This window comes from Pseudoxanthomonas gei (genome assembly GCF_010119615.1).
Lineage (GTDB): Bacteria > Pseudomonadota > Gammaproteobacteria > Xanthomonadales > Xanthomonadaceae > Pseudoxanthomonas_A > Pseudoxanthomonas_A gei.
In genome coordinates this window covers 55,788-111,579 of sequence record NZ_QOVG01000008.1, presented here as the reverse complement: position 1 = coordinate 111,579, position 55,792 = coordinate 55,788, and the positions used below count along the sequence as shown (strand labels likewise).

At 64.0% G+C, this 55,792-nt stretch carries 52 protein-coding genes and 1 tRNA gene; 18 read left to right on the top strand and 35 right to left on the bottom strand.

Annotated elements, in window-relative coordinates; all coding sequences use genetic code 11:
- Positions 1–161 precede the first annotated feature (161 nt).
- Entirely contained in the window at positions 162–1,895 is a 1,734-nt protein-coding gene (locus DT603_RS12460) for a CHASE2 domain-containing protein (RefSeq protein ID WP_162350211.1), read from the top strand.
- Between the two features lie 14 nt (positions 1,896–1,909).
- On the opposite strand, the gene DT603_RS12455 is transcribed toward DT603_RS12460, so the two are convergent.
- Positions 1,910–3,283, bottom strand: a complete 1,374-nt coding sequence (locus DT603_RS12455) for an MBL fold metallo-hydrolase RNA specificity domain-containing protein (protein ID WP_162350210.1) — start codon at positions 3,281–3,283, stop codon at positions 1,910–1,912.
- Between the two features lie 196 nt (positions 3,284–3,479).
- On the opposite strand from DT603_RS12455, the gene DT603_RS12450 reads away from it, so the two are divergent.
- Both DT603_RS12450 and DT603_RS12445 read left to right on the top strand, forming a co-directional pair.
- A complete protein-coding gene (locus tag DT603_RS12450) occupies positions 3,480–5,588 on the top strand; it encodes a M13 family metallopeptidase (protein WP_425500973.1) in 2,109 nt (702 codons plus the stop codon).
- A gap of 144 nt (positions 5,589–5,732) precedes the next feature.
- Positions 5,733–7,757 (top strand): M13 family metallopeptidase, encoded by a 2,025-nt coding sequence (locus tag DT603_RS12445; protein WP_162350209.1) that lies wholly within the window; start codon positions 5,733–5,735, stop codon positions 7,755–7,757.
- Between the two features lie 97 nt (positions 7,758–7,854).
- On the opposite strand, the gene DT603_RS12440 is transcribed toward DT603_RS12445, so the two are convergent.
- Entirely contained in the window at positions 7,855–8,517 is a 663-nt protein-coding gene (locus tag DT603_RS12440; RefSeq protein ID WP_162350208.1) for a rhomboid family intramembrane serine protease, read from the bottom strand.
- Between the two features lie 84 nt (positions 8,518–8,601).
- Complete coding sequence (locus DT603_RS12435) at positions 8,602–8,940, bottom strand: MGMT family protein (RefSeq protein ID WP_162350207.1); 339 nt, start codon at positions 8,938–8,940, stop codon at positions 8,602–8,604.
- A 40-nt stretch (positions 8,941–8,980) separates the two neighbouring features.
- Here DT603_RS12435 and DT603_RS12430 point away from each other — a divergent pair, with 40 nt between their 5' ends.
- Positions 8,981–9,391, top strand: coding sequence for a type III secretion system chaperone family protein (locus DT603_RS12430; protein ID WP_162350206.1), 411 nt, complete (start codon positions 8,981–8,983; stop codon positions 9,389–9,391).
- A 34-nt stretch (positions 9,392–9,425) separates the two neighbouring features.
- Here the strand turns inward: DT603_RS12430 and DT603_RS12425 are convergent, their stop codons facing one another.
- Both DT603_RS12425 and DT603_RS12420 read right to left on the bottom strand, forming a co-directional pair.
- Positions 9,426–10,547: an inorganic phosphate transporter gene (locus DT603_RS12425; RefSeq protein ID WP_162350205.1), complete on the bottom strand. Its 1,122-nt coding sequence runs from the start codon at positions 10,545–10,547 to the stop codon at positions 9,426–9,428.
- A gap of 115 nt (positions 10,548–10,662) precedes the next feature.
- Positions 10,663–11,289, bottom strand: a complete 627-nt coding sequence (locus DT603_RS12420) for a DUF47 domain-containing protein (protein ID WP_162350204.1) — start codon at positions 11,287–11,289, stop codon at positions 10,663–10,665.
- A gap of 265 nt (positions 11,290–11,554) precedes the next feature.
- Here DT603_RS12420 and DT603_RS12415 point away from each other — a divergent pair, with 265 nt between their 5' ends.
- On the top strand, positions 11,555–12,868 hold the full coding sequence (locus DT603_RS12415; RefSeq protein WP_162350203.1) for a CNNM domain-containing protein: 1,314 nt from the start codon (positions 11,555–11,557) through the stop codon (positions 12,866–12,868).
- Positions 12,849–13,493, top strand: coding sequence for an exopolysaccharide biosynthesis protein (locus tag DT603_RS12410; RefSeq protein ID WP_162350202.1), 645 nt, complete (start codon positions 12,849–12,851; stop codon positions 13,491–13,493). Before DT603_RS12415 ends, DT603_RS12410 begins: the two co-directional genes overlap by 20 nt.
- A gap of 15 nt (positions 13,494–13,508) precedes the next feature.
- On the opposite strand, the gene DT603_RS12405 is transcribed toward DT603_RS12410, so the two are convergent.
- The 3 genes from DT603_RS12405 to DT603_RS12395 are packed head-to-tail and all read right to left on the bottom strand — an operon-like array spanning position 13,509 to position 17,388.
- On the bottom strand, positions 13,509–15,629 hold the full coding sequence (locus tag DT603_RS12405) for an EAL domain-containing protein (protein ID WP_162350201.1): 2,121 nt from the start codon (positions 15,627–15,629) through the stop codon (positions 13,509–13,511).
- Positions 15,626–16,582, bottom strand: a complete 957-nt coding sequence (locus tag DT603_RS12400) for a phosphate/phosphite/phosphonate ABC transporter substrate-binding protein (RefSeq protein ID WP_162350200.1) — start codon at positions 16,580–16,582, stop codon at positions 15,626–15,628. The genes DT603_RS12405 and DT603_RS12400 overlap by 4 nt, the downstream gene beginning before the upstream one ends.
- A 47-nt stretch (positions 16,583–16,629) precedes the next feature.
- Positions 16,630–17,388 (bottom strand): RNA methyltransferase, encoded by a 759-nt coding sequence (locus DT603_RS12395; RefSeq protein ID WP_162350334.1) that lies wholly within the window; start codon positions 17,386–17,388, stop codon positions 16,630–16,632.
- A 128-nt stretch (positions 17,389–17,516) separates the two neighbouring features.
- Here DT603_RS12395 and DT603_RS12390 point away from each other — a divergent pair, with 128 nt between their 5' ends.
- On the top strand, positions 17,517–18,341 hold the full coding sequence (locus DT603_RS12390) for an inositol monophosphatase family protein (protein WP_162350199.1): 825 nt from the start codon (positions 17,517–17,519) through the stop codon (positions 18,339–18,341).
- A gap of 148 nt (positions 18,342–18,489) precedes the next feature.
- Here the strand turns inward: DT603_RS12390 and secF are convergent, their stop codons facing one another.
- The 7 genes from secF to DT603_RS12355 all read right to left on the bottom strand — a co-directional run bounded on the left by secF (position 18,490) and on the right by DT603_RS12355 (position 25,689).
- Positions 18,490–19,455: a protein translocase subunit SecF gene (gene secF, locus DT603_RS12385; RefSeq protein WP_162350332.1), complete on the bottom strand. Its 966-nt coding sequence runs from the start codon at positions 19,453–19,455 to the stop codon at positions 18,490–18,492.
- A gap of 15 nt (positions 19,456–19,470) precedes the next feature.
- Entirely contained in the window at positions 19,471–21,360 is a 1,890-nt protein-coding gene (gene secD / locus DT603_RS12380) for a protein translocase subunit SecD (RefSeq protein WP_162350198.1), read from the bottom strand.
- Positions 21,361–21,471: 111 nt separating this feature from the next.
- Positions 21,472–21,819 (bottom strand): preprotein translocase subunit YajC, encoded by a 348-nt coding sequence (gene yajC / locus DT603_RS12375; RefSeq protein ID WP_162350197.1) that lies wholly within the window; start codon positions 21,817–21,819, stop codon positions 21,472–21,474.
- A 90-nt stretch (positions 21,820–21,909) separates the two neighbouring features.
- Complete coding sequence (tgt, locus tag DT603_RS12370) at positions 21,910–23,037, bottom strand: tRNA guanosine(34) transglycosylase Tgt (RefSeq protein ID WP_162350196.1); 1,128 nt, start codon at positions 23,035–23,037, stop codon at positions 21,910–21,912.
- A gap of 91 nt (positions 23,038–23,128) precedes the next feature.
- Complete coding sequence (gene queA, locus DT603_RS12365; protein WP_162350195.1) at positions 23,129–24,178, bottom strand: tRNA preQ1(34) S-adenosylmethionine ribosyltransferase-isomerase QueA; 1,050 nt, start codon at positions 24,176–24,178, stop codon at positions 23,129–23,131.
- 51 nt (positions 24,179–24,229) lie between these two features.
- The gene (locus DT603_RS12360; RefSeq protein WP_162350194.1) at positions 24,230–25,240 is read right to left on the bottom strand and encodes an isopenicillin N synthase family dioxygenase; all 1,011 of its coding nucleotides are present in this window, start codon (positions 25,238–25,240) and stop codon (positions 24,230–24,232) included.
- Positions 25,241–25,257: 17 nt separating this feature from the next.
- Positions 25,258–25,689, bottom strand: a complete 432-nt coding sequence (locus tag DT603_RS12355) for an Lrp/AsnC family transcriptional regulator (protein ID WP_162350193.1) — start codon at positions 25,687–25,689, stop codon at positions 25,258–25,260.
- Between the two features lie 122 nt (positions 25,690–25,811).
- On the opposite strand from DT603_RS12355, the gene DT603_RS12350 reads away from it, so the two are divergent.
- Positions 25,812–27,308, top strand: coding sequence for an aminotransferase class III-fold pyridoxal phosphate-dependent enzyme (locus DT603_RS12350; RefSeq protein WP_162350192.1), 1,497 nt, complete (start codon positions 25,812–25,814; stop codon positions 27,306–27,308).
- A gap of 100 nt (positions 27,309–27,408) precedes the next feature.
- On the opposite strand, the gene DT603_RS12345 is transcribed toward DT603_RS12350, so the two are convergent.
- Complete coding sequence (locus tag DT603_RS12345) at positions 27,409–28,539, bottom strand: phytase (protein ID WP_162350191.1); 1,131 nt, start codon at positions 28,537–28,539, stop codon at positions 27,409–27,411.
- A gap of 181 nt (positions 28,540–28,720) precedes the next feature.
- Here DT603_RS12345 and DT603_RS12340 point away from each other — a divergent pair, with 181 nt between their 5' ends.
- Positions 28,721–31,048 carry a TonB-dependent receptor plug domain-containing protein gene (locus DT603_RS12340; protein ID WP_162350190.1) on the top strand — a complete coding sequence of 776 codons (2,328 nt, stop codon included), beginning with the start codon at positions 28,721–28,723 and terminating at the stop codon, positions 31,046–31,048.
- Between the two features lie 110 nt (positions 31,049–31,158).
- Positions 31,159–31,791, top strand: coding sequence for a uracil phosphoribosyltransferase (upp, locus tag DT603_RS12335; RefSeq protein ID WP_162350189.1), 633 nt, complete (start codon positions 31,159–31,161; stop codon positions 31,789–31,791).
- Positions 31,792–32,033: 242 nt separating this feature from the next.
- Here upp and DT603_RS12330 read toward each other — a convergent pair whose 3' ends face one another.
- From DT603_RS12330 to rsmD, 7 genes are all read right to left on the bottom strand, one after another.
- Positions 32,034–32,924, bottom strand: a complete 891-nt coding sequence (locus DT603_RS12330) for an MBL fold metallo-hydrolase (RefSeq protein ID WP_162350188.1) — start codon at positions 32,922–32,924, stop codon at positions 32,034–32,036.
- A 61-nt stretch (positions 32,925–32,985) separates the two neighbouring features.
- Complete coding sequence (locus DT603_RS12325) at positions 32,986–33,627, bottom strand: hypothetical protein (protein WP_162350187.1); 642 nt, start codon at positions 33,625–33,627, stop codon at positions 32,986–32,988.
- A 7-nt stretch (positions 33,628–33,634) separates the two neighbouring features.
- Positions 33,635–35,425: a gamma-glutamyltransferase gene (ggt, locus tag DT603_RS12320; protein WP_425500976.1), complete on the bottom strand. Its 1,791-nt coding sequence runs from the start codon at positions 35,423–35,425 to the stop codon at positions 33,635–33,637.
- A gap of 2 nt (positions 35,426–35,427) precedes the next feature.
- On the bottom strand, positions 35,428–35,682 hold the full coding sequence (locus DT603_RS12315) for a YfhL family 4Fe-4S dicluster ferredoxin (RefSeq protein ID WP_162350185.1): 255 nt from the start codon (positions 35,680–35,682) through the stop codon (positions 35,428–35,430).
- Positions 35,683–36,188: 506 nt separating this feature from the next.
- Positions 36,189–36,677, bottom strand: a complete 489-nt coding sequence (locus tag DT603_RS12310) for a hypothetical protein (protein ID WP_162350184.1) — start codon at positions 36,675–36,677, stop codon at positions 36,189–36,191.
- Between the two features lie 48 nt (positions 36,678–36,725).
- Positions 36,726–37,232 (bottom strand): pantetheine-phosphate adenylyltransferase, encoded by a 507-nt coding sequence (gene coaD / locus DT603_RS12305; RefSeq protein WP_162350183.1) that lies wholly within the window; start codon positions 37,230–37,232, stop codon positions 36,726–36,728.
- Positions 37,229–37,861: a 16S rRNA (guanine(966)-N(2))-methyltransferase RsmD gene (gene rsmD, locus DT603_RS12300; protein WP_162350182.1), complete on the bottom strand. Its 633-nt coding sequence runs from the start codon at positions 37,859–37,861 to the stop codon at positions 37,229–37,231. Before rsmD ends, coaD begins: the two co-directional genes overlap by 4 nt.
- A gap of 47 nt (positions 37,862–37,908) precedes the next feature.
- On the opposite strand from rsmD, the gene ftsY reads away from it, so the two are divergent.
- Genes ftsY through DT603_RS12280 form a run of 4 tightly spaced genes read left to right on the top strand, consistent with a single transcriptional unit; the run spans position 37,909 to position 41,769 of the window.
- Positions 37,909–39,183, top strand: coding sequence for a signal recognition particle-docking protein FtsY (gene ftsY, locus DT603_RS12295; protein ID WP_162350181.1), 1,275 nt, complete (start codon positions 37,909–37,911; stop codon positions 39,181–39,183).
- A gap of 20 nt (positions 39,184–39,203) precedes the next feature.
- Positions 39,204–40,448, top strand: a complete 1,245-nt coding sequence (locus DT603_RS12290; RefSeq protein WP_162350180.1) for an AsmA family protein — start codon at positions 39,204–39,206, stop codon at positions 40,446–40,448.
- Positions 40,445–41,491, top strand: coding sequence for an A/G-specific adenine glycosylase (gene mutY, locus DT603_RS12285; RefSeq protein WP_162350179.1), 1,047 nt, complete (start codon positions 40,445–40,447; stop codon positions 41,489–41,491). Before DT603_RS12290 ends, mutY begins: the two co-directional genes overlap by 4 nt.
- An 8-nt stretch (positions 41,492–41,499) precedes the next feature.
- On the top strand, positions 41,500–41,769 hold the full coding sequence (locus tag DT603_RS12280; RefSeq protein WP_162350178.1) for an oxidative damage protection protein: 270 nt from the start codon (positions 41,500–41,502) through the stop codon (positions 41,767–41,769).
- 271 nt (positions 41,770–42,040) lie between these two features.
- Here DT603_RS12280 and DT603_RS12275 read toward each other — a convergent pair whose 3' ends face one another.
- Complete coding sequence (locus DT603_RS12275) at positions 42,041–42,490, bottom strand: DUF6491 family protein (RefSeq protein ID WP_162350177.1); 450 nt, start codon at positions 42,488–42,490, stop codon at positions 42,041–42,043.
- A gap of 159 nt (positions 42,491–42,649) precedes the next feature.
- Between DT603_RS12275 and DT603_RS12270 the strand changes: the two genes are divergently transcribed.
- Positions 42,650–42,725, top strand: a tRNA-Phe gene (locus DT603_RS12270).
- A gap of 59 nt (positions 42,726–42,784) precedes the next feature.
- Here the strand turns inward: DT603_RS12270 and DT603_RS12265 are convergent.
- The 7 genes from DT603_RS12265 to DT603_RS16315 form a co-directional block, all read right to left on the bottom strand.
- Positions 42,785–43,615 carry a tyrosine-type recombinase/integrase gene (locus tag DT603_RS12265; protein WP_425500971.1) on the bottom strand — a complete coding sequence of 277 codons (831 nt, stop codon included), beginning with the start codon at positions 43,613–43,615 and terminating at the stop codon, positions 42,785–42,787.
- A complete protein-coding gene (locus DT603_RS16320; RefSeq protein ID WP_162350175.1) occupies positions 43,612–44,022 on the bottom strand; it encodes a helix-turn-helix domain-containing protein in 411 nt (136 codons plus the stop codon). The genes DT603_RS12265 and DT603_RS16320 overlap by 4 nt, the downstream gene beginning before the upstream one ends.
- A 3-nt stretch (positions 44,023–44,025) precedes the next feature.
- Entirely contained in the window at positions 44,026–45,255 is a 1,230-nt protein-coding gene (locus DT603_RS12255; protein WP_162350174.1) for a hypothetical protein, read from the bottom strand.
- An 83-nt stretch (positions 45,256–45,338) separates the two neighbouring features.
- Positions 45,339–46,121, bottom strand: a complete 783-nt coding sequence (locus tag DT603_RS12250) for a hypothetical protein (RefSeq protein WP_162350173.1) — start codon at positions 46,119–46,121, stop codon at positions 45,339–45,341.
- A 2-nt stretch (positions 46,122–46,123) separates the two neighbouring features.
- A complete protein-coding gene (locus DT603_RS12245; protein WP_162350172.1) occupies positions 46,124–47,182 on the bottom strand; it encodes a hypothetical protein in 1,059 nt (352 codons plus the stop codon).
- A 95-nt stretch (positions 47,183–47,277) separates the two neighbouring features.
- Complete coding sequence (locus DT603_RS12240; RefSeq protein ID WP_162350171.1) at positions 47,278–47,769, bottom strand: hypothetical protein; 492 nt, start codon at positions 47,767–47,769, stop codon at positions 47,278–47,280.
- Positions 47,770–47,981: 212 nt separating this feature from the next.
- Positions 47,982–48,287 carry an HNH endonuclease gene (locus tag DT603_RS16315; RefSeq protein ID WP_425500975.1) on the bottom strand — a complete coding sequence of 102 codons (306 nt, stop codon included), beginning with the start codon at positions 48,285–48,287 and terminating at the stop codon, positions 47,982–47,984.
- 744 nt (positions 48,288–49,031) lie between these two features.
- Here DT603_RS16315 and DT603_RS12230 point away from each other — a divergent pair.
- Both DT603_RS12230 and DT603_RS12225 read left to right on the top strand, forming a co-directional pair.
- Positions 49,032–50,114 carry a sensor domain-containing diguanylate cyclase gene (locus DT603_RS12230; protein WP_162350169.1) on the top strand — a complete coding sequence of 361 codons (1,083 nt, stop codon included), beginning with the start codon at positions 49,032–49,034 and terminating at the stop codon, positions 50,112–50,114.
- A 139-nt stretch (positions 50,115–50,253) separates the two neighbouring features.
- Positions 50,254–51,039: an isocitrate lyase/PEP mutase family protein gene (locus tag DT603_RS12225; RefSeq protein ID WP_162350168.1), complete on the top strand. Its 786-nt coding sequence runs from the start codon at positions 50,254–50,256 to the stop codon at positions 51,037–51,039.
- Positions 51,040–51,388: 349 nt separating this feature from the next.
- Here the strand turns inward: DT603_RS12225 and DT603_RS12220 are convergent, their stop codons facing one another.
- From DT603_RS12220 to DT603_RS16310, 4 genes are all read right to left on the bottom strand, one after another.
- On the bottom strand, positions 51,389–52,351 hold the full coding sequence (locus tag DT603_RS12220) for a homocysteine S-methyltransferase family protein (protein WP_162350167.1): 963 nt from the start codon (positions 52,349–52,351) through the stop codon (positions 51,389–51,391).
- A gap of 393 nt (positions 52,352–52,744) precedes the next feature.
- Positions 52,745–52,996 carry a hypothetical protein gene (locus DT603_RS12215; protein ID WP_162350166.1) on the bottom strand — a complete coding sequence of 84 codons (252 nt, stop codon included), beginning with the start codon at positions 52,994–52,996 and terminating at the stop codon, positions 52,745–52,747.
- Positions 52,997–53,125: 129 nt separating this feature from the next.
- Complete coding sequence (locus tag DT603_RS12210) at positions 53,126–53,896, bottom strand: HEPN domain-containing protein (protein WP_162350165.1); 771 nt, start codon at positions 53,894–53,896, stop codon at positions 53,126–53,128.
- 28 nt (positions 53,897–53,924) lie between these two features.
- A complete protein-coding gene (locus DT603_RS16310) occupies positions 53,925–54,500 on the bottom strand; it encodes an NMCC_0638 family (lipo)protein (protein ID WP_425500967.1) in 576 nt (191 codons plus the stop codon).
- A gap of 576 nt (positions 54,501–55,076) precedes the next feature.
- Between DT603_RS16310 and DT603_RS12205 the strand changes: the two genes are divergently transcribed.
- Positions 55,077–55,541 carry a hypothetical protein gene (locus tag DT603_RS12205; RefSeq protein WP_162350164.1) on the top strand — a complete coding sequence of 155 codons (465 nt, stop codon included), beginning with the start codon at positions 55,077–55,079 and terminating at the stop codon, positions 55,539–55,541.
- Positions 55,542–55,792 lie beyond the last annotated feature (251 nt).

Genomic DNA, 55,792 nt, shown 5'->3' with positions numbered 1-55,792 from the left:
GGGTGCCGGCATGCCGGGTCCTGTCGCACACCTATAATCCTGCCGATGGAGCTGCGATGGCACGGGGATGATGGTGCCGGCTTCTACATCGACCCCAGTGCCATGCGGGGTTGGCAATGGATCATGCGCACGGCCCGTGCGCGCTGGATGGTGCTCGCCCTATGACTGCGAACCGGCCCTGGAACACAAGAATCAAGGCGCGCCTGCTGACCAGCGTGGCAGCGGCCGCCCTGGTGAGCCTGCTGATCCTGGGATCACTGACCTGGCGCGCGGACGCGTGGATCTACGATCGGCTTGCCGCCGGCTTCACGCCACCCGTCGACGACCGCATCGTGGTGGTGGCCATTGATGAAAAAAGCCTGGCCGAGCTTGGCCGGTGGCCATGGTCGCGGCGCCTGCATGCGACTCTGGTGGATCGCCTCACGGCCGCCGGGGTGAAAGGGATAGCGCTGGATATCCTGCTTTCGCAACCTGCCCTGTTCGATCCGGAAGGCGATGCATTGCTGGCGCAGTCGCTCAATCGCAGCGCCAGGGTGGTGCTGCCCGTCCATGTCGAGCCGTCGCAGGCGGACGGCACCGCGATCGAATTGCTGCCAATCCCGGAATTCGCCGGTTCCGCCGCCTCGCTCGGGCATGTGGACATGGAAGTCGATGCCGACGGCGTGCCCCGCCACGCGTTCCTGCGCGCCGGACTGGGATCGGCGCACTGGCCTTCACTGGCCCTGGCGCTGAGCCAGGCCGGGACCGAATCGGGGACGGAGCCGGAGCCGGACCTTGCGCTGCCCGGCCTGCGCGATCCACCGCCCGCCATGGCGTCGCCGGGGCGGTGGATGCGCGACTACCAGGTGCTGGTGCCCTACATCGACCCGGACGACGCCTTCCATTCCGTGTCCTATGCCGATGTGCTGAGCGGAAAAGTACCTGCTTCCGCGCTGCACGGGCGTTGGATCCTGGTCGGCATCGCGGCTGCCGGAATGGGTAACGAGGCGGCGGCGTCCACTGCCGATGGCGGAACGCAGCGGTCGGGACTCGACTACCAGGCCAACGTCCTCAACATGCTGCTGCAGGACAACGCACGGGTACCTTTGGGCCTGGCCGCGCAGGTCCTGCTGTCCATTGCGCTGGTGGTGTTGCCGCTGCTGTTGCTGGGCCTGCGTGGGCTGCATGAGTTGTGGCGTCCGCTGGCCATTGCCCTGCTGCTGGTGATGCTGACCTGCGTCCTGCTGCTGCGCTTCGCCGGCCTGTGGTTCCCGCCCGTGCCGGCGCTGTGCGTACTGGCCGTGGGCGCCTTGCTGCTGGGCCTGCGCGTGCTGCGGCGCTCGCGGCGCCAGGCGCAGTCCGACCCGCTGACCAGGCTTGCCAACCGCAGCAAGTTCGACCAGGAACTGGAGCAGGAGCTGCGCCTGACCCGGCGCAGCGGCCAGCCGCTGTCATTGCTGCTGCTGGACGTGGACCATTTCAGTCGCCTCAATGACAGCCTGGGCCAGCCTGCGGGAGATGAAGTGCTGCGCACCTTCTCGCATATCCTGCGCGGCCGCGCACGCCGGCCGCGCGACCTGGTGGCCCGGCTCGGCGGTGACGAATTCGCGGTCCTGCTACCGGAAACCACGCCGCAGTCGGCAGCGGCCATCGCCACCACCATCCATGTCGATCTGGCCAACCTTTCCACACGCACCGGCACGCCGGCGGCGGCGGTTCCGTTCACCGCGAGCATCGGCATCCACACGGTGCCTGCCAACAGCGAAGCCGTTGCGGCGTCCGAGGTCTTCGAGCGCGCCGACTCGGCGCTTTTCCAGGCCAAGCAGGCTGGCCGCAACCGCAGTTTCAGCCACGCCAGCGAAAGCGGTTTGCCCCCGGCGCGTGCCACGCACCCCACATTACGCAGCCCGGACTGAGCGCCGGGCCAGGGCTACACCTCCAGGACCATCCCCGGGCGCACCAGCTCGACGCGGATGCCATGGCGCTCGCCGATTTCCCCGGCCAGCGTTTCCCGGGCCTTGTCCTCGCCATGCACCAGCACCAGCGGCGGATGCTGATCGAAGCCCGCATACCATTCCATCAATCCGCGTTGGTCGGCATGCGCCGAAAGTCCACCGATTGTGTGCTTCTGCGCATTGACCCGGTAGTCGCGGCCATGGATGCGCACCCACTTCGCGCCTTCCACCAGACGTCGTCCAAGGGTGCCTTCGGCCTGGTAGCCGACGAACACCATGTGCGCATTGCGGCGCCCCAGGTTGTATTTGAGGTGGTGAAGGATGCGGCCGCCATTGGCCATGCCCGAGCCGGCGATGATGATGGCGCCACTCTCGAACTGGTTGATTGCCATCGATTCGGCGGTGCTCGCGCTGATGTGCAGGTTGGGCAGCCTGAACGGGTTCGGCTTGTCCTTCCACACCTGCAACGCCTCCTGGTCGAACAGTTCGGCATGGCGGTCGTATACAGAGACCACCTTGGCCGCCATCGGACTGTCCAGGAATATCTTCCAGCGCGACAGCTGCCATTGGTCCCAGTATTTGGCGAACCAGTACAGCAGTTCCTGGCTGCGACCCACGGCGAACGCAGGAATCAGCACGTTGCCGCGATCCCGCCATGCGCTTTCGAAAATATCGCCCAGTTCATGCAGGGTGTCGGCCCGCTCTCTGTGGTTGCGGTCACCGTAGGTGGATTCCATCAGCACCAGGTCGGCATCGCGTACCAATTCGGGATCGCGCAGGATGGGCGTGCCCTTGGGTCCCAGGTCGCCCGAGAACACCAGTTTCCTGCCGTCGGCCCACAGCTCGATGATGCAGGAACCGAGGATATGCCCGGCGTCACGGAACGTGATCTCCACGCCCGGGACTATCTCCTGGCGGCTGCCATAGGGCAGTCCCCGCACCTGCTCCATGGCCAGCTCCACGTCCTCGCGCGCGTACAGCGGCTGCACTTCGGGTTCGCCCGCGCCGCGCTTGCGGTTTGCGCGCAAGGCGTCCGATTCGGCCAGGGAAGCCGAATCCAGCAGCATCACCGGCATCAGGTCCGCGCCGGCATGCTGGACGAAGATCGGTCCGCTGAAGCCGCGCTTCACCAGCAGTGGCACCCGCCCGATATGGTCGATGTGGGCATGGCTGACCACCAGCGCGTCGATTTGCGAGGGCTCGAACGGGAACGGATCCACATTGCGCGCCTCCGATTCGCGACTGCCCTGCATCAGTCCGCAGTCCAGCAGGATGCGTTTGCCGGCAGCGATGACCAGATGCAGGGAGCCGGTGACCTCGCCCGCAGCCCCGTGGAATTCAACCTGCATAACCCGGCCTTGCCACGCACGCCTTCCGTGCGCCAAAACCCTAGCACGCGCCCTGTAAGTCATTGATGTGAAGAAATAATTAGGCGGGGTGCATGACCTTCGACACCCTCTACGGCCCTGTCGCAGGCGTAGAGTTCGCGCACGACCCCGCCGTGGGTCGTCCCTTTTTCTATGCCCTGCGGGGCCGGAGTAGTCTGTGATTCGCAAACCCCAGATCCTGTTGTTGTCCGTGGCCATCGCCGTGGCCCTGGCCGCCTGCGGCAAGAAAGACGAAGCCGCCACCCCGGCCGCCGACGCCACTGCGGCTACCAGCGCCGAGCCCGCCGCACTGAAGCTGGACGAATCCAAGCTGCCACCAGTCAACCGCTTCATGCTGGCGGACCTGGACACCACCAAGAATGCCTGCGTCGACTTCGGTGGCTACGCCAACGGCAAGTGGCTCGCCGCCAATGCCATTCCCGGAGACCGCGCCAGCTGGGGCGCCTTCGAGATGCTGGACGAGCGTTCCAACTCCGTGCAGCAGCAACTGGCCGAACAGGCCGCAGCCGACAAGAACGCGACCGGTGTAGAGAAGATCGTTGGCGATCTCTGGGCCACCGGCATGGACGAAGCCAAGGTCAATGCGCAGGGCATCGAGCCGATCAAGCCCGAACTGGCCGCCATCGACGCCCTGAATGACAAGGACGCGATTGTCGGCTACCTGCGCAGCAGCGCCGCCAAGGGCCAGAACAGCCTGTTCGGCTTCGGCGCCAGCCCGGATTTCAAGGATTCCTCGCTCAACATCGCCTACGCCTTCCAGGGTGGGCTGGGCCTGCCGGACCCGGAGTACTACACCAAGGCGGAAAACAAGGACAAGCTGCAGGCCTACCAGGCCCACGTCGCCAAGGTACTTGAGCTTTCCGGCGTAGCCGCCGCCGATGCCGCCGAACAGGCCAAGGCCGTGATCGCGTTCGAAACGCGCCTGGCCAAGGCCTCCAAGACCAGCACCGAGCTGTCGCGCGACGCCGAGCTTTCCTACAACCCGATGTCGGTCGCCGACGCCGACAAGCTGACTCCGAATTTCTCGTGGACCGAGTTCTTCAAGTCACAGGGTGTGCCGACCACCGGCAACTTCTCGCTCGCCATCCCCGCCTTCCACCAGGAAGTGAGCAAGATGCTGGCCGACACCGCGCCGGCCACCTGGCGCAGCTACCTGCGCTTCCACGCCGTCGATGGCGCCTCGCCGTTCCTCAGCCAGGCCTTCGTCGACGAGAACTACAACTTCAACGGCAAGATCCTCAATGGCCAGAAGGAAATCAAGCAGCGCTGGAAGCGCGTGCTCGACACCATCGAGAGCCAGGCCGGCGAAGCGCTGGGCCAGATGTACGTCAAGGTCGCCTTCCCGGCCGAATCCAAGGCCAAGATGGAAGCCTTGGTGGGCAACCTGCGCACCGCGCTGAAGGCACGCATCGAGAACCTGGCGTGGATGAGCGACGAGACCAAGCAGAAGGCCATCGCCAAGTGGGAAACCTTCACCCCCAAGATCGGCTATCCGGACAAGTGGCGTGAGTGGACCGGCCTGTCGACCGCGCGCGACAGCTACATCGGCAACGTGCTGGCGGCCAACGAGTTCAACTACAAGTGGAACCTGTCCAAGATCGGCAAGCCGGTGGACAAGACCGAATGGGGCATGAGCCCGCAGACGGTCAACGCCTACTACAACCCGCAGCAGAACGAGATCGTGTTCCCGGCCGCGATCCTGCAGCCGCCGTTCTTCGATGCCAATGCCACCGACGAAATGAACTATGGCGGCATCGGCGCGGTGATCGGCCACGAGATGAGCCACGGCTACGACGACCAGGGTGCGCGTTTCGGCCCGACCGGCAACTTCGAGGAATGGTGGACCCCGGCCGACAAGAAGGCGTTCGAGGCCGGCACCGGCAAGTTGATCAGCCAGTTCGACGGCTACAAGACCGACGCCGGCGGCCAGGTCAGCGGCAAGCTGACCCTGGGCGAGAACATCGCCGACCTGGGCGGCTTGGCCACGGCCTACGATGCGATGAAGAAGGCCACCGAAGGCACGCCCGATCCCAAGACCGATGGCCTGACCCGCGACCAGCGCTTCTTCCTCAACTGGGCCACCGTGTGGCGTCGCAACTTCACCCCGGAAAACCTGGCCGTGCGCCTGAAGACCGACCCGCACGCCCCGGCCAACTTCCGGGCCATCGGCACGCCGTCCAACATGCCCGCGTTCGCCGCCGCGTTCTCGTGCAAGGCCGGCGACCCGATGGTGCGTGCCGACGACAAGAAGGTCGTGATCTGGTGAGCCTGATCTAGCAAACCCGTTCGTACCGCAACACCCGCGAAGGCCCGGCATGTCCGGGCCTTCGCTTTTTTTGCGGAACGTGTTCATGGGGCGCGAGGTCGCCCTTGCTAGACTCCCCGCATCCATCGATGCGGAACATTCCAGATGCCCCAGCTGCGCAACGCCCTCAGCAAGCCCTCCCTGCTCGCCTTCGCCCTGGTGGCCGCGCTCGGCGCCACCGATGCCCACGCCGCTGCCAAGAAGAAGAAGGCGCCCAAGGCGCCTGCGGTCAGCGCCGAATGCACTGATTTCTACAGCAGCGCGAACGCGGCATGGCTGACGGCCAATCCGCTGCCGGCCGGGGTCGGTTCGGTGACCGCGCTGGGCCAGTTGCGCGAACGCAGCGAGCAGCAGCAGCGCGCACTGCTGGATGCCGCGATGCAGTCGCCGCAAGGCAACGTGCAGAAGCTGCTCGGCGACTTCTGGGCCAGTGGCCTGGATGAGGCGGCGGTCGAGGCCGACGGTTCCAGGCCGATTGCGCCGCTGCTGGACCGCATCAACGGCATCAAGCGCGCCAAGGACGTGCCCGCCGCGATTGCCGCCCTGCACCAGGTCGGCATACCGGTAGCCTTCAACTTCAGCCCGGACGTGGACCTGAAGGCGCTGGACCGCCACATCGGCTATTTCAGCCAGGGCGGCATGGGCCTGCCCGACCCGGCCTACTACACCCGCAGTGATGCCGAGACCCGCGAACTGCTGGGCCGCTACCAGAACTACGTCAAGCAGATCCTGACCCTGACCGGCACCAAGCCCGAAAAGCTCGATGCCGAAGCGCTGGCGGTGATCGACCTGGAAACCAGGCTGGCGCGCGTGTCCCGGCCGCTGCAGGACCTGCGCAGTCCCCTGGCCAACTATGTGCCGGTCGCCACCAAGGACCTGGCCAAGCAGTACAAGAACCTGCAACTGGATGCGTTCCTGAAGGCCCAGGGCGTGACGGACGACACCGTGTCGATGGCCAACCCGGCGCTGTTCGCCGAACTCAACACGCTGATCGCCACGATCAAGCCGGAGCAGTGGAAGACCTATCTGCGCTGGCAGGTCGGCGATGCGATGGCGCCGTACCTGGCCAAATCGTTCCGCGATGCCGACTTCGAATTCCGCGGCCGCGTGTTGAAAGGCGAGGCGGCGCCTGCGCCACGCTGGCAGCACGTGCTGGCTGCAATCAATACCGCCGCCGGCCCGATGCTGGGCCGTGAATATGCGGGGCGCTACCTGCCGTCCTCCAGCAAGGACAAGGCCGAGGCCGTGGCCCGCGATGTACGTGAGGCATTGGCCCGCGGCCTGGAGGGCAACAGCTGGATGAGCGCAGCGGCCAAGGCCGAGGCGAAGTCGAAGATCGACAAGCTGAAGATCGAGGTCGGCACCCCGCGCCGCGACCTCGATTACAGCGTGCAGCCCATGGGCCGCGGCAGCTTCGGCAGCAACATCCTCATCGCATCGACCTGGCGCCATCGCGAAGAAATGAAGCGCATCGGCAAGGGCAACGCCGACCGCCGCTGGGACGTGCTGCCACAGCAGCCGGCCCTGGCCTACGACCTGGCCCAGAATCGCCTTATAGTCACCGCCGCGGTGCTGCAGGCGCCGGTGTTCGACGTCGCGCGCGGTGATTCGGCGCTGTTCGGTTCCTACGGCGCCCTGGTCGGGCACGAACTCAGCCGCGGCTTCGACCTGCGCGGCCGCATGGTCGATGCCGGCGGCGAGATCCGCGACTGGTGGACGCCGGCCGACGTCACCGCGTGGAATGCGCTGGGCGCCCGGGTGGCAGCCCAGTACAACGGCTATCCCTTCCCCGCGCTTACCGCCGCCAAGGTCAACGGCACGTTGACCCTGGATGAGAACCTGGCCGACCTTGCCGGCGTGGAGCTGGCCTGGGATGCCTACACCCACGCCCAGCTGGCGCCCAACACAGGGGCCAAGCAGACGCTCTTCCGCAGCTGGTCGGAGCTCTGGGCGCAGCAGCTCTCGCCCGCTGAAGCGGCCCAGCGCATCGCCACCGATGCACACGCTCCCGGCCAGTGGCGCAGCAACGGTCCGCTGTCCAACCAGCCGGCCTTCGCCGAGTCCTTCAGCTGCAAGGCAGGCCAGCCGATGCGTCGCGGCGACGCGGAGCAGGTCAGGATCTGGCGCTGAGGCAATCGGCTCGGCGAAACCGGGCCGGTAAAATCAGCTTGAATGACCGATCAGGTCAAGAAAAAGGCGCGGAACTCCGCGCCTTTTTCCGTTTCGCCTAGCGCACGATGCGCGGGCGTGGCGGCGGCCGCTTGCCGAAGGGCGGTTGCCCGCGCCAGTAGCGGATCAGCAACCAGCCAAACAGCATGCCGCCCAGGTGTGCGAAGTGTGCAACGCCCGGTTGCCACCCTGTGAAACCCAGCAGCAGTTCGACCGCGCCGTAGACGATGACCAGGGTCCGCGCCTTCATCGGTATGGGCGGGAACAACAGCATCACCCGCTGGTTGGGGAACAGCATTCCGTAGGCCAGCAGCAAGCCGAACACGCCTCCGGATGCTCCCACCGTGGGATAGGGTGCGCCGCCCTGCGACATGGACCACCACGCCACCACCAGCTGCAGCAAGCCGGCGCCGGCGATGCACACCAGGAAATACGTCAGGAAGCGCCGGTCGCCCCAGGTGTATTCCAGCGGCGAGCCGAACATGTACAGCGCAAGCATGTTGAACAACAGGTGCGGAAAGCCACCATGCATGAAACCGTAGGTGAGCAACTGCCAGGGCTGGAACTCGTAGCCCGTCGCGAACAGGTCAAGCCCGTTCGGCCCCAGCGGCCACAACTCCAACGATGCCAGCACCGCTTCGCCAAGCATCTGCTGCAACAGGAACATCACCACGTTGGCAATGATCAAGGCCCGGGTCACCGGGGGAATCTTCTGAAACATGCGCAGGCTCGGTAGGGTTGCCGCCCATCATAACGGCATGCCTTGCCGGTCCGCAGGCAGGCGTACGGCCGATACCTGCAACGCTCAGGATCCCGCCGGTCCCCACACCTGCTCATCCACCGTGGGGGCGGCCTTCAGTCCGCGCACGCGTCCGTTGACTACGGTCACGCCTTCGCTGCGCAGGCGTTGGCACTGTTCCCGATAACCCTTCGAACCCTCTGGCAGGGCGACCCGTCCGTCCGAGCGCAGCACCCGATGCCAGGGCAGCCTGGGATCGGTGTTCTCACTGAGGACTTTGGCGGCCAGCCGCGCGCGGCCCGGGAGTCCGGCCCGCCGCGCCACTTCGCCGTAGCCCGCGATTTCGCCGCGCGGAATGGCGCGTACCGCGGCGAGGATGCGTTCGGCGGGAGACTTGTCGGCCATCAGGGATTAGCATAGCCCGCGCGCACCGAAGGAGCAGCACATGCAGAATTTCGAGCAGATCCGCAGCCACCTGAGCAAGTCCGGCTACAAGGTCACCATGCATGAGCCGTACGTGGCCTGCGTCGAATTGTCGCTGGACAGCGGCAACCGCCACCAGGCGATCTTCCTTTCGGAGCTGGGCAACGACGACGAGCGCGGCTACCTGCGCGTCAGCACCGTCATCGCGCCGATCACCGGCATCGATGCGCGCCGGGCCCTGAAATTCAACTGGGACAGCAGCGTGGGCTACCTGGCCATCGGCGACCTGGATGGCGTGCCCTACCTGCAGCTGTGCGAGAACCGTCCCTACGACGGGCTGACGCCTTCGGAAGTGGACCGCATGGTGCTGGAGATCGGCGGCCTGGGCGACAACATGGAACGCGCCCTTTCGGCAGAAGGCGACCTGCTCTGATTTTTTCTTCTCCCGTCGGGAGAAGCAAACGGCGTCAGGACCAGCCCATCGCGTCGAGCAGGCACCACAGGCCATAGGCGATGCCGCCGGCCGCGGGGATGGTGAGGATCCACGCCCACACGATGCGCTCGATCACGCCCAGCTTCAGCGCCTTCGGATTCTTCGCATAGCCCACGCCCATGATCGCCGTGGAAATGCTGTGCGTGGTCGAAACCGGCATGCCGAAATGCGCGGCCACGGTGAGGATGGTGGCTGAACTGGTTTCCGCCGCGAAGCCGTGGATGGGATGCAGCTTGACCATCTTGTGGCCGAGGGTCTTGATGATCTTCCAGCCACCGGACGCCGTGCCGGCCGCCATCACCACCGCGCAGGTCAGCACGATCCACAGCGCGATTTCCTTGCCGTCGCCGCTGCCCGGATGCAGGAACGCCAGTGATGCGGGCAGGTTGTCCAGGGCTCCGGTCGCCTCGGCGCCGACCAGGGTCAGGGCGATGATGCCCATGGTCTTCTGCGCATCGTTGTGCCCGTGCGCGTAGCCCATGTACGCAGCCGACAGGATCTGTGCCTTGCCGAAGAAGGCATTGACCCAGCGCGGCCTGGCCAGGCGCGCGAGTGGACCGCCGGCCTTGGCCATTGCCGCGATGATGCCCCACAGCAGCAGCATCACCAGCACGCCCAGCAGGAAACCTGCGATGGGCGAGGTGATCATCGGCAGGAACACCTTCCACAGCAGGCCCTTGTTCTTGGCCCAGTTGCCAATCGACTCCGACCAGATAAGCGCGCCCCAGTTGTTGTGCGCCGCCGCCAGCGCCGCCCCGCACAGCCCGCCGATCAGGGCGTGCGAGGAAGAAGACGGCAAGCCTTTCCACCAGGTGATCAGGTTCCAGCTCAGGCCGCCCAGCAACGCGCACAGGATCACCTGTGAACTGGCTTCGACCACTTCGGTATTGATGATGCCCGAGGCAATGGTGGCGGCGACTGCGGTGCCGGTCAGCGCGCCGATCAGGTTCATCACCGCCGCCAGCGCCACCGCCCAACCGGGGGCCAGCACCTTGGTGGCGACCACGGTGGCGATGGAGTTGGCGGTGTCATGGAACCCGTTGACGAACTCGAACACGAGCGCGGCGAAGATGACGATCAGGACTAGGGTGAGCACGGAGGCCTCTTCATTTGCATTGCATCGCTAAGGTGCCGCGGCTTGGGCATGCCAACCCGGGCGGGGCCTGCGTGTCGATGCGCGCCGAGGGCGCGCACAGCATCGCCATCCACCGTCAGCTGTTCTTCAATACGATCTGGTACGCCACCACGCCCGCCTCGCGGCAGCGGTCGATGGCTTTTTCCAGGATCTCGAAGAATTCCTTGAGCAGGAACATCTGCAGGTTGTCCAGGCGACCGGAATAGATGTCGCGGTAGAGCTCCAGCATCAGGCGATCGGCTTCGTTCTCCAGCGCACGCAGCTTGTCGTTGAGCACGGTCATGCGATCGATGTTCATCTTCTGCAGGTCGTGCACCATGTCGACCACCACCGAGGCGGCCTGTTCCAGCATCGCCGCGCGTGGCGCGAAATCGATCCCTTCCAGGTGCTTGGTCGCCAGCGAATAGCGGTCGGCGAATTTCTCGACCTGCTTGGGGATCTTGTACAGGGCCGAGCCCAGCGCTTCGATGTCCTCGCGCTCGATCGGCGTGATGAAGCTTTCGACCAGCGCCTTGCCGATCTTGTCCGAGGCGGTACGTTCGCGCTGGCGTGCCAGCTTGAAGGCATCCAGCGCCGGCTGGCGGTCTGTCGTCTTCATCATGGCGTGCAAGGCCTTGGTACTGTCGAAGGCGGCCTGAGCCGCATCGTCCAGCAAGGTATAGAACTGCTGGCCGGAGCCGAAGATGGTCTGCAGCGAGAACATGGAAGACGTACCCCGCCGTCACGGAAGGGACGGCAACCGGGCGGGATTATGACCGTTTCGCGTCGGGGAGTGGCAAACACCGAACCCCTGGGCAGCGCGGGCGCCGGCGACCCGGCCTTGCCGCAATGCCCCGGGCGGGTTTGCTAGACTCCGCACCGCGCCCAGGCGCACTTTATGGAAGACGACCCTACCCCCCCTCTCCGCACGCGCAGCCCTGCTGTGATGCGTGCCCCAGCAGCAGCCTGCACCGGCCGGAACCGCCCGCGTGCTTGAGCTGCTGATCGTTGCTGGGCTTATCGTCCTCAATGGCTTCTTCGCGTTGTCGGAGATGGCCTTGATGACCTCGCGCAAATTGCGCCTCAAGCAGCTGGGGCAGGAAAGCCGCGGCGCCCGGGTCGCGCTGGCGCTGGCCGAGCATCCGGACAACCTGTTGTCCACGGTGCAGATCGGCATTACGGGCATCGGCGTGCTTGCCGGACTTTTCGGTGGCGAAGCCATAGGCACCCTGGTGACCGGCTGGCTGGTCGGCACCTGGCCCAACGCCAGCGAATATGCGGCCGTCATCGGCACGGTCACCGCGGTGACCCTGATCACCTCCAGCTCGGTCATCTTCGGTGAGTTGATCCCCAAGCGCCTGGCCCTGACCAACCCGGAGAACATCGCCGCGGTGGTGGCCATTCCGCTGGACTGGCTGTCGCGCTTCGCGCGTCCGGTAGTCTTCGTGCTGGGCGCGATCAACCGCCTGGTGCTGCGCATGCTGGGTATCCGCGACGGCGACCGCAACGCGGTCAGCCAGGAAGAGATCCGCATGCTGGTCAGCGAGGGCCATGCGCAGGGCGTCATCGACGTGGACGAGCGCAACATGGTCAACCGCGTACTGCGCCTGGGCGACCGTACGGCGGACAGCCTGATGACCCCGCGCAAGCGCATCGTGTGGCTGGACCAGTCGGCCAGCTACGAGAGCAATATCGACACCATGCGGCAGTCGCAATTCTCGCGTTTCCCGGTATACCGCGGCAACGACCAGGACGTGGTCGGCATCCTGGAAGTGAAGTCGTTGATCGACCGCTTCGCCGAACGCTCCCCCGAGATCTTCCAGAACCTGCGCGCACCGCTGTTCGTTTCAGAATCCACCCATGCGATGAAGCTGCTGGAAATCCTGCGCGAGGAACAGCAATCGCTGGCCCTGGTGGTGGACGAGTACGGCGAGATCCAGGGACTGGTGACGCTGAGCGACCTGATGGGCGCGGTGGTCGGGCGCCTGCAGGCCGCCGAGAACAGCGACGAGGATGCGCTGGTGGTGACCCGCGACGATGGCTCGCTGCTGGTCGACGGTTCGTTGCCCAACGATGACCTGCGCGAGCTGCTCGGCGGCGTGGCCCTGCCCGATGGCGACGAGGCAGACTACAACACCATCGCAGGCCTGGTGATCGAGCAGTTCGGTCGCATTCCCCACGTGGGCGAACACCTGGAATGGGCCGGCTGGCGCATCGAAGTGGTCGACCTGGACGGCGCCCGCATCGACAAGCTGCTGCTGCAGAAAATAGCCGACGACGAAGATGACGAAACCAGCGCCTGACCCCGAGGGCGCGGCCGATCCACAGGCCAGGGCGCACGTGGGCGCGCGTGCGGTGCTGGATGATTTCGCTTCGGGCGATCCTGAAGACCACCTGCGCCTCGGCGACCTGCTTTCGGGGCTGCGGCACAGCGCGTTCGGCATGTTGCTGTTCGTCGGCATCCTGCCCGCATTCCTTCCCATTCCCGGCGTCGCCGGCGCGATCAGCGGTCCGCTGGTCGTGCTGATCGGCGCCCAGTTGCTGGTGGGCATGCGCAAGCCCTGGCTGCCGGCGTTCCTCGCCAGCCGCGGCCCGCACCGCAAGTCGATGGGACGCTTCCGCGACATGACTTCGCGCTGGCTGGCCTGGCTGGAAAAGCTGGTGCGCCCCCGCATGGAGGGCGTGCTGGACCATCCCGTCGCCAGCGCTTTCACCGGACTGCTGCTGGTGTTGCTGGGCCTGCTGCTGGCGTTGCCGATTCCCTTCACCAACTATCTGTTCGGCGTGCTGCTACTGCTGTTCGTACTGGCGCTGCTGGAACGCGACGGGGCGCTGATGCTGGTGGCCTGGCTGGCCGGGGCAATCGCGGTGGTCAGCTTCGGATTCGTCTCCGGCAACCTGGTGCGGGTGGTCGACGGCTGGTTCTGAGCCGGCCGCAACAACTCAGACCAGCAGCTGTTCGAATTCGCTGGCGCTCATCGGGTAACCCATCCAGTAACCCTGGGCCAGGTCGCAGCCACGCGCGCGCAGGATGTCGAACTGTGCTTCCTTCTCCACGCCTTCGGCCACCACCGTGATCCCCAGCGAATGGGCCATGGCGATGATGGCCGTGGTCAGGGCCAAGTCATCCGGGTCGCGCTGCATGTCGGCAATGAAACTGCGGTCGATCTTGACCCCGTCCACCGGCACGCGGCGCAGGTGGCTCAGCCCCGAGAAGCCGGTGCCGAAATCATCCAGCCACACCTTCACCCCCGTTCGGTGCAACTTGGCCAGCAGCGCGCTGGCGTGCGCCTCGTCGCTGATGACCGCGGTCTCGGTGAGTTCCAGGTGCAGCCGCGAGGCCGGCAGGCCGGTGTCGCGCAGGCACGAGGCGACTTCCTCGGGCAAGTCGCCACTGCGCAACTGGCGCGGCGAGACGTTGACCGCGACGAACGGGGCCTCCTGGGTTATCGGGTCCACCGGCCAGTGCGATGCGGCCATGCAGGCTGCCCGCAGCACACGCGGGCCGATGCTCTCGATCAAGCCACTCTGCTCGGCCACGTCGATGAACACCGACGGCGCGATCGACCCCAGGTCCGGATGCTGCCATCGCAACAGCGCTTCGGCGCCGACGATGCGGTTGTCGGCCAGGCTGAGGATCGGCTGGTAGACCAGGCTGAGCTCGCCACGCTCCCACGCGCCGCGCAATTCCTGTTCCATGTGCACGCGTCTTTCCACCGCCTGGTCCATGGCCCGGCTGTAGAAGCGGTAGCAGTTCTTGCCGGCCACCTTGGCCTGGTACATCGCGATATCGCCGTTCTTCATCAGCGCCGTTGCGCCTGAAGCGTCTTCCGGGAACAGGGTGATGCCGATGGACGTACCCAGGAACACCTGCCGTCCCTCGACCACCAGCGGCTGCCCCAGTTCCTTGACCAGTGCCTCGGCCAGTTGCGTGGCCGCCGCGCGCACGTCGCCGTTCTGGATGAGGATGACGAATTCGTCGCCACCGAAACGCGCCAGCAGGGCTTCATCGCCACCCATGCGTTCGACCGCGCCGCGGATGCGATTGGCGAACTGCACCAGCACCTCGTCTCCGGCTTCGTGGCCCAGGGTGTCGTTGACCCGCTTGAAGTCGTCGATGTCGGCGAACAGCAGCGCCAGCTGCCGACCCGCGCCGCGCAGCATCATCAGCCGGTGGTCCAGGCTTTCGCGGAACGCCAGCCGGTTGGTCAGTCCGGTCAGCGCATCGGTGTAGGCCATGCGCCGCACGTCGCGGTCATGCCGCGCGATGCTGTCATTCATGTCGCTGAAAGCGCGCACCAGGTCGCCCACTTCGTCCTGCCGCGCGCTGACCAGGCGCTTGGCGTCGTAGTTGCCCACGCCGATGGCGTTGGCTGCATCGGCAAGCTGGCGGATCGGCTTCACCAGGGTGCGCTGCACGTACCAGGCGATGGCCACGCATACCGCGGCCAGGGTAGCAAGCAACAGCACGAACCAGCCCATGTGTCGCCTGCCGAGTTCCTGCAGGCGGCTGTTGAGGTTGCCTGCCGCGCGCTCCTCGCTGGCGCGTATGTCGGCCAGCGAATAGCCCACTCGCACCCCGCCGATGCGCTCGTTGCCGATGCTGATCGCCTCGGATACATCCACCACCCGTTGCGACCATTGCGTGAGCAGGTGGTCGGAGTTGGCCGCCGCGCGCGCCAGCGGATCGGTCATCGGCTGGCCGTACGCGGCGATGTCGTAGGTGCCGTCATGCACGATGTTGCCGCCACTGTCGTACACCAGCACATAGGCCACGTCGGGCTGGCGCGAGGCCGCGCGCACGGTGATTCCTATCGTGTCCAGGTCGGAAAAATACAGGGGGTTGGTGAGGGAATCGGCAAGCTGCTCGACCATCGCCTCGCCGCGCCGGCTAAGCGCATCGGCGGCCATGCCCTGCATCGCCTCGCGCGCCAGCCCGTCGACCTCGCGCTGCATCATCGACTGCCGTTGCAGGACCAGGGCGAGCAACGCAAACACGACCGCCAAGGTCAGGCCCATGCCTACCAGGAAACGGGCCTGCAGGCCGAAACGAAGGGCTTTCACTCGACCCGCTCACGCACGCGCGTGGCACCGTCGCGTACCCGGTCCAGGCCCGCGCGCGAAGCCGGGTCCACCGGCAGGAAGCGCGTGGTGCGGAAGAACAGCGCCATCGCCTCGCGCGCGGCGGGGTCGTTGGCCGCTTCCAGCAACACCTCGCGCAGGCGTGCCTCGACCCTGGAATCCAGATCACCGCGCACCATTTCCAGCGCACGCGGATAGTCGGGCGTTTCGTGGATGATCTTCAGGTCCTCGCGAAAGGTAGCGGGCATGCGCCGGGCATCGTCCCAGTCCAGGCTGCTCAGCACGCCGGCATCGACCAGCCGCTTGTGCACCCAGGCGGCGATATTCAGCTCGGAACGCGCGAACACGTAACCCACCGAATTCGGCGTAGGCCGATCCAGCGGCGACAGCAGGATCTCCAGCTGCAGGCCCTGGTCCAGCAGCGCGGCCGCCGGCACGATGTAGGCGCTGGTCGAGGCGGTGCTCTGGAAGGCGATGCTGCGGCCTTTCAGGTCGGAAAGGCTGTTGATGCCGCTGTCCTTGCGCACGAAGAACACCGAGTGATAGCGGCTGACACCGCCGCGTTCGGTCAGCACCAGCGGCCTGGCACCCGCGCGCTTCTGCAGCTGCATGCCGGTGCCGGAGGTTTCGGTGACCCAGTCCACGCGCCCGCGGCGAAGATAGCTGGTCATCTGCTGCGCATCGCGCGCCATCAGGATGCGGCCCTCGGTGATGCCGACGTCGCGCATGCGTGGCACCACGTAGTCCAGCAGCGGCTTGAGCTGCTCGTAATGGGCCTTGGGATCGTCGCTGATGCGGCCGATCACCAGTACGCCGCCGCCGGTGGACGCTGCTGGCGCCGAGGCGGCCGGCGCGGGGACCGCCGCCAGGGCAAGGGAATGCGACAACAGGAGGGCAAGGCCAAGCAAGGCGGTACGCAACGTCGGGGCTCGCATTGGCAGCAGAGGGGAGACTAGCCGAAAGCCAACGACACGGGTAGTGATCATTCCGGGGCCTTGGCCCCCGCCAATCTCGCCATCCTTTGCGCGTCGGCGAGGATGCCGCGCATCAGGCGTACTTCCTGCTCGGTCAGGGTCGCGCGCAGGAACAACCTGCGCAACTTGCGCATCGCCGAATCCGGTGCCCGGCCCTTGTGGAAGTCGATGTCGTCCAGGGTCTCACCGAGCTGCGCGAACAGGCCTTCCATCTGCGCGTGCGATGCGGCCAGCTCCTGGCGTGGGGTGGCAGTTGCATCCGGGAGGGCATGACCGGCCAGCAATGCGACCCGCAGTTCATAGGCCAGCACCTGCACGGCCGCAGCCAGGTTCAGCGAGCTGTATTCGGGGTTGGCCGGGATATGGACCGAGGCGTGGCACAGCTGCAGTTCCTCGTTGCTCAGGCCGGTGCGCTCGCGGCCGAAGACCAGGGCGACCTCGTCCGCGGCGGCGAGCGCGACCACTTTCGAAGCCGCCTCGCGCGGCCCCAGTTCCTCCAGCGCCACCCGCCGGCTGCGCGCCGTGCAGCCCAGCACGAAGCGGCAGTCCGATATCGCCTCGGCCAGGGTCGCCACGACCGGGGCCTGGGCCAGCACGTCGTCGGCGCCGGCGGCCCGGCGGAAGGCCTCGTCGGCCGGGTATTGCTCGGGCGCCACCAGCACCAGCCGCGACAGGCCCATGGTCTTCAGCGCGCGTGCCGCCGCGCCGATGTTGCCGGGGTGCTGGGTGCCCACCAGCACGATGCGGATGCGGGTGGCGGCTTCCATCACAGGGTCGGGAGTGTTCATGGGTGTAGATGTTAAACTGCCCGGGCCGGTCTCCGCGCCGTGCTGCTCTTTTCCCCCTTGTTCCTTCCACCCGACTGCACTGGCAGTCCACCCGAGGCCTGTAGCCCATGTTGAATCCCGTCGTCACCATCATGGTCAAGGCCGCACGCCAGGGGGGCAACGTCCTGCTGCGCAGCATCAACAAGCTCGACAGCCTGACCGTGGTGGAAAAGGGACGCCTGGACTACGCCAGCGAGGTGGATGGCGACGCCGAGAAGGCCGTGATCAAGGAACTCAAGCGCGCCTATCCGGATTATTCGATCCTGGGCGAGGAAGGCGGCGGCTCGGGCGGCAAGAACGGTCGGTACACGTGGGTCATCGACCCGCTGGACGGCACCAGCAACTACCTGCGCGGCTTCCCGCACTACTGCGTGTCCATCGCCCTTTGCGACAACGGCGAGGCGACCGACGCGGTGATCTTCGACCCGCTGCGCAACGAGCTGTTCACCGCCAGCCGTGGCAGCGGCGCCCAACTCAATGAGCGCCGCATCCGCGTCCACGACCGCAAGGACCTGGGCAGCACCATCCTCGGCACCGGTTTCGCACCGCGTGAGCGCGCCCGGGCCGGCGCGCAGCTGGAATGCGTGCGCGAACTGCTGGTGCACGCCGAGGACGTACGCCGCACCGGTTCGGCCGCGCTGGACCTGGCCTACGTGGCCTGTGGCCGCAGCGACGGTTATTTCGAGGCTGGCCTCAAGGCCTGGGACATCGCCGCCGGGGTGCTGCTGGTGCGCGAAGCCGGCGGCAAGGTCTGCGACTACAAGGGCGCCAACCTGGCGCGCCTGGACTTCCAGGGCGCCAGGGATTTCCAGGTAGTGGCCGGCAACATCAAGGTCTGCGAAGCGCTGCAGAAAACCATTGTGACTTCCGGTTACGCCGCCAGCTTCAACTGACCTCCCTTCGTAGGTGCGGGCCTCGCCCGCGATGCTCCATGGGTTTTTCGCAACAGCATCGCGGGCACGGCCCGCTCACAGCAAAAACCGATGCATGAAAAAGGCCGCGAGAACTTCGCGGCCTTTTTCGTTTTCGGCTTCGACCGCGTTACGGGCGTCGCGCCAGCGCGGCTTCTTCCTTGGCCTTGGGCAGCAGGTCCTGCTTGGTGACCTTCAGCAACCAGATGGTCAGCAGCGGACAGGCCACGAAGATCGAGGAAATGGTACCGATCACGATGCCCATCATCTGCGAGATGGCCATGCCTTCCAGCGAACCGCCGCCGTAGATGTACAGCGCCAGCACGGTCAGGAAGGCCACGAACGAAGTGATGATGGTGCGTGACAGGGTCTGGTTGACCGAGCGGTTGAGGATCTCCTCCGGCTCGGCGCGCAGGCTGCGGAAGTTCTCGCGCACGCGGTCGAACACCACGATGGTGTCATTGATCGAGAAGCCCATCACCGACAGCAGGCCGGCCAGCACGGTCAGGTCGAACTCGCGCCCGGTCAGGGCGAAGAAGCCGGCCACGATCAGCACGTCGTGCAGGGTGGTGAAAATCGCCGCCACCGCGAACTTCCACTCGAAGCGGAACGAGATGTAGATCAGGAAGCCGACCACCACGAAAATCAGCGCATACAGGCCGTTTAGCGCCAGTTCCTTGCCGACCTGCGGCCCGACGAACTCGTTGCGAAGCATCCTGGCGTTGTTGTCCGGCGTGGAGGCCGCGGCCAGCACTTCCTGCACGGTGGTGTTGTCGTTGCCGGAACTGGTCTGGCCCTCGCGCGGCTGCAGGCGGATCAACAGGTCGCTGCCGGTGCCGAAGGTCTGCACCTGGGCGCTGGTGTAGCCTGCGCTGGCCAGGCGATCGCGCACCCCGTCCACGTCGGGAGCCTTGTCGAAACGCACTTCCACCACGGTGCCACCGGTGAAATCCAGGGCGTAGTTGAAGCCCTTGAAGGCGATGGCGCCGATGGCGACGACGGCCAGCAGCAGCGCCACGCTCAGGGAGACCCAGCGCAGGCGCATGAAATTGAAGTTGGTGTCGTTGGGGATGAGGTGCAACGGGAAAAGTTTCATGGTCATGGGGTCCCGTCAGATGGCCAGCGACTTGAGCTTGCGGCGGCCGCCGTAGATCAGCGTGGCGATGCCACGCGATACGGTCACGGCGGTGAAGACCGAGGTCAGGATGCCCACGATCATGGTGATGGCGAAGCCCTTCAGCGGCCCGGTGCCGAACGCATACAAGGCAACGCCGGCCAGCAGCGCGGTCATGTTGGAATCGAAGATCGTGCCCGACGCCTTGTCATAGCCAGTGGCGATGGCCGCCTGTGGCGGTACCCCCGCGCGAAGTTCCTCGCGTATTCGTTCGTTGATCAGGACGTTGGCGTCGACCGACATGCCGATGGACAGGGCCAGGCCGGCGAAGCCAGGCAAGGTCATGGTGGCCCCGAACAGCGACATCACCGCCACCACCATCAGCAGGTTCAGCAACAGCGCCATGCAGGTGATCAGGCCGAACATGCGGTAATAGACCAGGAAGAACGCCAGCGCGAACAGGAACGAGAAGGCCACGGCCTTGGTACCACGGGCCACGTTCTCGGCACCCAGGCTGGGGCCAACCACGCGCTCTTCGATGAAGTCCATGGGCGCCGCCAGCGAACCGGCCCGCAGCAGCTTGGCCAGGTTCTCGGCCTCGGTCTTCTCCAGGCCGGTGGTCTGGAAATTCTTGCCGAACACACCGGCGATGCGGGTCGGTGACAGCGCTTCCTCGCTGACCCGGGTGGAGCGCACTTCCTTGCCATCGACGATGGTGACCTGCGGAATGCGCTCGATGTAGACCACCGACATCAGCTTGCCGACGTTGGCGCTGGTAAAGTCGAACATGCGCTGGCCGGCGGCCGCGTTGAGGGTGATATCGACCGCGGGGGATCCGTTCTGGTCGGTACCGACGCTGGCCGTGACCATCTGGTCGCCAGACGCCAGCACGCGCTTGCTCAGCAGCACGGGGGCCGGCTTGCCGTCGGGGCCGGCCGAGTCACGCAGGTAATAGACGCGCGCCTCGGGCGGCACATTGCCGCTGGCCAGCGCGTCCTGCGCATTGCCGTCGATGACCGAGTGGAATTCCAGGGTCGCGGTGGCACCGATCAGGCGCTTGGCGGCGGCGGTGTCCTGCACGCCCGGCAACTGCACGACCACGCGGTCCTCGCCCTGGCGCTGGATGATCGGCTCGGCCACGCCCAGTTCGTTGACGCGGTTGCGCAGGGTGGCGATGTTCTGTTCGATGGCATCGCCGGAAATCTGCTGCAGCTCGCTCTCCGGCAGGTTGACGATGATGCGGTTGCCCTGGACCAGGTAGGTCAGGCCAGAAGCGGCAACGCCCGCGGCGCCGGCGGCGGCCTGTCCGGCCAGGGCCTGGCGCGCTTTCTCGCCATCCTTGGCATCGACCAGGGTCACCACCATGCTGTTGTCGGGGCGACGCTCCACCGATTCATAGCGCACGCGCTTGTCGCGAAGGGTGACGCGCATGTCTTCCGCATAAGCATCCACGCGCTTGTCCAGGGCCGCCTTCTGGTCCACCTGCATGACGAAATGCACGCCGCCCTGCAGATCCAGGCCGCGCACCATGGGCTTGGCGCCGTAGTTGCCCATCCAGTCGGGGACGGTGGAAGCCAGGTTCAGGGCCACCGTGTAGTCCTCGCCCAGGTCCGTGCGCAGCGCGTCGTTGGCCTTGGTCTGGGCATCCAGGCTGGGCATGCGCACCAGCAGGCTGTCCTTCTCCTTGTCCAGCGACTTGGCGGACACGCCCGCCTGCTTCAGCGAGGCCTGCACGCGCTGGTTCAAGGCTTCGTCCAGCGCAAAGCCCCGGTTGGGCGTGATCTGCACCGACGGATCGGAGGGATAGATGTTGGGCAGCGTGTAAAGCACGCTCAACAGCACGACCAGCAGGATGACGACGTATTTCCAGCGCGGGAATTCAAGCATCGGAGAGTTCCAGAGAGAACGTAACCCGGAAGGCGCGCGGCGCCGACGGGGATTTGGCCACGGCCCCGGGTCCGGCCGACGTGCGGCTGGACCCGACAGACCCCGGCGTGGTCAGGCGGACTTGAGCGTGCCCTTGGGCAGCACGTTGCCGACGGCGGCTTTCTGCACGCGTACGCGCACGTTGTCGGCCACTTCCACGGTGATGAAGTTGTCGCCGATGTCGGTCACGGTGCCGGCGATACCACCGGAGGTGATGACTTCGTCGCCCTTGGACAGCTTGTCCAGCATGCCCTTGTGCTCCTTGGCGCGCTTCATCTGCGGGCGGATCATCAGGAAATACATCACCGCGATCAGGATGATCGGGAACAACAGGGTCATGCCACCGCCGAACGGACCAGCGGGCGCGGCGCCTGCGGCCTGGGCGTGGGCGGCGGGGATCAGGAAATCGAGCAGGTTCATCAGGTCATCCAGTAAGGCCGAAAACAGCCGGGAATTATGCCATGGGGGCGGCCCTGCGTCCCCGCAGGCCGGGAAACGACCCGCAAACCCTCAGGAAACGGCCCGTGTGGCGTAAAAAGACCGTCTGAACTGCTCGAAGGTTCCCTCCTCGATCGCCGCGCGCATCCCCGCCATCAGCTGCTGGTAGTACCAGAGGTTGTGCAGTGTGCCCAGCATCGGGGACAGCATCTCGTTGCATTTGTCCAGGTGGCGCAGGTAGGACCGGGTGAAGCCGTTGCGGCAGGCATAGCAGCCGCACCCCGGCTCGATGGGGTCCAGGTCGTGTTCGTAGCGGGCGTTGCGGATGCGCACGGTGCCGGTAGACGTGAAGTAATGGCCGTTGCGGGCGTTGCGGGTGGGCATGACGCAATCGAACATGTCGACCCCGCGCGCCACTGCCTCCACCAGGTCCTCGGGCCGGCCCACGCCCATCAGGTAGCGCGGCCGGTCGGGCGGCAGCTGCGGACAGGTGTGCTCGAGCATTGCGTTGCGCTCGTCCTCGGTCTCGCCGACCGCCAGGCCGCCGATCGCGTAGCCGTCGAAGCCGATCGCCTTCAGGCCATCGGCCGAGCGTGAGCGCAGCTCGTGGTGCACGCCGCCCTGGACGATGCCGAACAGGGCGGCGTCGTTGCCTTGGTGTGCAAGTTTGGAGCGTGCGGCCCAGCGCAGCGACAGCTCCATGGAGCGCTCGATCACGCGCGGGTCCACCGGCTTGCCGTCGACGTTCACCGGCGGGCACTCGTCGAAGATCATCACGATGTCCGAATCCAGCACCTTCTGGATATGCATGCTTTCCTCGGGGCCCAGGAACACCTTGCTGCCGTCGAACGGCGAATTGAAGGTCACGCCCTGTTCGGTGATCTTGCGCTGGTGGGCCAGCGAGAACACCTGGAAGCCGCCCGAGTCGGTGAGGATGGGCTTGTCCCAGCGTGCGAAGCCGTGCAGCCCCCCGTGCTTTTCAATGACCTCCAGGCCCGGGCGCAGGTACAGGTGGAAGGTGTTGCCGAGGATGATCTCGGCGCCCAGCTCCTTGATGTGCTCGGGGAGTATTCCCTTCACCGAACCATAGGTACCCACCGGCATGAATGCCGGCGTTTCCACCGTGCCGCGCGGAAAGGTCAGGCGGCCGCGACGCGGGGTGCCGTCGGTGGCCATTAGTTCGAAGGACATGCGGCTCATGCGACGATCTGCTCTTGTGGGAGGGGCTTCAGCCCGGACAGGACCATGGACGCAGCAGTCGGGGCTGAAACCCCTCCCACAGGAACGCCGCTCATTCCGCACTCTCCGGGAACAGCAACATCGCATCACCATAGGAAAAGAACCGGTACTTCTCGCGTACCGCGTGTTCGTACGCGGCGAAGATGCGCGACTTGCCGGTGAACGCCGAAACCAGCATCAGCAGCGTGCTTTCCGGCAGGTGGAAGTTGGTCAGCATCGCGTCCACGCTGCGGATGCGGTAGCCGGGGAAGATGAAGATGCGGGTCTCGCCCGCGAACGGCTGCAACTCGCCCTCGCCCGCTTCATTCCGGCGCATGGCCGACTCCAGCGCGCGCACCACCGTGGTGCCCACGGCGATGACGCGCCCGCCGCATGCACGCGTCGCCCGTACCTGCTCGACCAGTGCGGCGCCCACGTTCAACCATTCGCTGTGCATGCGGTGTTCGCGCACATCGTCCACGCGTACCGGTTGGAAAGTGCCGGCCCCCACGTGCAGGGTGACGTGGCCGAATTCGATCCCCTTGGCGCGCAGGCTTGCAAGCAATGCGTCGTCGAAATGCAGGCCGGCGGTAGGCGCGGCCACCGCGCCGAGTTCGCGCGCGAACACGGTCTGGTAGCGCTCGTCGTCATCGGCACCCGGCTCGCGATGGATGTACGGCGGCAGTGGCAGGCGCCCTGCCCTCAGCAGCCAGCTTTCCAGCGCGTCGCCCACATGGAAACGCAGCTGGTAGAACTCGCCATCGCGGCCCAGCACCTCGGCTTCGCCACCCGGGTCCAGGGCGATGCGGCTGCCCGCTTTCGGCGACTTGCTGGCCCCGACCTGGGCCCGCGCGCAGTTGTCGGGCAACAGTCGCTCGATCAGGATTTCCACGCGACCGCCGCTCTCTTTCTGGCCGAAGATGCGCGCCGGGATCACCCGGGTGTCGTTGAACACCAGCAGGTCGCCGGCCTGCAGCCACTCGGGCAGGTCGCGCACGTGGCGGTCGACGAATGGGGCATCCCCCGGCGGCACCACCAGCAGGCGACTGGCCGAACGCTCCGGCAGGGGTGCCTGCGCAATCAGGTCCTCGGGCAGGTCGAAATGGAAGTCGGATTTCTTCATCGTTCGGGGCATTACGGGGCCGCGCATTGTAGCCGCCTCGCCGCGGGTGCCTCAGTCCAATGCGCCAAGCAACTGCGGGAAGACCTTGCCCACCTTGCCCAGCAGGTAGTCGCCGTAGGTGCCCTGGAAAGGTGCCAGCACGCTGGCTCCATCCCAGCGGTCGGCGCGGTCCGCGGCCACCTGCGCCGCATCGACCAGGGCACCGGCAGGCAGCGGCGTCACCACTGAACTGAACTGCGGATCGAAGAAAAGCGGGAAGGAAAAGCGCTCGCGCCCGCTGCGGTTGAGCACCCGGTGCGGAGTGGAGCGATACAGCCCGCCGGTCAGGCGATCGAGCATGTCACCGATGTTGCATACCAGGGTGCCGGGCAGCGGCGGCGCTTCCAGCCACCCTTCACGCGTGCGCACCTGCAGCCCGGCCACCTCGTCCTGCAGCAGCAACGTCAGCAGCCCGTAATCGGTATGTTCGCCCACCCCCCACTGTGACTCGGCCGCCGGCTGCGCCGGGTAGCGGAAAATGCGGAAAAGCACCGTCGGATCGGCGGTGTAATGGCGCCGGAACCAGTCCTGCTCCAGGCCGAGGCTCAGCGCCATCCCGGCCAGCACCGCCTGCGCCGCACGTGATGCCGCCGCCATGTAGCCCAGCACCGCATGCTGCAGTGCCGGCACCTGGCCCGGCCACAGGTTGGCGCCGTGCAGCGGCCAGCCGGCCTGCACGCGCGGATCATCGGCGCCCAGTTCGCTGCCCAGGTACAGGCCTTCCTTGAGGTCCGGACGGCCGCTGGTCAACTCGCCGCCGACGGGAAAATAGCCACGCCAGGCGCGGCCGCCGTGGACCATGGCGATGCGCATCTTTTCCGCAAGCGGCAAAGCGAAGAATGCGGAAGAGGCTTCGCCCAGGTTCGATTGCAGTGCCTGGTCGATGCCGTGGCCGCTGATATAGAAGAAGCCATACGTGCGGCAGGCTTCACCGAGGCGTCCGGCCACCTGCCGGCATTGCCCGGCATCGTGCGCCTGCAACAGCGGGGCAATGTCGATGACCGGCAGGCTGGCTTGCGACATTACGGGAGCCGGCCGCTTCAGCGCTCGAGCTTGGTGGACAGGATGATCGAAGTGGCCGTGCGCTCGACCCCTTCGACCGCGCCGATTCGGTCGGTAAGCAGGTCCAACGCGCTGACCGAGGACACGACGCTGATGGCGATCAGGTCGTAGACCCCACTCACCGAATGCAGCGCTCGCAGCTCGGGCATCGCGCGCAGCGCATTGGTGACCGAAACCGTCTGCTTGGGATGCACGCTGATCATGATGTGGGCGCGGATGTGGCCGCGCTCGTACTCCTCGTCGATCCGCACCGTATAGCCGCTGATGACCCCTTCCCGCTCAAGCCGCTCGATCCGGCTCTGCACCGTGGTCCGCGACAGGTCCAGGCGCCGGGCGATCTGCGCCGTGGAGGCGCGCGCATTCTCACGCAGCAGGGACAGCAGTTGTTCGTCGGTCGCGTTGAGCTTCATTTGCCGTGGCTGTTTCGTCTATTCGACGAAAATTAGGACAAAAGCGCGCAAATCACAACTGTTAAGTGACGAAATTATCCAGATAATAGGTGGATTGTCCTGGCACGCGGGAGCGAACATCCATGAACCTCATCGAAAAACTGGCGCCCCTGCGCGCCCATTCCGGCAAACGCCTGACCACTGGGCTGGACGACGCCACCCTGCTGCGCCTGGCCGCCTCGCATCCTGACCTGGAAGCGGCCGTAGCGGCCGCCGCTGCCGAACATGCGGCGCTGGACGAGGAATTTTCCGACCTGTTCGCGATGGACGAGGACGCGCAGCTGCGCGTGGTGCAGGCCGGCTACATCAACTTCTACGCCGACGACGCCATCAATCCGTATGTCGCCCTCGCCGCCCGCGGCCCGTGGGTGGTCACCCTCAACGGCGCGGTGCTGTACGACGCCGGCGGCTACGGCATGATCGGTTTCGGGCATACCCCCGAAGCGGTGATGGCCGCCATGGCCAGGCCCCAGGTCATGGCCAACATCATGACCCCCAGCCTGTCGCAGCTGCGCTTCGACCGCGCCCTGCGCAAGGAGATCGGCCACACCCGCGGCGGCTGTCCGTTCGCGCGCTTCCTGTGCCTGAACTCGGGTTCCGAATCGGTGGGCCTGGCCGCACGCATCGCCGATATCAACACCAAGCTGCAGACCGACCCGGGCGCGCGCTACGCCGGTCGCGTGGTAAAGCGCGTGGTCGTGAAAGGCAGCTTCCATGGCCGCACCGAACGCCCGGCCCTGTACTCGGATTCCTCGCGCAAGGTCTACCAGCAGTACCTGGCCAGCTACCGCAACGAGGATTCGGTGATCGCCATCGATCCCTACGATGCGGAGGCGTTGAAGAAGGTGTTCGCCGATGCCGACCGCAACGGCTGGTTCGTCGAGGCCGTGTTCCTGGAACCGGTGATGGGCGAAGGCGACCCGGGCCGCTCGTTGCCGCCGGCCTTCTATGCGGTGGCCCGCGAACTGACCCGCAGCCACGGCGGCCTGTTGCTGGTCGATTCCATCCAGGCCGGCCTGCGCGCGCACGGTGTGCTGTCGATTGTCGACTACCCCGGCTTCGAAGGCCTGGATGCGCCGGACATGGAGACCTATTCCAAGGCGCTCAACGCCGCGCAGTACCCGCTGTCGGTGCTGGCGGTCAGCGAGCTCGCCGCCGGCCTCTACCGCAAGGGCGTCTACGGCAACACCATGACCAGCAACCCGCGCGCCCTGGACGTGGCCTGTGCGGTGCTGGAGCTGCTGACCCCGCAGGTGCGCGAGAACATCCGCCAGCGCGGCGCCGAGGCAATCCAGAAACTCGAGAAGCTGAAGTCCGAACTCGGCGGCCTGATCACGGCAGTCCAGGGCACGGGCCTGCTGTTCTCGTGCGAACTGGCTCCGCAGTTCAAGTGCTACGGCGCCGGTTCCACCGAGGAGTGGTTGCGCGAACGCGGCTTGAACGTGATCCACGGCGGCGCCAATTCGCTGCGTTTCACCCCCCACTTCGCCATGACCTCAGACGAACTCGACCTGCTGGTCGGCATGGTCGGACGCGCCCTGCGTGAAGGTCCGCGCGCCGAGCAGGCCGCGGCGGCCTGATCAGCCAACCACCGGACGGAAGACAAAAAGCGGCCCCAGGGCCGCTTTTTTCATCTGGTCCAATTCATTGCCGGCGGCGAAGCTGTCGCCGCCGGCACGTTCAACGTTCGCAGGCCGGCAACTTCAGCGCCGCAGTGATGTCGCGCCAGTCGAATGCAGACAAGGCCACATCCAGGTGGGAGGCGTAGAACACACCTTGCGGGAAGCGCGCATCGCCACGCTCTTCCAGCCACACGCCATCGGTGAGGCCGGTGACGTTGCCCACGAAGGATCCGGCGTGCTCGAGGGTCCTGCGGTCGAACAGGTGGAACACGGTGCGGTCGTCGAACTGGTCGCTGGCCACCCACCAGCCGCTGCCGTCCCTGCAGCGCATCAGCGCAATGCCTTCGGCCTGCGCCCTGTAATTTCCCGCCCCGACGTCGCGGCCCGCGTATTTTCCTTCCAGCGTGTACTCGCGCAGCCGGGTGCCGGTGGAGACGTCTTCCTCGGCGATCAATAGCCGCTGGTTGGCTTCATCGCCGAACACCGATTCGGTGATCCGTATCGCACCGGCTTCACTGGTGTCGCCGAAATGGCCTCGGGGCTGCGCCTTCCACTTGCCATCGGCCTGGCCGACGTCATAGCGGCGGAAACGCCGGTCAAGCGCGGCCAGCGGTGGAATGATGTCGTCGCCGTTGGCGTCTTCGCCAAGGGTGTAGTTGTCGCTGACGATCACCTCATAGCCGTCGCCGAGCTTGCGCACCCACAGGCCATAGGGCTGGGCCAGGTCGGCCTCGGCGAACGCAAGCAGCGGCTGGAAGTCCGGCAGCGCGAACATCTGCACGCGATGATTGTCGCGCTCGACGACGAACGCGTAGCGGTCGTCGATGGTGGCAATGCCGTTGGGACGGTTCAACTGGCCCAGCGCCTTGCCCGCACCACCCACGGTGCGCAGGCGCACGCCGGTATCGCCGTCGTAAACGATGAGCTGGTCGATGGATTTTGCGGTAGCCGCGACCATCAACTTCCCACCCTGCAGCCAGCTGGCCGGCGAATCCACGTTGTCTTCCGGCTGGGCAGTGCTGACCCAGGCTTCCTTCACCACGACATGCGGGATCTGGTCCTGGTAGGTGCTGAAAAGCAGGCTGTCCGCCTTGCCTTTTTCATCGCCTTCCTTTTCATGCGCGACAGGCAGCGTTGCGCATGCGCCCAGCAGCAGCATCGCAGCCAACGCAATGAAACGGATCGTCATGGAATCTTCCCGGAGAGGCATCGAATCGAGCCGCTGGAATATATGGACGAATCATGACGGATTCATTGCGGGCGCCTGTTCGCGAACCCGTCATGTCGCTGCCACAACCGCTGCGTAGAAAAGCCGGCTGAGCCTTCAACACTTCTTGCCTGCCTTCATCCACTCCGGGGATGCAACACAAATGAAAAGAAACGCACTGGCCGCCGGCCTTGCCCGCGCGCTCGCCTGCGCCGCACTCCTGCCCGCAAGCGTCGCCTGGTCCCAGGCAATCGCACCGGACGGTTCGGCCGACGCCGCCGATGCCAAGCAACTCGATACCATAGTGGTGCAGGGTGAGATCGCTTACCGCGACCGCAGCGACGCAATCGCACCCACCCTGTCCTACGACCTCGAATACTTCCAGCGCTTCGAGCCCAACACCGTGGGCGACATGCTCAAGCGCGTGCCCGGCGTGGCCTTCGTCGGCTCCGACATCATGGAATTCGATGGCGCGATGATGCGCGGCATGGCGGCCGGCTATACCCAGGTGCTGATCAACGGCAAGAAGGTGCCTGGCGCCGGCGATGATCGTTCCTTCTGGGTCGACCGGATACCCGCCGAGATGGTCGATCACATCGAAATACTGCGCAGCAACAGCGCCAACCGCAGCGGCGACGCCATCGCCGGCGCCATCAACATCGTCCTGCGCGATGCCTATGCGTTCGACGGCAGTTACCTGCGCGTCGGCGTCAACCGCTGGTTCGACGGCGAAGTGAACCCCACCTTCGGCGCGGTCACCAGCGGTGAAGCACTCGGCGGCCGCATCCTGGCCGGCATCAACATCCAGGACCGCTACCGCGGCAAGCTCAAGCGTTCTGACCGCTTCGCAGACCCGTCGATGGAAGAGCTGGTCAGCTGGGAAGACCAGGCCGAAGTGAAGGACGGGCGCGACTATTCGGCCAACCTTTCCTACACCGCCGACGTCGGCGAAAGCGGGCGGCTCAGCATCGACGGCTTCTACGTCAAGACCGACCGCGACGTGACCGAGGTGTCGCATGAGGTGGAATACGACGACGGGGACGTGATCGAATCACGTGTGCCCGGCCTGAACCCGATCAACCAGAAGAACTGGGGCGTGGGCGCCCAGTACCGGTTCGACATGGCCGGCGGCACCACCGAGTTCGACCTCGACCATGCGCGGTTCGAGGATAACAGCGCGGAAAGCGAGGAAAAGCATGAGTACGTCAATGGCGAATGGGATGCGTCGGAAGCCGAATCCTCCGCGATAAGCGCCAGCGACGCCGAATCCGGCTTCAGGGTCGCGCACAAGCGCCCGGCCGGTGCCGGCGAGCTCGAATTCGGTATCGACTACCGCAGCAAGAAGCGCGACGTCACCTATGCCAACTATGCGTGGGAGGCCGAGCAGGAAGGCGACCCGGTAACCTATGAAGCGGACGGCAGCATCGGCTCGCTGATCGAGGAAACCCGCGTCGATCCCTACGTCATGCTCTCCGGTCGCGGCGAAGTCCTGTCGTGGGAAGCCGGGCTGCGCTACGAAACCACCCGTTCGGATATCCGCTACAGCGAAGACGGCGAAATAGAGGGGTCCGCCAGCAAGGATTACCACATGCTGCTGCCGTCGCTGCACCTGAAGTGGGACCTGACCGACGCCGACCGCATCAGCCTGTCACTGGCCAGGAGCGTCAAGCGTCCGAATTTCAATGAACTGATCCCGGCCGTGCTTGACGGCGAGTACGGCGACAACGACTACGTCGGCAACCCGCGACTCGAACAGGAGACCGCCACTGGCATCGACCTGGGCTTCGAACACCGCCTGGGCAAGCACGGCGTGATTGGCGTGAACTTCTTCTACCGCGACGTCAAGAACCTGATCGAGCTGGTCAATACCGGACAGTGGAGCGAAGACGCGCAGGACAGCTACGAGGACGACCTGGAGGAATTCCTCGACGAAAACCCGGACGCGACCGAGGACGATTTCGAATTCGAGCCCGAAAGCTGGCTGTTTACTTCGGCCAACGTGGGCGATGGCAAGGTCTACGGCGTCGAATTCGATCTGTCCACTCCGCTGACCTCGCTGGGGCTGCCGGATACGGGCGTCTTCCTCAACTATTCGTACCTCGACAGCAAGGTCACCGACTTCATCGGCGAGCGCCGCTTCAACGACCAGGCCCGCAGCGTCTACAACGTCGGGTTCATCCACGACCTGCCTTCGCTGGGCACCAGCTTCGGTGCGACCTACCGCAACCAGGGCGATGCTTTCAGCCGCATCGTGGCCGAGGAAGTGATGGTCAAGTATGGCGACGACCTTGAAGTGTTCGTCGAGAAGCGTTTCGGCAGCAAGGTTTCGGTGCGCCTGACCGCCGCCAACCTGCTGGACGCGTCGAAAGACGAATTCTTCAACAAGTTCGACAACCAGGACGACCAGATCGACCGCGATTTCGACGAGTACGAAGTCGAAAGCGAAGAAGCCGGACCGAGCTACCAGCTGGTGATGCGCTGGGCGTTCTGATTGCGACCCCTCCTGCCGCAGGGGGAGGCCGGCCATGCGCCGGCTTCTTTTTTTGTGGGATCAGCCGCTTTGATGCAGACTTCCCACATCCGCTCAATCCGCAGGCCACCATGAAAATCGTCGAAGTCCGCCACCCGCTGGTGCAGCACAAGATCGGCTTGCTGCGAAACGCCAGCCTCAACACCAGGGATTTCCGCGAGCTGGTCACCGAACTGGGCACGCTGCTGGCCTATGAGGCCACCGCCGACCTGGAACTGACCACCGAAACCATGGCGGGCTGGGCCGGCCCGGTGGAAGTGAACCGGATCGCCGGCGCCAAGATCACCCTCGTGCCGATCCTGCGCGCCGGGCTGGGCATGCTGCCCGGCGTGCTGGCGCTGATCCCCACCGCGCGCGTCAGCGTGGTCGGCCTGCAGCGCGACGAGGAAACCCTGCAACCGGCGCCCTACTTCGAACGCCTGACCGGCCGCCTGGAAGAGCGGGACGCGCTGATCCTGGACCCGATGCTGGCCACCGGCGGCACCCTCATCGCCACCATCGACATGCTCAAGCGCGCCGGCTGCCGGCGCATCCGCGGCATCTTCCTGGTCGCGGCCCCGGAAGGCCTGGCGGCACTCGAAAAAGTCCACCCCGACGTGGAGATCTACACGGCCGCGATCGACGAGCGCCTCAACGAACGCGGCTACATCCTGCCGGGGCTGGGTGATGCGGGGGATCGGATTTTCGGCACGCGCGTGGGGTGATGTTTCACTTCTCCCTCCGGCAGACGACGGATGCAGTACAGCGAGTCAGCGAAGGCCGACCATCAACACCACAGGATATTTCCTTCTCCCTCCGGGAGAAGGTGGCGCGAAGCGACGGATGAGGGTGCGGCGAAGCCAGCGACGTCCGAACCATCAGACCTCACCGCACCCACACCCCAACCCCCAGCCGCTTGAAGCGGCTTTGATACCCGCTGGAGAGGGGCGCTCAAGCTCTCAAAGCTTCAACCGGCCAGCGACCTCGCGTGAAGTTCAGCCACTTCATGCGCTGTGCCGAACCTGCCCTTCCCGTCCCGTGTCACCTGCGCCAGTGCGCACTCCGTGTCATGGGTGAAGAACAGATGCACGTTGCGGGCAAGCTTGTCTTCCAGGAACGCGCGTTTCTCGTCTATCAGCAATTCGGCGTTGCGGTCGTAGCCCATGGTGATGGGCACGTGCACCCAGGAGCGGCCGGGAATGAGGTCGGCGCAGAACACCACGCCGCCATGCGACTGGCCGTCCACCTTTTCCGGGCCCACGATTTCGGCAAGCATCAGACCCGGCGTGTGGCCATCGCTGTAGCTGAAACGCACACTGTCGCCGAGCGTCGTGGAGAACTCACCATCGACGATCTCCAGCCTGCCGCTGGCCTGCAACAAACCCGGCAATTCGGGGATGAAGCTGGCACGGTCGCGCGGATGCGGATGCAGCGCGCGTTGCCAGTGCGCTGCACCGACCAGGTAGGTGGCGTTGGGGAAAAGCAGTTCCGGCGCCTTGCCTTCCGACCATGGCGCAAGCAGTCCGCCGGCATGGTCGAAATGCAGGTGGCTCAACACCACCACATCGACGTCGCCATGCTCGAAGCCGGCCTCGCGCAGTGACTCAAGAAGGACGTGCCGGGTTTCCTGCACGCCGTAGCGTTCGCGCAGCTTGGGTTCGAAGAACGCGCCGATTCCGGTCTCGAACAATACGGTCTTGCCGGCCAGCGGGCTGGCAAGCAGCGCCCGGCATGCCAGCGAAATGCGGTTCCCGGCGTCGGGAGGCGACCACTTCTCCCACATCGCGCGCGGGGCGTTGCCGAACATGGCGCCGCCATCGAGCTTCTGTGAATTGCCGAGCAGGGACCAGAGTTTCATGGGCCGATTATATGCCCGCGCCGGGAGAGAGGAACCATGCATCCGACCTGCCAGGCCGGACTCATTCTTTGCGAGGATTCGCGGAAAAATAGAAGGTGAAGGCACCTTTCCTGTCGTCGTCCGCCTTCACCGCGATCGGCGTCAGGGTGCCGGCGGCCGAAAGCCAGCCCTGGCCGTTGACCAGCGGCGCTTCGGACTTCTTCAGCCAGCCGCCGCGCCAGCCGTGGATGGTGATGGGAATGCGTTTGCCGGGCGGCAATTCCAGGCTGGCGCTGGCGTCGCGGTCCTCGCCCACGACGACGATGTTGCGGCCGCCCTCGGAGGTCATCGAATCCTGCTCGAAAGCAAACAGCGGCTGGCCGTCGGCTTCGATGGAAAAGCGCCAATCCGCGCTGCCCATTGCGCCATCGTGCTGCACGGCGATGCGCTGCAGCCGGAGCTGCAATTCCTGTGGTGCCGCGGGCAGCTCAGGCTTGCTCTCCACCGGCCTGACCGTGGCCACGATGGCCGGCGGCGTAGCGGCATCGTCCTTCAGGTCATTGCGGATGTTCACGTAGACCGTGGTCAATGCCGCAACCAGCGCCGCTGCGCCGGTGAGGATCGCAGGCAGGTGGGTGATGACCGGTTTCTTCTCGTTGTCAGCCACGCGGGGCTCCTGCCAATGGGTGGAGAGATCGATGCGGATTCTATCCGCGATCGCCATGCGGCAATCAGGGGCTTGCCTGCTCCACCACCCGGGCTTCGGCAACCGGATTGCGCGGATCGCTTCCGCCCGACAGCGTGCCGGCCTTGCGATCCCACATCACCGTCTGCAGGCTGCCCCATACATGGCTGGAGCCGCGCCCGCCGGCAGCGGTGTCGCCGGGCAGGTCGACCTCGTGGCCCATGGCCTTCAATGCATCGGCCACCTGGGTGGAGAAAGCGCCGCTCTCGGCCGAAATGACATCGGGCAGCCACTGGTGGTGGTAGCGCGGCAACGCGGAGACCTGCTGAGGCGACAGGCCCGCGTCATAGCCCAGGATGCCCAGCAGGACCATGGTGATGATGCGGCTGCCGCCGGGCGTGCCCAGCACGACGACGCGGTCCGGCGACTCCATGAAGGTCGGCGTCATCGAACTGAGCATGCGCTTGCCCGCTTTCGGTGCGTTGGCCTCGTAGCCCATCACCCCGAACGCATTGGGAGTGCCTGGCTTCAGCGCGAAGTCGTCCATCTCGTTGTTGAGCAGCACGCCGGTGCCGGCCGGAATCAGGCCCGAACCGTACAGCAGGTTCACTGTCTGGGTGGCGCCCACGCGATTGCCTTGCGCATCGATGATCGAGAAGTGCGTGGTCTCGTCGTCTTCCAGTGGCGTCGGCTTGCCCGACAGCAGGTCGCTGGGGGTGGCCTTGTCCGGGTGGATGGTGGCGCGCAGGCCCTGGGCGTAATCGCGACTGGCCAGCACGGCCAGCGGCATGTCCACGAAGTCGGGATCGCCGAGGAAGAAGGTGCGGTCGCGATAAGCGCGGCGCATCGCCTCGACCACCAGGTGGATGCGGTGCGCTTCGTCGAGCTCCTCCAGCTTCCACGGTTCCAGGATCTGCAGCATCTCCACCAGGGCAATGCCGCCGGAAGACGGCGGCGGTGCGGTGGTGATCTTCCAGCCGTGGTAGTCGAAGCTCAGCGGCGTGCGCTGCTTGACCCGGTAGCCGGCGAGTTCTTCGGCGGTCCAGCGGCCCCCGGCCTGCTTGACGCCCTTGAGCAGCTTGCGCGCGGTTTCACCGCGGTAGAAGCCGTCGAACCCCTTCGATGCCAGCAACTCCAGCGTATGCGCCAGTTCGGGTTGGCGGAAGATGTCGCCTTCGGCGATCGGCTTGCCGTTGCGCAGGTAGACCGCGCGCGTGCCGGGATAGCGCTCCATCACTTCGCGGCGCGACTGGTAACCCTTGGCCATGCGCGCATAAACGGGAAATCCGTCCCTGGCGATGCGGATCGAGGGCGCCAGCGATTGCGCCAGCGGCAGGCGGCCGTGCTTGCCCGCCAGTTCGACCAGTGCCGCCGGCAGGCCGGGAATGCCGGCCGACCAGGGTCCGTTCACCGAACGGTCGCGGTCCAGTTCACCGTTCTTGTCGAGGAAGGCCGCCGGGGTCGCGGACTCGGGCGCGTACTCGCGCGCATCCAGCATCACGTCCTTGCCGGTGCGGGCATCATGCAGCAGGAAGAAACCACCGCCGCCCAGGCCGGAGCTGATCGGTTCGACCACCGACAAGGTGGAGGACACCGCGACGGCCGCATCGAAGGCGTTGCCGCCTTCGGCCAGGATCTGCAGGCCGGCTTCGGTGGCCAGTCTGTGGCCCGAGGAAATGACAGCGCCAGGCGGCGTTGCAGCCACCGTGGCCGCCTCGGTCCGCGCCGGCGGAGCCAGCGCCAGAGCGAACTCCGGCGCCAGCGAAAGCAGCAGGGCCAGTAATGCCGGGACAACGAGGAAACGGCGGTGGTTGATGCGGGAGGAAAACAGATGCAGCGTCATGCCTGTTCCTGTTGTAGCCGGCGCAGCTTGGCCAGCAGGTCCTGCTCACTTTCAGGATGCGCCGGGTCCGGGTCGATGCACTCGACCGGGCAGACCACCACGCATTGCGGCTCGTCGTAATGGCCGACGCATTCGGTGCAGCGCGCCGGATCGATGACGTAGATGGTCTCGCCCATGGCGATGGCCTGGTTGGGACAGGCCGGCTCGCAGACGTCGCAGTTGACGCAGAGTTCGTTGATCTTCAGCGACATGCGCTGATTTTAGCGGGGTTGGCGCGGGAAAGGCGGTCCGGCAAGGAAATCGGCTTCAAGCGTTCCATGCATAGGCACAATCCAGGAAGCAACGACATGCGGCTTTTGCGCGGGGGATAACCCTTCAGCAAGGGCGTGGCCGCCTGGCGGCCACATTTGGAGTCAAAGCAGAAGCACTGGACGACCAGCCATGCGGCTGTTGAGAGCCCCGCCTTGGCGGGGATGACCTTCGGCAAAGGCGTGGCCGCGTTGCGGCCACTGTTCAGTCAGAATCAACCGCTGGATCCCCGCCTTCGCGGAGATGACCTTCGGCAAAGGCGTGGCCGCGTTGCGGCCACTGTTCAGTCAGAATCAACCGCTAGATCCCCGCCTTCGCGGGGATGACCTTCGGCAAAGGCGTGGCCGCGTTGCGGCCACTGTTCAGTCAGAATCAACCGCTGGATCCCCGCCTTCGCGGGGATGACCTTCGGCAAAGGCGTGGCCGCGTTGCGGCCACGCGCCGAAGGTCACTTTGCTTCGATGAAGACGTAGTCGGCGCCGGTGGGCGCGACTGCGGCCTTGACGCGCTCGCCGTCGGCGGGCTTGCCGATGAAAAGGATCTTGACCTTCTTCATGGTGTCGGCCGGCACGCCGGCGAAGGAAGCGATGGCGATGTCGGCCATGCGCGCCGACTCGGGCGAACCGTAGGCGATCAGGTTGCCGCCGACGATGCCGCGGGCGATGGCGTTCTTGGCCTGTTCCAGCTGCGCGGTGTACTTGTCCTCGAAGTCAGGATCGGTCGCCGCCGGCAGGTAGTAAAGGAACGGATTGTTGGTGATTTCACCCATGTTGCGGGCGACCACGTCCTGCAGGTAGGCCTTCCAGGCGGCATCGTCGCCGGAAGCCGGCGCGGTGAGCGGCGCGGCCTCGACGGGCGCGGCGACTTCCTGCTTCTTGCACGCGGCGAACGTCAATACCAGGCAGGCAGCGAGCAGCATTCGTGTAGCGATCTTCATGGTGTCTTCCCCTCTAGATAAGTCATTGGTGAATGGTACGGCATCGAATCAGCCAGCAGCTTTCAACTGCCATTGCTCCTGCAGCGCCACGGCCACGGCCAGCGGCACGAAGCCCGAGACGTCCCCGCCCAGGCGCGAGATTTCGCGCACCAGCGAGGAGGAAATGAATCCGTACTGCTCTGCAGGCGTCAGGAACAGCGTTTCCACCTCGGGAATCAGATGGCGGTTCATGCTGGCCAGCTGGAACTCGTACTCGAAGTCCGACACCGCGCGCAGCCCGCGCAGCAGTACGCCACCGCCCACTTCCTGGACGAAATGTGCCAGCAGCGAATTGAACCCGCGCACTTCCACGTGCGGGTGGTGGGCAACGGCCTGGCGGGCCAGCTGCACGCGCAGCTCCAGCGGCAGGGTCGGTCCCTTGCCCGGACTCTCGGCGATGCCGATGATCAGGCGTTCGAACAGGGGCGCGGCGCGATCGATGAGGTCGACGTGACCGTTGGTGATGGGGTCGAACGTGCCGGGATAAACCGCGATGCGGGTGCGTGCCACAGTCATTCTGGAACCGCCACGGAAACGTTGCGGGCGAGTGTATCAGCGCCGCGCGGTTCGGGTGCACGGTACAGGGCAAACCGCACTTCGCGGGTGCGCCCCTCGCGATGCAGCGACCATCCGGGTGGCAGCACCGGTACGTTGTGGTTCGGCGACTCGAGGTACAGCCAGGCGCCCGGCGCAAGCCTGGGCAGCAGGGCGGCCAGCGACGCCTGCCACAGGTCCGCGTCGAAAGGCGGATCGACGAAGGCCAGGTCGAACTGCTCGCCGCTGTGGCGTGCCAGCCAGGCCAGCGCATCGCCATGCACCACCTGCACCGCGTCGTCGGCGGCAAGGCGCCGCACGACCTCGCGCAACGAGTGCACCAGGGCCGCGTCCCGTTCCAGCAACACCGCATGGGCGGCACCACGCGACACCGACTCCAGCCCAAGCGCGCCGGTACCGGCGAACACGTCAATCACCCGCGCCCCAGGCAATAACGGCGACAGCCAGTTGAACAGGGTCTCGCGCACGCGGTCGCTGCTGGGTCGCAGGCCCGGACTGGCCGGGACCGACAGGCGTGTATTGCGCCAGCGGCCGCCGATGATGCGGATCCTCGCGGCGTCGCCGCGCGGGGGTGGTTTCATCGGGGCCATCGGGGTGCCGGTGCTAGCATGTGCCCATTCTCCGATATCCACGAGCAATGGTCAGTTTTTTCCGTCGCAAGAAGCCTTCCCCCGGTCCCGAGACCACGCCAGAGAACGACGCCAGGCGTCGCTACAGCGTGGAAGAGATGGCGGCCGCGTTCCCCGACTCACATGCCCAGGCGCCTGCCGGGGAGGACGCGCCCGCAGTCCTTCAGCCAGAACCGGCTGCTGCCGCACTCCCGCCGTTCGAGCCAGCCGTCGAGCCTGTCTTCGAGACGCCGGCGCCCATCCGCGTCGATGTGCCGGTCCTCGTCTCCGTCCCGGTACCAACACCTTCAACTGCACCTGCACCCGCCGCTGCAGCCGCGACCCACGTACCGCTGGAAGCCGAGCGCCCCGCGCCGGCCACCGCCGGCAAGACCGGCTGGCGCGAGCGCCTGCGCGGCACCGGTTTCGCGCGTGGCCTGGGCGGCCTGTTCTCGCGCAACCCCAAGCTCGATGACGACCTGCTGGATGAGATCGAGACCGCGCTGATCACTGCCGACGTCGGCGTGCCCGCCACCAGCGCACTGGTCGAAGGCCTGCGCAAGCGCATGAAGGCGCGCGAGTTCGCTGACGCGCAGGCATTGCTGAAGGCCTTGCGCGCGGAGTTGATCGCGCTGCTGGCGCCGGTGGCAATTCCCTTGCAGATCGATGCCTCGCGCAAGCCTTTCGTGGTGCTGACCGTCGGCGTCAATGGCGTGGGCAAGACCACCACCATCGGCAAGCTGGCGCGGCGCTTCAAGGAACAGGGCCACGGCCTGATGCTGGCCGCCGGCGACACCTTCCGTGCCGCTGCCGTCGCCCAGCTGCAGGCCTGGGGCGATCGCAACGGCGTGCCGGTGATCGCCCAGGGCCAGGATGCAGATGCCGCCTCGGTTGCCTTCGACGCCCTGCAGGCAGCGCGGGCGCGCGGCATCGACGTGCTGATCGCCGATACCGCCGGGCGCCTGCATACCCAGCAGGGACTGATGGCCGAACTGGGCAAGATCCGCCGCGTGCTGGGCAAGCTGGACCCCGATGCGCCGCATGAAGTGCTGATGGTCATCGACGGCACCACCGGCCAGAACGCGTTGTCGCAGTTGCGCCAGTTCCACGCGGCCGTCGGCGTCACCGGCCTGGTGGTGACCAAGCTGGATGGCACCGCCAAGGGCGGCGTGGTGTTCGCACTGGCCCGCGAGTTCGGCATCCCCATCCGCTACGCGGGCATCGGCGAGCGCTCCGAAGACCTGCGGGTGTTCGATGCCGAAGCCTTCGTCGACGCCCTGCTTCCCGACGCACTGGGCGCGTGACCGGCAACGGATTCCGCTGAATGACACGGCGTCGCAGGATCGCGCTGTGGCTCTTCCTGGCGCTGGTCGTCGCAGGCGCCATCGCCCTGCGCTGGCTGGTGGCTCCCGCCACCCTGGTGCCCAATGTGCTGGCCCTGGCGGGGCGCTCGCTGGGTCTGGAAATAACCGCCAGCGGCGTGGGCGAGTACCGCCTGCGCGGCACGCCGCAGCTGGTGGCGCGCGACGTGGTCGCCCGCCTGCCGGGTGAAGGCACCGCGGTGCTGCGCGCAGAACGCATCTTCATTTCGCTGCCCTGGTCCACGCTGCGCGCACGCGGCAGTGAACTCAGCGCGCATCGCGTGGAGCTGGACGCGCCCGTGCTGGATGTCGAGGCCTTCAGGAAGTGGCAAGCCACGCGCCCGCCCGGCAAGACTCCCGTTCCCACCCTGTCCAAGGGCATCGGCATCGTGCGCGGCCAGGTGCTGGGCTCCGGCTGGAAGATCGACAACCTCAATGCCCAGCTGCAATCGCTCGCGCCCGGCGCCCCAATGCGCATGCACCTGCAGGGCCGCTATGTGGGCGGGGACCTGCGCGTACCGGTCGATGTGCATGCCACGCTGACCAGGCCTGGATCCGGCGCAGGCCTCGGTGTTGCGGGCAAGCTGTCGCTGGAGGAAAAAGACTGGCGCATTCCTTCGCGGATTCTCCTGTCGGCCAAGCTGGTGACCGATCAGGCAATCGAATTGCGGCATGCGGTGCTGGGCGCGCATTCGCGCTACGTTGCCGGCAGCAGCGCGCTGCCATTTTCGCTGGGAATTGCAGGGCCGCTGCGCTTCGAGTCCGGCGCCATCACGCTGCAACCGGCCGGCCTGTCGATCATTGGCAAGGACGCAATGCCGACCCTGGATGCCTCCGGCCAATTCGCCATGACCCAGGGCATGGGCCTGCAACTGGACGGCAAGCTGGCCACCTGGCCTTCCGCATGGCCGGCGTTGCCACCACCACTGGGCCAATCGAATTCGCCGCTGCCCTTCAACCTGTCCTATGCAGGTGCGACCGACCTGTCGGCCATTGCATCGCTGCGCCTGCAGCGCGACGCCAGCATCTTCGACGGGCGCTTCCGACTGCCCGAAATGATGGACTGGATCGATGCCCCGGCTGCAGGCTCGCCGCTGCCGCCGATCTCCGGCAACTTCACCACGCCACGGATGGAGGTCTCGGGCGCGGTGCTGGAAGGCGTCGAACTGCAGTTCGATGACCCCTCGATTGCGGTGCCGGTCGAATGAACCCCGTCGCGGGAAGTTTCGCCCAGCGCCTGCTGGACTGGTTCGACCACGGCGGCCGCCACGACCTGCCCTGGCAGCATCCGCGCACGCCATATCGCGTGTGGCTGGCCGAGATCATGCTGCAGCAGACCCAGGTCAAGACGGTGACGCCGTATTTCGAGCGCTTCGTGGCGGCCTTCCCCACCCTGCCCGACCTGGCCGCGGCCAGCCTGGATGACGTGCTGGCGCAATGGTCGGGGCTGGGCTATTACGCCCGCGCCCGCAACCTGCATACCAGCGCCCGGCTGTGCTGCGAACTGCATTGGGGTGAGCTGCCACGCGACTTCGCTGCACTGGTCGCATTGCCCGGCATCGGCCGCAGTACGGCCGGCGCGATCCTGGCCCAGGCCTGGGGCGAGCGTTTCCCCATCCTGGATGGCAACGTCAAGCGCGTGCTGGCGCGCTACCACGGCATCAGTGGATGGCCGAACCTGCCCGCGGTGGAGAAGCAGTTGTGGATGCTGGCCGAAGCACACCTGCCGGCCTCGCGCATGGCCGATTACACCCAGGCGCAGATGGATTTCGGCGCAACCCTGTGCACGCGGCAGAACCCGGCCTGCATGCTGTGCGTGATGAACACCGATTGCATCGCCCTGCGCGACGGCCGCGTGGAAGAACTCCCCACCGCGCGCCCGGGCAAGCCCCTGCCCGAACGTACCGCCCTGGTGTTGTTCGCACAGAATGCAGACGGCGAAATCCTGCTGCAGCGGCGCCCGCCGACGGGCATCTGGGCCTCGCTGTGGTCGCTGCCGGAAGCCGAAACCCACGAGCAGGCGCGCAGCTGGTTCGCATTGCACCTGCACGGCGACTACGACCAAGCCGAAGCGCTGGCCGAGATCCCGCACGTGTTCTCGCATTACCGCCTGCGCATGCATCCGTTGCACTGGCAGGCGCTCGTCGCCCGCGACGTGGTGCGCGACAATGCCGACCTGCGCTGGGTGCCGCGGGCCGCACTGGCCACGCTGGGACTGCCAGCGCCCATACGAAAACTGCTGGGCGAATAAGGATCACCATGCCAAGAACCATTTTCTGCGAGCACCAGAAGCGCGAGGCCGAAGGCCTGGATTTCGTGCCCTATCCCGGCGAGCTGGGGCAGCGCATCTACGCGCACATCGGCAAGCCGGCCTGGGCGGCCTGGCTGGCACACCAGACCATGCTGATCAACGAAAACCGCCTGTCCCCCCGCGACCCCAAGCACCGCGCGTTCCTGGAAAAGGAACTGCAGAAGTACCTGTTCGAAGGCAATACCGACAAGCCCGCCGGCTACACCGCCGAAGAGTGAGCCCTGCTCTCCTTGTAGAGCCGAGCAGGCTCGGCTCTACAACGTGGCACGGCGTTGGTAGGTTCGTGTAGGAGCGACGCAAGTCGCGAAGCCAGGAAATCATGGCCCCCGACCCTGCTGGCAATCCGGCACCGCGTGCTTCGCGACTTGCGTCGCTCCTACAACAAGCCGCCATCTCCCGCGCAATCACCCTGCGCATGTCGCTACCCCAGGCCGTCATCCCGGCGCATGCCGGGACCCAACCCGACGGAGGAGGAGGTGTGTGACGACCTCAGCTGCTGGCAGCCTCGCGCTCCACCAGCTTGGCTTCGCGCAGTTCCTTCTGCGCCTGCTTCAAGGCCTTGACGTCGAGGGGGCGGATGCTCTCGATCCGGCAGGCGATGCGGATGCTGCTGGTACCGCCGCCCAGCACCTGCACGCTGTCGAAGCGGGCCGACACCCGGCCGCCAAAACTGCTCACGCCAATGGCAGGCGCGTAGTCCAGGTCCTGGCAGGGCCCATAGAGTTCCAGCAGATAGGCCTGGCTGGGCCGGGTCCAGACGGTCAGGGCACTGTCGCCCAGCGGCGTCCATCCATTGATCTGGCCGAAATACTGGAAGTCCCTGACCGGTTCGCCCGCGTGCGCCTTGTACAGGTCCAGGGTTTCGGCATCCGACATACGGGTGGTGCTGCAGGCCGACAACAGCACCGCCGTGGCAAGCATCAGGATCGCGCGTTTCATGTCCGTGCTCCGGTTTTTGTGGATTCCCCAGCATGATGCGCCCCCGAAATCGAACCCCATCGCAACCGGCTCCTGCCCGTTTAGCACCCAGGCAGCTTGCCCCAAGGCCCCCGTCCCCGTATCATTCCGCCCCTCACTTCGGCTTGGCCGCAGGTGCATGGCCGGGTAGCTCAGTCGGTAGAGCAAGGGATTGAAAATCCCTGTGTCGGGGGTTCGATTCCCTCCCCGGCCACCATTTTGGTGGCGCTCCTAGTCCTTTAGGATCAAGACGTTACATTGCGTTTTCGTGACGCGTTAAACAGCCCGCACTCGTTGCGGGTTTTCTGTATGTGACGCCAGTGTGCCGTCAATCCGACACGCCGCGCCACGCAGGTGGTCCGCCGCCAAGTGGGCATAGCGCAGGACCATCTCGAAACTGGCCCAACCGCCCAGCTCCATCAGCTCCTGAAGCGGTGTGCCGTTCTGGACGTGCCATGAGGCCCAGGTGTGCCTCAGGTCGTGCCAGCGGAACGTCCGCTCGATCCCGGCCCGTGCCAGCGCCAGTTTCCATGCCTTGGTAGAACATCGCGCCACAGGCTTACCTTCATAGGTAAACACGTACGCGGCATCCTGCCCGAGTCGCCGCCGTAGAACGTCTACGGCAGGCGCATTCAATGGGACGCCAATAGCCCGTCCGGCCTTGGCTTCGTCTGGATGGATCCACGCGACACGACGGGCCACGTCCACCTGCTCCCATTGCAGATAGGACACATTGCGCTGCCTGAGGCCCGTCGAGAGCGCGAACTGCGCCATGTCGCGGAGATGGGTCGGCAACTCGTCCAGCAGTCGCCTTGCCTCCTCCGGTGACAGGAAGCGGATACGCCCCTTCGGTTCCCGGAACAGCCGGACTTTCGGGATGGTCTCCAACCATTCCCAATCATCCCTTGCGCGTCTCAAGATCGACCTGATCAGGGCGAGGAAACGGTTCGCGTTGCTCGGGCTGGATTCTTTGGCCTTTGCATCGGCGATGCGGTCGATCACGTCCCGGGTCACATGCTTCAACTGCAAGTGGCCCAGGTAGCGATCCAACGCCCGTAACCGCGCAACGTCCTTGTCGTGCGATCTTTTGTCACTGGTTTCCTTCACCCACCTGACGGCAGCGTCTTTCCAGCTCCGTTCGGGTTTGACTCCGAGCCTTTGCTCTTCCCAGTACTGGACCTTGAGCCGGTCGTGGTACTCCTGAGCGAGGGCGCGGTCTTCAATCCCAGAAGAGCGGCGTATTCGCGTGCCGTCTGGCGAGGTGAGATCGACCCACCAGACACCGCCGCGTTGGTATAGCCCCATATGGATTTCTCCGAGTTAGGGCCACTTAGCGGCGCTTGCCGTCGAGCAGCGTAGAGCTGGCCGAGGTAGGCGGCAAGATCTTCCTCAAGGAAGACCCAACATTTCCCGGGTTTGGCGGCTTTGAGGCGACCTTGTCGGGCATGGAGACGCAGAACGGCGGGGGACATGCGCAGCCACTCCGCCGCTTGCTGCAGGTCGAAGGTCTGCATGACTTAGCTCCGGTCATGACCTGGGATCCGCAGGTTGTAGCGCCGGGCCTTGAGCTTGGTTTTGCGCAAGGCGTAGTCCTGCAGGCGTTCGGGGAAGTCCCGGGCCGGGTTGTCGTAGTACGCCTCCAGCGCCTGTAGGAATTCTCCTAGCCCCTCCCCGATGTCTGCGATTCCTTCCCTTGCCATGAAAGACGTCAGGCCCGCGATCCCTGCCCGGAAAAGATAGTCATCAGTGGGTGGGCGTGACTTGGCCACCCGGGTCAACGGGGGCGCTTCGGGTTCTATGTCCCATAGACGCGAGAGGTCGTCCCATAACGGATGGGTGGGCCACCGGCTACGGGTTTCGTCCGAGTCTGAGGGGACAGCCAGCCGGAGCCATTCCGTGCACAGGTACCGCCACAGACTGCCGGAGAGTCCTAGCGCTTCGTCAGCCGGACCCAGCATGGCCTCCGGCAGGCCTTCCCGGCGGATCTGGAATTCCATGCGCCAGACCTGATCACCCTCCTCCCAGCCCTCAAGGCTCCAAAGAGGTTTGATGTAGTCCTTGCGAGACTTCAGGATTTCCCGGGTCTTGTCGTAGAGCCGAGCGCTGACCTCATTGCCGCCGCCGAAGGATATGCCGGTGACTTCATCGGCCTCCTCGTGGATAGACCGCTTTTTGCTTCGCTTGACCCAGTTGCGACCGGGGAAACTAGCCAGGTCGTGGTCTGTCCCGAAATCCGCATAAAGGTCTATACGGCTGATCTTGGGCGGCCCGGAGACCTCGCCCATACCAGCGACCAGCTTGGTAATGACCTCGACGGCTTCCTCCGGACCCACAGCGGTCAGGTATTCGCTTCTAATCTGGACGACAGCTAAGGGCAGGAGGCCAGCCGAGGCGTTGGAGAGCTGGATGGAGAACCAGTTGTCCTCAAGGACGAAGGCGAACCGGCCCCGCCCACGCGGGAGGGTCACGAACCTATGGTCACCGATGCAGATTCCGGCGGCCGAAATGACATGCTCGTTGCTGGACTGAGCCTTCAATTTGCACTCTTGCAGGCACAAGGCCAGAGCTGGGTCGATGCCACCTGGGAAAGACAGATACAAGCTGTCTACCCCATGCCGGTACGGTCGAATGCAGTTTGCGGGTGCTGTGATACTGGGTGGCGCACCCGCGGCGCGAACGCCACGCGCGGCCTGATCGGCGCGCATGGCTTGCCGCGCCCCTTGGTCGGAAATCTCAATCTCGTTCATAGCATTTCTCGCTAGCGCCCCAATTGGGCATCGAGAAATCTATGTGTCTGCGCTCACCAATCCGACCAGCTAAATCGGCAGTTTTAAATTCCAGCTTCTTTTTGCCACTTTCGGAAAAGCATAAACAGGGACTTCTTGGAATCCTTAAGCTGGTTGTCGTCCCCATAAAGTTTTAAATGCATGACGATCAACTCGTGAATTTCGTCTTGGGTGCAAGACTCTAAAGCGCCTTGGTCCCGGAGCAAGTACTCCGCCCAACGGAGTACCGGGTAAATTGAACGCTTTTTATGCGGCCCCCTAATAGCTGTGAATATCTCTGCACCTAATGAATGGTCTCCCGCTAGTTGACCCCAGCGCAATGACGCCTGAAAGAACGGCATGGTGGAAATTAGGCTATCGACCGACAGCGCATTGAAAAGAGCCTGAATGTCTCCCCGATCACGGCAAGCGACGATCATGTCGTTGATTGACAGTGAGTAATGCGCAATTGCATCGAGGTTACCAATCATTGCGAAAGCTACAGGAAGTGCAGCAGGATGGTCGGGTGCATCATCCGGGATATCTCCGATTGCATCTAACAGCGCACCGGTGAAATTACCACTGTTCGCTGCGGCTAAGACCTGCGCCTCTATCCCTGCAATAACGACCATCTTTGACAACAATTGAACGAGCGAGTCTTGATAGAAAATCGTCCAATTTGGCACTGACATTAGTTTTTCAATCGACCTCACCGATTTCTCGTCGTCTGTGCTTTTCAGCATTGCTAATCGCTCTGACCAAACAGTCCGAAAAGTGGCGAGGCAGGTTTCAATATCACGACCTGATATGCGCCCGTACAGCTTGGAATGCCATGTTTCTCTGTCCATGCCTAGGGCTGCTGAGCGCGTCGCAACTGCAGCTTGCAATATGCGATTAAGGCATTATTGAGCCTCTTGGATGCAGCCCACCTCTGAACCACATAGTTCTTATAAGGCTTTGGCAAATTGCCCACGTACGGCAAAAGCGTCGCAAGCCAGTTCTGCCACTGGTATACGTTTATGGAAGCTTGAAACCTATGAACTATTTCAGGATAGGTAACGGATGGTTCGACAGAAAATGATTCTCCACTAAGCTTTTCCCGTAAGCCATATCGATCCTCAACGAGCAAGCTTCCCACGCCTTGATTGAAGTCTAGGCTGTGGCTTCGAACGTACTCCGTGTCATACAAGTCAGTTTGCGGTTCGACTAGTCCGCCCTTGAACATCGGCTGGTAAACGATGACTCCACCTGGTCGGATGGGATGACGAAGAATAGGCCGTGTTGTTCGTTTCCTTCCCTCATGCATGCTCTCAATTAAAAGCCTGCCATCCGGGACTAATTCTTCCTTCTCCGGGTATGGAAATCCAATGCGCCTAGCAAGCAAGAATTGATAAGAAATGTTTGTGAAGTAATAGTTGTTGACGGTCAAAACGAATGCGCTAGGAGTTAAGGCGAAAGACAAGCCATCAACGCCACTAATGTTCAGCCGCTTGTGGGGCATATCCGTCTTCTCAACTAGCAAAACCCGATCGTATTGACCAATTCGATCGTCTATATGGTAGTTGGGGTCTATGCCAGCGAAGTTCTTGTCGAGCTGCCTGAATCCGAGCCAAAGTCCCACGCGAACCTTGTCGAGCCAGTCAAGAAACTGAGACATTTCAAATGCGGTGACCTCACGGCCTTCCAAGATCGCAGACATTGTTGTCTGCGCTGCTGTTTCCAAGGCTGAATAACGCCCATTACATGCGTTGCATGCGGGGAAAACGAACTGATCGAACGCAAATTTGCGCCCTTGGAAGCCGTTCGTTAATGCAGGATCTTTTTTATCCCAACCGAATCCCGCCGTACGATTTGGGTCGCCCGTAAGTTCAATTAGCCATAGCGGGAGAACATGTTCCCGAGTTTTCATCTCTGGCTTTCTGCCGCAGAAAATGCATGTCTTTACCAACTCACTTCCCCAGTCGCTTACTAAACAGCCGCCGTCCAAGGCAGCGTTACAAGAACTTATGCGTGAGAATCACCCCCTGGACGAACGAGGTCCCACGCCTGATGCTCGTCTGTCCACTCGTACAGGAACCAGAGTTGCTCAGCCTCGTAAATTCCCAAATCCAAGCTGCGGGTTTCAAGCCTAGTGGCTTGGCCGCCTAGCAAGGACTGCAAGAGCATCTCGTTTGCCAATAGGGAGTGAGCAATATAATTTCTATGGCCGACCACACTATTCAATAGAACCACGAAATCTTCGCGGACTCCTTGCTCCCTCATGACTGTGGACACGCGACCAAGAGTCCAGCGCTCCATGGTTTCAAGTTCAAATTGATATCTTCTGTGCAGGAGATTCTTGAGGCTGAGTTCCAACATTTGGGCGACACCCATAAACATGGCGAATCGCTCTAAGAGTGAGAGACCAGCGTACTTTTCTAGGCGCTTAAAGACGGCGTCCTTGATTTCCTCTGGGGTCAATAAAGGCTCAGTTTCGATTGGATTTTCTGGCACCATTTTTACCCCCTAGAGCGGAAGGCGACTCAATTCGGAATCGCCTCAGTTCCATTGTTTCGCTGGAGCCTATCAACGAAATGCTCTTCAAAGCTGGAAGATCAATGGCAAGCGCCGTAAGTGGCTGATTTTAGTTATTAAATATTGATTTTAGCCTGGTCTTGAAAAGCCCAGCTGCTGCAACGCGCCCTCCTTTCCCAATCGACCGCTTACCACTATCGATACTGTTTGCGTGCCGACAACTTGACTAGCTCTGCCACCGCTAGGACTTCGCGGGCATGCCACCGCCCCTCATTGAGCCGATTCCGGACCAGGTGTCGATGCTCGTTCACCCGTAGGGGCACTTGGCGTGCGTGGCGTTTGGTATTACAAAAATAACAGGCAGCCGCTATGTTGCTTGCGTCATCTGTCCCGCCTTCGCATTTCGCGACAAGATGTTCGGCAGTACAGCTAAGCTTTAAGGCGAGTCCCACAGATACTCTGTGGCTCACGGCGAATTGAAGCACGCTCTCCAAGAACATGGGCAGATTGCAGTAGTAGCAGCGGCCAGATTGGGCCTCGTAAGCTTGGGCTCGAATTTGAGCCAGAGTCTTGCTCATCGGTAGTTCCTCAACGCGAATTCCAAGAGGCCTTTCCCCTGTAAAAGGAAAGGACAGGAACCCGTTGAGCAGTAACTCACCGGTACATGCCTTGCTGCGGGTAACGCTTAGGACAAGGCTGGCCGCCTGGGTAAAGGTCGGTTGCAGATATAGATACAACGCCCTTTATCGAAGATCAAGTTGTGTCGTGAACCAGATGGCAATGTCAGTCAACTGAACTGAGGTAGGCGAGGATGGCAAGCCCCGTAAGCGGCTGTAAATAAAGAATTTTTCGAAGCAGCAGGTTGGCCTTGAAAATCCCTGTGTCGGGGGTTCGATTCCCTCCCCGGCCACCATTTTCGGTGGCTTAGACGTTGCAAATACAAAGGCTTGCGCCAACCGCGCAGGCCTTTTTGCTTTGTGGGCACGGCTACTGACCTGGGCCTGCAACCTGCACGGGTCTGCTTTACCACGCCGTCGCTTGCCCAGCAGCAGGCGCCGGCGGGCACGCATCCGGGCGGGGCCTGATTCCACTTCGCGCGTGCACCCCTGCCCACTGCGCTGTTGTCGCATTTGAAGCCGTCGCCCTGCCCGATCCTCGGGCTACCGTCTGGCGGCGCGGGCATCGCTCAGGTTGCGATATTGGTTCTGGCCTAGACTTGGTGGAGTGGTTCCAGATGGGTCGACATGACGCGCAATTCGAGTGAAGCCGGTAGTTTCGAAGCGATCACGGCCGAGCGGGACAGGTTGCTGGAGATCGTGACTGCGCTGGGGCAGGTGAGTTCTTCGCCCGCCACGACCCCGGAGCTGATGCGTGAAACGGTCCAGCAGGTAATGCACCTGACGCGGGCCCAAGGCTCGGTCCTGGAAGTCGCCGATGGTGCGCAGCTCGAGTACCGCGCCGTGGCCGGCACGGTCTCCGCCTATCTGGGCCTGCGGCTGGATGCCGCGAGCAGCCTGTCGGGCCTGTGCGTTGCCCGCAAGCAGATCATGTACTCGCGGGACACCGCCGATGATCCGCGCGTGGATGCGGCGGCCTGCAGGAAAATTTCGGCTCGCTCGATGCTGGTGGTGCCGCTGTTTCGCGGGTCCGATGCAATCGGCGTGCTCAAGGCGGTCTCGTCCAGCGCCGATGCGTTCGACCGGATCGACGAATACGCGCTGTCGCTGTTTGCGCTGTTCATCGGCGGGGTGATCGCCCGGCAGGCCGAGAGCGACCACAGCGCCGAACTTGCTGCCGACATGGAACGCAGGGCATTGCGCGACGAGCTGACCTCCCTTCCGAACCGGACGGCCTGGCTGGAAGAGCTTGCCCGTGGCATCGCTCGCGCACGCCGCGCCGGGACGCCCCTGGCGGTGGTGTACATGGACCTCAACGAGTTCAAGGAAGTCAACGACAGCCATGGACATGCCGCGGGCGACCGCGTGCTGCAGACGTTCTCGGTCCAGCTTCGCGATTGCGTACGTACCACCGACTTCGTCGCACGCCTGTCCGGGGACGAGTTCGCCATCCTGCTGGAGGGTTTCCAGGATGTGGAACGCGACGTGACGGCGGTAGCCGGAAAAATCATCGACGCCTCCCATGCGGGAACACCATGGGGCGCACTGACCCTGCGTTGCCTTCCCAGCGTTGGCATTGCCTTCCAGACAGGTCCGGACTACTCGACGGAGACGCTGGTGCGTTGCGCGGACGAAGCCATGTATCGCGCCAAGAACGCACGCACCCATTTCAGCATCAGCGATTGCAGCGGGCAGCGCACCTGGGAATAAAGCGCGCCAAATTCCACTCCCGCGTCCAGAAGCGTTGTCCCTGCCAACGTACTTCGCTAGCCTGATTCCTGATCTCTTCCCCTTGCTTTCCCGGGCCACTGCAGTGAACGCGATTACGCCCACGCATCCTCCAGGTCCTATGCCAGATCCTTTTGACAAAACAGAGCGTTTCCGCCAGTTGCACCGGTCCGGATTCTTTCTCCTTCCCAATGCCTGGGACCGCGGCAGTGCAGTTCGGCTGGCCGAGGCAGGCTTCAGCGCGATCGCGTCCACCAGCGCCGGTGCGGCATGGGCGGCTGGCAAGCAGGATGGTGAACTCGGTCTGCATGAAGTGCTGGATCATCTGCGAATGCTGGTGGAGTCGGTATCCCTGCCCGTCAACGCCGACTTCGAGAACGGTTTTGCGGACGCCGCCGAGGACGTGGCAGTAAATTTAGGGCTGGCGGTCCAGACCGGCGTAGCCGCTGTATCGATCGAGGACTGGTCCGGCACGGCGATGTATGAGACGGAACTTGCCATCGACCGCATTCGTGCCGCGCGCGCGGCGATCGATGCGTTCAACCCCAACATCATGCTGGTGGGTCGCAACGAGAACTTCAGGATTCCGGGGATGTCTGCCGAAGCAAGCATCTCCCGTGCGGTCGCTTATGCCGACGCCGGCGCGGATTGTCTGTTCGTGCCTCTCCTTCTGGATCACGGCGTGATCGCCGAGCTTGTCCAGGCGGTCGCGCCCAAACCGGTCAATGTCGTTGTCCACAACTACGATGAAAACATACCCGCCTTGGCAGCCCTGGGGGTGCGTCGCTGCAGCGTAGGCGGGAGCCTGGCCAAAAGGGTCTGGGGAGCTTTTGACGACGCGGCCCAGGCGCTCAAGCATTTTGAAGCGATGGCCCACGGCGCGAGCCCGGGGTTTGAACACCATTGAGCGAAGGTCGGAGCAGACTGGCTTGCGTGGCTCTGTAGGGGCCATCCCGCAAGGTACTTGTGGGATGGCGCCCTACGGGGCCTTGCAGGATTGCGCTCTACGGGGATACAGCAGGGGCAACGCGGGCACGCACCCCTTCCGAAGACTGGGCGCTGCGACATGCAACTACGGGTGTGCTTGCTGGTGAGCCGATGGGTTCAAACAACGACCTCACCGGCGCGTCTGCCTTGTCTGCGCGCGCGGCAGCCGCGGCGCCATCTTCTCATCCGGGGAATGCGCGCCGCGATCCCCGGAAGTCATGGTGGGGAGCGAGCGTAGCCAGCCGTTGCCAGTCAGGTGTAGCGAAGGGTCAGGCCGCACTGCCGAATAGCGGCAGACAATGCAAGGCCATCTGGTCGACGTGACGATGATCCGTACCGCAGCACCCACCGAATACGTTCAGGCACTTCAAATGGCGGCCTTTCAACATAGCGTAGTCCCGTCCAAGCGCCTCGGGGTCGCCAGCATCGAGCTCAAGTGCTTCGTTCAATTCAGCATGGCTCAGTTTGGAAGCATTTGCGCGAAGGCCGTGAATGCGATCTTTCCAAGGTTGGTCTCGATCGACGACGGCGCTGAAGTGGCTTGGGTGCGCGCAATTGATCATGAAGTAGGAAGGATAGTCGCCTGTGGCCGCGTCAATCTGCTTGATCGCCTCGCCGAGGGGCTGGCCAGTCGGAAGCCTTCCGTCAGTCTCGACAGTCAGCGAGATGACGACTGGCATCTGCACGTTTTTGGCCGCACGGGCCAAGCCTACGGCTTCTTCCACGTAGTTCATCGTGATGGCCGTGACCAGATCGACAGCGGTTCCCGCAAAGGTCTGGACTTGCAGGCTGTGGTAGTCCTCAGCCTGCGTCACTGACATCAACGCGGCAGGCACATAACCGTCACCGCGTGGACCAATGCATCCGCTGATGACGACCGGGACATCTGCGGCCTGGTAATCGGCGCGTATGTCTTCGAGCATGGCGACGCTCCGCCGATTGACCTCGGCGAGTTCGTCAGCGGTATATCCAAGCTTGCTGCCCCAATCCGCGCTGGCCCGCCAAGTTGCGGTCTCAAGCACCAAGCCGGACCGGTGCTTCTGCGCCAACTCTGCGTAAGTACGAAAGTACTTCCTAAGTGCCTCCTCCCCCTGCTGCGTCCGGAACAAGTGAAAGGCTGCGAAGAAAGGGAGGTCCATGCCCTCGAGAAAGATCAAGGTCGTCTCGATTCCACCATCCGCCAAGAAGAAGTCGCCACTCATCTGAGGCAACGCGTGCCGGTACTTAGCCATGACATTTCTCCGCGGGTGGGTGAGTGCACTCCAAAGCATCGTTGACACGGGCGGGCGTACGGTGTCGGTCGTCGTGCGGCCTAACGCCTGAGTTAAGCCGGACCGGTTTGCGGCCGCGGCGAAGTGACAATGTACCTTGCGGCGCCGTGGCCGCGAAACGGTCTCGGCTTGAACGAATTGTTAGGTCTATTTGCTGATATCTAGGTACTTTCTGAATTTCTGTTTGGCAGGCTCAAACTGTTCGCTGAGCCACGCGAGTTCAGAGTGCATACCATCACAGACCTTCTGATGGTCATAGCCTTCAGGCGGCACCTGCGTGAAATCCCGGTATTCCTTTGACCAGTACTGAAGCTGGACTCCGCGCTTGTATATCTCATCAATGTACGAAGGAATTTAGGGCCCAAAAAGGAAATCTGCTTCTGAGACTGATGTGCGGAAAGCAAGTAGATCTTCGTAGCTAGCCTTTGCGTCTCGAACAATAATACTGAGGATCTTGCGCACTTCCTCATACACTTTTAGGCGTCGATCGTAGCGATCTAAGACTAATTTTTGTTGGTTCGTCTTCCATTGCTGCCAAGCGACGTACGTCGCCACAATAGCGATCAGCGGCGTCAATAGCGCTTTGGAGATTTCTACAATTTGCATGAGGCACATGGATAGACCTAACGCCTGAGTTAAGCCGGGCCGCTGCGCGGCACGGCGTGATGTTACACGTCACCATTTAAGCCGAGCCGCGAATCGGTCTCGGCTTGAACGAATTGTTAGGTGCGCCTTCTACGATGCGTACCGCTCAATAACAAAAAAGTTCTGCACAAGACGGGTATTGATCCGGAATGTCATTTCTCGAAAGTGGTCGTTTGCAACGCTTACAGCGCGAAGATCGAGACTGGAATTTTTCCCGTGAGCGATTTTATTGCGTTGTTCGCGAATTCGATTGAATTCACGCTTCTCGTTGTCCGAAAGCGGAATTAGCAGTCCGTGTTCGATGATGTCCGGAATAGCATGTGCCTTTAGATTCTTGTGGCGATCAACCAGCATACGAACACCGTAAAACGACAGAATTTCTGTCGGGAATCTGTATTTTTCATCTTCAAGGACAACGGAGTGCTTTTGATACCTCTCTTCCTTTCCCTTCTTATAAACTCTCATCTTGTCCAGCGCTGCTTGCACCCTTTGGCTTGGTGCAGTGTTGACGCGCGCTTTCTCGCGGCGCTGTGCAAGCTCAATAAAGACTTCTGCTCCACCATGAAAATCGAACATCTCTTGGATTGCTGCCTTTACGAAGGCTTCGTAGAAGCTAAATAGACTTAGCAGCAAATACGATGAGAGCCGTTCTTCAAAGGTCGTGATGCTGGCTGTTAAAGCGGTTGGCGAATTATTTGGTGAGAAATAGTGCGGGGCGCTTAGGCTTGCCGTGCCAGCGGCGACTTCTTGTAGATGCGCTTGTAAAAGCGGCATTGCGTGGCAAACGGTCACTGCAAAGTCGAAAGCCTGCTGAACTTGCAGCTTGTGAGTTTCGTGTGCTTTTGTCTTTCGGTACTGCATGAAATCCCCTACGCACCTAACGCCTGAGTTAAGGCGAGCCGCGAAGCGGCTTCGCCTTGAACGAATTGTTAGGCTTATTGGCCACTGCCATTGAAGCCATGGCTTGAACGGCTGCAGTGGCCTCGCTTGAGGTCGTGAGAGTGAAGAGTAACTCTGTCTCTTCCTCGGAGCGATGCCAAGCGTACGACGAAGTTTTGAGCGCGTCAGTGTTAGGTCCTCCGGTCGCTCTAGGGCTGGCAATCAGGGGCTCCGGGGCGGACGCGACTAGGGCAGCGAAGTTGGATTGGACTTCTGCGACTGGGGCATGCTGGGCGAATACAGTACAAACGCCATCATCCCGCCAGCTAACTACGTACATTCCGTCAGGAAGGCGAATGGACCAGGCAGTGCCAGGGGAGCCCCCAAGGAAGAATTGAGACTGCTCTCCTTGAAGTACGGGCGCGCTCTGGGAGGTCATATTGGCTCTCAATTTTTCCGGAGCGTAGAAGTGCTGCATGCAGGTAGTAGCAAAGAGTGCGGTAAACGTCTCTTGCTGGGGTGGCTCGGCGGCGAAGGCACCCGATGAAAGTGCAAAAGCTGCAGTTGCCAATACTGAGATGCGCATTACTTTCCCCATAAGCCTAACTCTATATAGAACCCAAAAAATGGGATGTAGCAGATATTCACACCGCAATCAGATGCCGGTCAATCAGAACAATTCCTGCGATCGAGCAACAGCTTGACACCCCAAGTCGAAGACCTGGTGTGTGCATCTGTCTCGCAAATACCGCAAAGGCGAGGCGGTAATTCATACCGGCACATTATTGGCGTCATATCTACTTCAACAGATCACTGCTGCCCGGTTCGTGCCGGAGCCAACATTGCTTACCACCGCGAGCTGCGGCACGGCATCTTTTATCGGTCGCGGCTTGCGCAACTCCTGCAAAGGCTGGATGCGGTGCGCTCGACCTCTATCGTCCCGGCGGAATTCATATTGGAACCCGACCGGCAGAAATCCCGGCAAGACCCGGGTTCGCCCCTCCCCCGTCAGACTTTCCCTACAAAACAACGCGGACTCCGCCGACTATCGCGCTCCGGCCTGCCCTGCCACATTCCTCTTGCCCGCCCAATGACGGCTGGCATCGCCGGCCCGGATTCGCCGGGCCTGACCACCACATGGAATGCATAAGGAGTAGTGCCCGTGAGTATCAATTTGATCTCCCTCGATATCACCATCGAACAGCAGGCCGCCGCCCTGGCCGGGCTGGCGCAAGTGGAGGCCGCCCTGCCGGGGCTGCTGTCGCTGGAACCTGCCGAACGCCGCAAGCTGCTGTGGATGGGCGACCAGAGCGAAGTGTTCTGCCGCCAGACCATCCGCGTACTGGGTGACAACCCGCAGATCGTGCCGCCCAGCCTGGACGTGGCCGGCGCCGAGGCCGACCTGCTGGCACTGGACCGCCTGCGCCCCGTGCTGGAACGCATGACTCGCCTGTGTTCCAGGGCCGAGGACACCGCCGCCGCCCTGGGCAACGACATCATGGATGTGTCCCTGGATGGCTACGGCCAGCTCAAGCTGTCCGGCGCCGCGCACGGACTGGAGGAACTGCGCCGGCAGATCGGCGCGCGCTGGGCCAAGACCCGCCGGCGTCCGGCTGCCGGTACCTGACCACGGAATCCCGTCTGGCAGCAGTTGCACACAAGCCGCCTGCGGGCGGCTTGTTCCGTTTGGCCGGACGGAAAAGGGGCGACGGGTATTCCCGGATACCCGCCAGGTCTTTCGCAAGGGGTGCGCACCCCCTCCATCAGGGTCGGCGGGTATTCGCGAAGGGTCGCGGAGGCTTCGCGATGGCTGGGTGGCTATTCCGGAAGGGTCGCGGAGCCTTTGGGAATGGGTCCCGAGCCTTCTACAAGGCTCGC

What these genes read in the sequence shown, in the direction of transcription:
- secF (WP_162350332.1), bottom strand. Translation starts at nt 19,455, where the DNA reads ATGAAACTTTTCCCGTTGCACCTCATCCCCAACGACACCAACTTCAAT.
- DT603_RS12445 (WP_162350209.1), top strand. Translation starts at nt 5,733, where the DNA reads ATGCCCCAGCTGCGCAACGCCCTCAGCAAGCCCTCCCTGCTCGCCTTC.
- DT603_RS12275 (WP_162350177.1), bottom strand. Translation starts at nt 42,490, where the DNA reads ATGAAACGCGCGATCCTGATGCTTGCCACGGCGGTGCTGTTGTCGGCC.
- DT603_RS12250 (WP_162350173.1), bottom strand. Translation starts at nt 46,121, where the DNA reads ATGGACAGAGAAACATGGCATTCCAAGCTGTACGGGCGCATATCAGGT.
- DT603_RS12430 (WP_162350206.1), top strand. Translation starts at nt 8,981, where the DNA reads ATGCAGAATTTCGAGCAGATCCGCAGCCACCTGAGCAAGTCCGGCTAC.
- DT603_RS12230 (WP_162350169.1), top strand. Translation starts at nt 49,032, where the DNA reads ATGACGCGCAATTCGAGTGAAGCCGGTAGTTTCGAAGCGATCACGGCC.
- DT603_RS12390 (WP_162350199.1), top strand. Translation starts at nt 17,517, where the DNA reads ATGTTGAATCCCGTCGTCACCATCATGGTCAAGGCCGCACGCCAGGGG.
- DT603_RS12310 (WP_162350184.1), bottom strand. Translation starts at nt 36,677, where the DNA reads ATGAAGATCGCTACACGAATGCTGCTCGCTGCCTGCCTGGTATTGACG.
- DT603_RS12440 (WP_162350208.1), bottom strand. Translation starts at nt 8,517, where the DNA reads ATGTTTCAGAAGATTCCCCCGGTGACCCGGGCCTTGATCATTGCCAAC.
- coaD (WP_162350183.1), bottom strand. Translation starts at nt 37,232, where the DNA reads ATGACTGTGGCACGCACCCGCATCGCGGTTTATCCCGGCACGTTCGAC.
- rsmD (WP_162350182.1), bottom strand. Translation starts at nt 37,861, where the DNA reads ATGGCCCCGATGAAACCACCCCCGCGCGGCGACGCCGCGAGGATCCGC.
- DT603_RS12220 (WP_162350167.1), bottom strand. Translation starts at nt 52,351, where the DNA reads ATGGCTAAGTACCGGCACGCGTTGCCTCAGATGAGTGGCGACTTCTTC.
- mutY (WP_162350179.1), top strand. Translation starts at nt 40,445, where the DNA reads ATGAACCCCGTCGCGGGAAGTTTCGCCCAGCGCCTGCTGGACTGGTTC.
- tgt (WP_162350196.1), bottom strand. Translation starts at nt 23,037, where the DNA reads ATGAGCCGCATGTCCTTCGAACTAATGGCCACCGACGGCACCCCGCGT.
- DT603_RS12410 (WP_162350202.1), top strand. Translation starts at nt 12,849, where the DNA reads ATGACGAAACCAGCGCCTGACCCCGAGGGCGCGGCCGATCCACAGGCC.
- DT603_RS12350 (WP_162350192.1), top strand. Translation starts at nt 25,812, where the DNA reads ATGAACCTCATCGAAAAACTGGCGCCCCTGCGCGCCCATTCCGGCAAA.
- DT603_RS12400 (WP_162350200.1), bottom strand. Translation starts at nt 16,582, where the DNA reads ATGCGAGCCCCGACGTTGCGTACCGCCTTGCTTGGCCTTGCCCTCCTG.
- DT603_RS12325 (WP_162350187.1), bottom strand. Translation starts at nt 33,627, where the DNA reads ATGGCGATCGCGGATAGAATCCGCATCGATCTCTCCACCCATTGGCAG.
- DT603_RS12280 (WP_162350178.1), top strand. Translation starts at nt 41,500, where the DNA reads ATGCCAAGAACCATTTTCTGCGAGCACCAGAAGCGCGAGGCCGAAGGC.
- upp (WP_162350189.1), top strand. Translation starts at nt 31,159, where the DNA reads ATGAAAATCGTCGAAGTCCGCCACCCGCTGGTGCAGCACAAGATCGGC.
- DT603_RS12330 (WP_162350188.1), bottom strand. Translation starts at nt 32,924, where the DNA reads ATGAAACTCTGGTCCCTGCTCGGCAATTCACAGAAGCTCGATGGCGGC.
- DT603_RS12340 (WP_162350190.1), top strand. Translation starts at nt 28,721, where the DNA reads ATGAAAAGAAACGCACTGGCCGCCGGCCTTGCCCGCGCGCTCGCCTGC.
- DT603_RS12395 (WP_162350334.1), bottom strand. Translation starts at nt 17,388, where the DNA reads ATGGAAGCCGCCACCCGCATCCGCATCGTGCTGGTGGGCACCCAGCAC.
- DT603_RS12225 (WP_162350168.1), top strand. Translation starts at nt 50,254, where the DNA reads ATGCCAGATCCTTTTGACAAAACAGAGCGTTTCCGCCAGTTGCACCGG.
- DT603_RS12435 (WP_162350207.1), bottom strand. Translation starts at nt 8,940, where the DNA reads ATGGCCGACAAGTCTCCCGCCGAACGCATCCTCGCCGCGGTACGCGCC.
- DT603_RS12290 (WP_162350180.1), top strand. Translation starts at nt 39,204, where the DNA reads ATGACACGGCGTCGCAGGATCGCGCTGTGGCTCTTCCTGGCGCTGGTC.
- DT603_RS12215 (WP_162350166.1), bottom strand. Translation starts at nt 52,996, where the DNA reads ATGCAAATTGTAGAAATCTCCAAAGCGCTATTGACGCCGCTGATCGCT.
- queA (WP_162350195.1), bottom strand. Translation starts at nt 24,178, where the DNA reads ATGAAGAAATCCGACTTCCATTTCGACCTGCCCGAGGACCTGATTGCG.
- DT603_RS12315 (WP_162350185.1), bottom strand. Translation starts at nt 35,682, where the DNA reads ATGTCGCTGAAGATCAACGAACTCTGCGTCAACTGCGACGTCTGCGAG.
- ftsY (WP_162350181.1), top strand. Translation starts at nt 37,909, where the DNA reads ATGGTCAGTTTTTTCCGTCGCAAGAAGCCTTCCCCCGGTCCCGAGACC.
- DT603_RS12255 (WP_162350174.1), bottom strand. Translation starts at nt 45,255, where the DNA reads ATGAACGAGATTGAGATTTCCGACCAAGGGGCGCGGCAAGCCATGCGC.
- DT603_RS12245 (WP_162350172.1), bottom strand. Translation starts at nt 47,182, where the DNA reads ATGAAAACTCGGGAACATGTTCTCCCGCTATGGCTAATTGAACTTACG.
- DT603_RS12345 (WP_162350191.1), bottom strand. Translation starts at nt 28,539, where the DNA reads ATGACGATCCGTTTCATTGCGTTGGCTGCGATGCTGCTGCTGGGCGCA.
- DT603_RS16310 (WP_425500967.1), bottom strand. Translation starts at nt 54,500, where the DNA reads ATGCGCATCTCAGTATTGGCAACTGCAGCTTTTGCACTTTCATCGGGT.
- DT603_RS12420 (WP_162350204.1), bottom strand. Translation starts at nt 11,289, where the DNA reads ATGTTCTCGCTGCAGACCATCTTCGGCTCCGGCCAGCAGTTCTATACC.
- DT603_RS12210 (WP_162350165.1), bottom strand. Translation starts at nt 53,896, where the DNA reads ATGCAGTACCGAAAGACAAAAGCACACGAAACTCACAAGCTGCAAGTT.
- DT603_RS12240 (WP_162350171.1), bottom strand. Translation starts at nt 47,769, where the DNA reads ATGGTGCCAGAAAATCCAATCGAAACTGAGCCTTTATTGACCCCAGAG.
- yajC (WP_162350197.1), bottom strand. Translation starts at nt 21,819, where the DNA reads ATGAACCTGCTCGATTTCCTGATCCCCGCCGCCCACGCCCAGGCCGCA.
- DT603_RS16315 (WP_425500975.1), bottom strand. Translation starts at nt 48,287, where the DNA reads ATGTTCTTGGAGAGCGTGCTTCAATTCGCCGTGAGCCACAGAGTATCT.
- DT603_RS12455 (WP_162350210.1), bottom strand. Translation starts at nt 3,283, where the DNA reads ATGCAGGTTGAATTCCACGGGGCTGCGGGCGAGGTCACCGGCTCCCTG.
- DT603_RS12355 (WP_162350193.1), bottom strand. Translation starts at nt 25,689, where the DNA reads ATGAAGCTCAACGCGACCGACGAACAACTGCTGTCCCTGCTGCGTGAG.
- DT603_RS12460 (WP_162350211.1), top strand. Translation starts at nt 162, where the DNA reads ATGACTGCGAACCGGCCCTGGAACACAAGAATCAAGGCGCGCCTGCTG.
- DT603_RS16320 (WP_162350175.1), bottom strand. Translation starts at nt 44,022, where the DNA reads ATGCAGACCTTCGACCTGCAGCAAGCGGCGGAGTGGCTGCGCATGTCC.
- secD (WP_162350198.1), bottom strand. Translation starts at nt 21,360, where the DNA reads ATGCTTGAATTCCCGCGCTGGAAATACGTCGTCATCCTGCTGGTCGTG.
- DT603_RS12360 (WP_162350194.1), bottom strand. Translation starts at nt 25,240, where the DNA reads ATGTCGCAAGCCAGCCTGCCGGTCATCGACATTGCCCCGCTGTTGCAG.